Raw genomic sequence first — 45,141 nt, 5'->3', positions numbered from 1 at the left:
GTATAAAAAATATAACGGATTTAATTAATTTGTGCTCATGTTATTTGTGAGCTTCAAGGAATTATATAAGCTTTTGCCGGGCCTTGCTTGCTTTACGAGACAAGGTCTTTTTGCTGTATCTATATGCCATGCCTGAAATCGGACGGATACAAACTTAAAAAAATGACTGCTATATGCACATAAAAACAGGGGCGTCCCCCCCAGGGGGGACAAGGCCTAGAAATCAGCTTTCCAGAGGCCATGGAGATTGCAGTATTCATAAACTGTGCCTGAGCTTACGCCCTCAAATACCGCTTTTGGCTCCATTCCCGACTTTAAGTGAACAATTTCCGTTTTTTCATCTGTAACTAGAGCAATCCATTCAATATAATGCTCCGGAAGTGAGGGGTGCAGCGTTGAACCTACAACAGCATGTATTTTGCCATTCTCTTTTGTTATAAATGGTACATGCTTTTCTTTTGCCCCATCTGTGGTATTAGGCTTGAGCTCTGTCATTTCCCCTCCGCAGCATGATGGTGTTACACCCCCGTTTTTAAGCATGAGCATGGTGTTGGAACATTTTTCACAACGATAAAATAATGTGTTTGCCATTTTCATTAACTCCTTTAAGTTTTTATTTGCTTGAAAGCATCAATTTACTGTTTTCTAAAATCAGACTTTTTAACATAAGAAATCCTAAGCCTGAATAGAATATGCATTCAATAAGCAAAGCATTCTTGTCACAATTTATATACCCTTATTATGAATGATAAAACAGTATTTTTACAGTGTATTCTTGTAAGGAGTATTCCGGCTTTTATTTAAAGCTGACTGTCTTCAATATATTGTCTACTTCCGCCTTGCTGGTATCATCAAAATATGTGACAATAAAATTAAGGGCATAGTCCTTAATGATTGCCGAATAATACCTCTGAGTAACCTTGGTGCTGCCTGACTGTATATATGCCTCCATAACATCAAAATCCTTTTCTCCCAACTTTTCAGTGTAGATATCCTTTTCAAAGATATATGGAAGCTGGCTGTCAATAAGCAGGGTTTTTGCCGATTCGAGATAATCCTTGCCCGTTTTTACATTCTGTAAAAAGCTTAGATTTTCAGAATTACAGATAAAGCTGGGATTAACTGCCTCCTGCTGGTTTTGGGGATACTTTGAGGCCATTATGAAATTGAGGTTTTGCGCTTGCGACAGATCGGGCTTTTTTGCCTCTCCTTCAGCCGATCCGTTTTCGGACTCTGTAAGCTGGTTCATGGATTCTATATCCTGTATGGACCATTCTTTTGGAAGCTGTACGCTAAGCCCAAAGTAATTGTTTTTATAAACACCATTCTCCATTACTCCCAGAGTGATTTTGGGAGAGAACACGCAAGCTGTTAAAAGAAGTGAAAGGGCGGCTATTACGGAAAATATAAAACTTAATTTTTTCTTCATTGATAAATTACCTCACTTTTTATTTTAAAAATATCTGCAAATAAATCTTACTTTATCATAACATAAACATTATTTCTACTTTCAATTTGTTTACAAGCGGAAATAATGCTTTATTAAGATGCTATATATTGTGCATTTTCTTTATATTACATGGTTTTCCGTACGATATATTATGTTTTGGATTGTTTATTGTATACTAACGTCTGTTTTGGTATAATTATTCATAATAAGTGTTTTAGGAGACAGGCCTATTGATTAAAAAAGGTAAAAACGTTATAAAAATTATATTATTTATTTTAACAATTACAAGTATAGCTAACATATTTCTGTCATTTTGGCATGTAAAATCTGAGTTCCGAGGAAAGCCTGACAGATCAAAGTATTTTTTTAGTACCGTTTCGGGACAGGTCTGCATTCTGCAGGCACTCAAGGAGGGAAAGAGGGAATATTTTAAGCATTCTGCCGATAGGAATCCTCTTTATTCCTGTGATTTAAAATTCTATTTATTTATAGCTATACCGTGCATTCGTGGCTTTTCAAATCTTCGAAACCGCAGAGCAAAATTAAAGTCTATAATTACACAGCACTTTCATGGGAGCAAGTATAAATACATATAATAACTTTTAAATGAGCCAAAACTTAAAATATTGAGTTTTAGAGTGCTTTGGCTATATTTGCCCAATAATTATTTAACAGGGGGTGCTCGTTTGAATGTAAGAGAAACTTTGTTAGAAGTAGTATACTCTATATTACCTATAACCTTGATAGTTGCAGTTTTGGGTGTTACTATAGGAAGGCTGCCTGCCGAGGACTTTGTTTATTTTGCTGTCGGAACGGTTATGGTTATTTTAGGACTGACGCTTTTTTTCATGGGAGCCAAGCTGGGCTTTTTACCCATAGGAGAGGTTATGGGCTCGGCATTAGTTGAAAGAGGAAAGCTGTGGCTTATGGTTGCGGTAGGCTTTGTAATGGGCTTTGTGGTAACAGTTGCAGAGCCTGATGTGCAGGTGTTGGCTGGTCAGGTTGCTACGGTGTCGGAGGGAGCGGTAGGAAAGCTGCTGCTTGTATCATCAGTGGCTCTGGGCGTTGGAATTGCAGTGGCTCTGGCACTTCTCAGAATGTTTTTGAATGTTCCGTTGATATATTTGCTTGGAGCAAGCTATCTGCTTGTTTTTACACTGGGAATATTTACTTCGCCTAATTTTTTAGGTGTTGCCTTTGATTCGGGAGGGGTTACTACCGGGCCTATGACTGTTCCGTTTATTTTGGCTCTTGGAGTGGGTGTGGCATCGGTTTCATCCAAAAAGAAGTCTTCTACCGATAGCTTCGGGCTTGTTGCTCTTGCTTCGGTGGGGCCAATTCTGGCGGTTTTGATACTGGGGGTGTTTTACCGATGATAAAAATCATGTTTGATGGGTTTGGGGATATAATGATGGAGGTGCTTATCGCTCTTGCGCCCATAACGCTTTTGTTCTTTGTATTTCAGATATTTGTTTTAAAGCTTCCCAAAAACAGAGTTATTAAAATATTAAAAGGTATTTTAATGACGTTTCTTGGGATGTCTCTATTTCTTCAGGGGGTTCATGTATCATATCTTCCTCTTGGGGAAAAGCTGGGCATGGCCATGGGCTCCATGGCAAATAACTGGATAATGATACCCATAGGACTGCTTCTTGGATTTGCCGCTACATATGCGGAGCCTGCGGTAAGGGTAATGAATAATGAGGTTGAAAATGTTTCGGGAGGATATATCAATAAAAAGATTATGCTTTATACCACTTGCATAGGAGTTGCCATATCCGTTGCCCTTTCCATGATAAAGGTTATTATGGGCGTATCGCTGTGGTATTTTATTGTTCCGGGATATATTCTGGCTTTTGTATTGTCGCGCTATGTAAGCCCCACTTTTGTCGCCATAGCCTTTGATTCGGGAGGGGTTGCTACCGGACCTATGACGGTGACTCTGCTTTTATCAATGACTGTAGGCGTGGCAAAGGTGCTTGAAAACAGAGACCCTTTACTAGACGGATTTGGTATGGTATCATTAGTTGCATTGACCCCGATTTTATCTGTTTTGATTTTAGGATTCTTGTATGCGCGGAAGGAGAAAGTCAATGAATCTGAATGAGTTAACTGTTAATGACAGTTATAAACTTATCATAACCATTGTCAAAAAAGGTACGGCAAGCAAGGTTGTTGGTGCAACTAAAAAGGCAGGCGCTAAGGGCGGAACTATTCTTCTGGGAAGAGGCACGGCAGCTAAAAATGTATACCTTGAAATTCTGGGGATTAATTACGATGTTGAAAAAGAGGTTATTTTAACCTTTGTTAAGCATGAAATGGCGGAAGAAATTCTACAGGTTATAGTGGCAGAGGCTCAGCTTAATAAGCCTGGGAAGGGAATTAGCTTTATAGTTAATATATCTAAGCTTGCGGGCATATTTCATTTGTTGAAAACACATTAAGGTGTGATTATTTTAAGGAGGGAAATTATGAGCCCTAATAGTATAAAGTTTGAATTGATAGTTACCATTGTAAATAAGGGATACGCGGAGGATGTCGTATCTGTTGCCAAGCAGGCGGGAGCAGAGGGCGGCACCATAATTCATGGACGCGGTACGGGAATACATGAAAACGCCAAGCTGTTTGGCATTTCCATTGAACCTGAAAAGGAAATAGTTCTTATCCTTATTGACAAGACAAAGTGTGATTCCGTTTTGCTTGCGATATCCGAAGAGGTGGGCTTAAATAAGCCCAGCAGGGGAGTGGCTTTTGTTCTGGATGTGGAAAAGACCGTCGGCATATGCCATCTGGGGAACGGTTACTGCAGTGATAAAAAATAATAGCAGCCTTGCTTTAAGGAAATTTAAATATAATAAAGGCCTGAAAGTCATAAAACTATGATTTTCAGGCCTTTTTAACACATCCCAAGGCATATTATAGCTGCGGTGGGAATAACCTTTATTACCAGTAGGCTATTAGTCGGTGGTGCGGAAAGCTGATGCAACTAGATAAATTTTATAAAAACTCCTTTATTTTATCTGCGTCAAATATGATAACGGGAATAATAGGCTTTATTTTCTCGGTAATTCTTTCAAGGGAGCTTGGAGCGGAGGGGCTTGGCCTGTATGGTCTTGTCATGCCTTTATATATCCTTTTCCTGTGCCTTGCCAGTGATGGGCTTATTACCGCACTATCTAAAATATCTGCCATATATTACAATCAAAGAGATGTTAACAGCCTTAACAGGACTATGTCTGCAACATTTATGGTTATATTTGTGTGGAGCGTTTCAATAGCTGTTTTGGCATTTGTTTTTTCTCCTGCAATATCTTCAGTGCTGATAGGGGATATAAGGAGTGCCGGGGCTATCAGGGCAATTTGCCCCGCAATAGCTCTGGTTTCCATGTCCGCTGTCTTAAAGGGATACTATTACGGTCTGAATTGGTTTAAGCCGGCGGCATTTATAGACATGGGAGAAAAGCTTTTAAGAGTGGGGTTACTTCTGGGGATAATATCTGCTCTGCCGGTACGCAATGTAGGAAATACCGTAACGGCAGCGTATGCGTCCCTTGCTGTAGGGGAGCTTATAAGCTTCGGACTTTTATACACATATTATAAAAGAAACAGAAGCATGAGCATGCCATTTTCACCAAAACCAAAGCATAGGCGTTTGCAGCTTTTATTCAATGTTTTGGCTATTTCATTTCCTTTGTGCATTAACGGTTTTATATCCACGCTTTTATCAGCGGCGGAGTCTCTGGTTCTCCCAAGGAGACTGGTAGCGGCAGGCATTCCCTATGATGCCGCTCTTGAGCTTATGGGCAAGTTTATTGGAATGGCGTTTAATATAACCTGTCTTCCCATGATAATAGTAAATTCCATGTCCACCGTGCTGGTTCCCGACCTGTCACTCAGCATCAGCAGAAATAATTACTGGGCGGCAGAGGACAGAATGCTGCAGGTTTTCAGAGTATCCTGCATTGTTGGGACCTCAAGCCTGATAATAGGCATTTGTATACCGGATCTGCTGGGGAGCCTGCTTTATAACAGATCAGATCTGGGAGCAATGATAGTTTTTGCTTCAATTTCTTCATTTATAAGCTTTATTGCGCTGCCCACTTTTGGAATGCTGAATGGTCTGGGCAAGCAGAAGGTTTTACTAAAAAACTCATTGATTATATCCGTTCAGGGGCTGGTGCTTATATATATATTGGCGGGAATCCCTTTCATCAATGTATACGGTTACGGAATAACAAATATGATAGTTTCTGCTTCAGGCCTGATTATGAACTTCTGTGACATTAAAAAGGAATTGGATTTTAAATTCCCTTTTTCTGAAATAATCAAAATTCTGATAATAGGACTGTTCTCATTTTTAATAATAAAGCTTCTAAACCAGTTTATTCCCGACACATTGGCTGTAATAAAGGCAGTATTTACGGCATTATCAGCCTTTGGCCTTGTTTATGGACTCTATAAACTCATCGAGGATTAAAAAAGTGATGTTTCAATACTTTTTCCAAGTATATAACTTATTTAATAAGAGAAAAATACTTCTAAGTTATTTATATATAGCTAAAGTTCTATAATCGGCCTAAATGGAGGAGATGTTTTTATGGCAAACAAAGATAATAAAAACAATATAAAGGATGAAAGAGTTGAGGATACTACCCTATACGGAGAATTTGTACCCTCCTTCCACCAATGGATTACTTTGGACAAGCAAAGGCAGGTGGCAAGCCATATGGAAAAGGTGACTGAGACGGGGGAAGAGGCTGCGAAAGAAATATCCCCGGAGATAAAAAGTAATAATAAAAAAAGAAATACCAAGCAATGATTAGCAAAACATATTTAATATTGTATATTGCTCTTAAAAAAGTCATAATCCGCATTTATGCATAAAAATTGAGCTTGAATGTGAGTCAGGTGTTATTTATAATATAATTAAAGGTCAAAGAAAGTCAAAATCAATTACTGTTTGATGCTGAAGCATTTTTTAATGCCAGAGTTTTTTTAATACTAAAGCATTAAAAAGGCTAAGCGTGCTTTGGACATGGGAGGCTGATAATGTGGCTAGATTAAGTGATTTGATAGAAGCTTTTATAAAGCAGCTTATTAATGATACCGACGGTGCGATAGAGATACAGAGGAATGAGCTTGCAAACCAGTTTAAATGTGTTCCTTCCCAGATAAATTATGTGATAGATACCAGATTTACTACTGAAAAGGGCTATTACGTGGAAAGCAGGAGAGGAGGCGGCGGGCATATAAAAATAAAAAGGGTGAGCATAAGCCATGCCGGGGAATACCTTATGCATATTGTTATGGCTATGGGGAACAGCATATCACAGCAGTCTGCGGATATATTTATAAATAATTTTATGGACTACGAGGTGATATCACAAAGAGAGGGCGTAATGCTTAGGGCAGCCGTAAGCGATAAAGTGCTTGGAGAGGTGCCGCTGCCTCACCGGGACCTTTTAAGAGCTTCTATACTTAAAAATATTCTTATGAGCCTGCTGGTATAGATTTGTGCGGCAAAATAATTTTTTAGAATTCTGCATACTGAATGCATATTATATATGGAGCTTTAAATAAAGATAATGATTTAACAATAATAAATGGTGTGCATTATATTTTAATTCTTTTTGGAAGGTGGATACATATGCTGTGTCAGAGGTGTCAAAAAAGGAATGCCAGCGTGCATTTTACACAAATAATAAACAATAAAAAAACGGAGATGTACCTGTGTGAGCAGTGTGCCAGAGAGAACGAAAAGTCGGACATAAATATGGGGGCACCTCTGGGGCTTAATGATTTATTGACGGGTCTTTTAGGAATCAACCCAAATGTTCATATGGGCGAAGCTGCGCCGGAGCAAATTCATTGTGAAAAATGCGGTATGACATATGAGGAATTCCAAAGGACAGGTAAATTTGGGTGCAGTGATTGCTATGAGGTTTTTGAGCAAAAGCTGGGGCCTTTGTTTAAAAGGCTCCATGGCAGCACCGGGCATGTTGGGAAAATACCCGGCAATGCTTCTTCTGAGATAAAATCTACCAGAGAGATAGAAAAGCTAAAGGAGCTTTTGAATAAGTCAATACAAAATGAGGATTATGAAAAGGCGGCAGAGATAAGAGATAAAATAAAAAGGCTTTCGGAACAGAAGCTGAAGTAAGAACAATATGACAGGGATTTATCGGAGGTGAAGCATTGTGGGCAGATGGTATATAGACAAGGGGCCTGAATCCGATGTGGTAATAAGCAGCCGGGTGAGGCTTGCAAGAAATTTCAGGAAATATCCCTTTCCGTCCAAGCTGGATAAGGAGCAAGGCGGGAGGGTGCTGGAGGAAGTAAAGGATGCTGTTTTTAACAGCAACAGCACTCTGGCCGGGGATGTGACCTTTATTGATATAAAAGCTTTGAACCCCATAGAAAAACAGTCTCTTGTGGAGAAGCACCTTATCAGTCCCGAGCTGGCGGAGAACGGCAGAGAGAGCGGACTTCTCATAAGCAGGGATGAAAAAATAAGCATAATGATTAATGAGGAGGATCACTTAAGAATACAGTGCATGTTTTCGGGTATGCAAATCAGTGACGCATGGAAGCTTTGCAACAATATAGACCTGCTCTTGGAAAGCAAAATTGATTTTGCATTCAGCAGGCAATACGGATATCTCACATGCTGTCCTACAAATATAGGAACAGGCATAAGAGCATCTGTAATGCTTCATTTGCCCGGGCTGGTTATGACGGGCTATATAAAAGGCATACTTGAGGCCTGCGGTAAGCTTGGAGTGGCTGTAAGAGGAATTTACGGGGAAAACAGCTATGCCTCGGGAAATATGTTTCAAATCTCAAATCAGGTTACTCTGGGACAGAAGGAAGACGAGATTGTAACAGGAGTTACAAACATAGCCTCTCAGATTATAGAACAGGAAAGAATGCTGAGAGCCGAGCTGCACAGGCAAAACCCATACAGGTTTGAGGACAAGATTTACAGGTCCTTTGCGGTTTTCTCAAGCGCACGCATTATTTCTTATGAAGAGAGCCTGAAGCTGATTTCCGATGTTAGACTGGGGTTAGATATGGGAATAATAAAGGGTATAAGCATTGAAACCTTAAACGAGATAATGCTCCTTATACAGCCGGCCAGTCTTCAAAAAACAGCCGGATCGGTTTTGGGGCCCGATGAGAGGGACATTAAAAGAGCTGAGATAATAAGAAATAAGCTTAAGGTAAACTGACATTTTATTAATAAAAGGAGGTATTGGTATGTACGGACGTTTTACTGAGAAGGCTGAAAAAGCAATAACATTTTCACAGGAAAGCGCTATGGCGCTTGGACATAATTATGTAGGTACAGAACACCTTCTTCTCGGACTGGTGAAGGAAGGAAGCGGAATTGCCGCCCGAGTATTACAGAGCCAGGGTGTTACGGAAGAGAAGGTAATGAGGGAAATAGATGAGCTGATAGGGCGCGGAGAAAAGACGGAGGAGCAGCCTCTGGGCTTTACTCCAAGGACAAAAAGAGTGCTTGAGCTGTCCTTTAGAGAGGCAAGGAGGCTGGGACATAACTATATAGGAACAGAGCATTTGATTATAGGCATAATGAAAGAGGGAGAAAGCGTTGCGGTAAGAATACTCATCGATCTGGGAGTGGACCCGCAAAAGCTCATGGGAGAAATTTCTAAGCTTCTTGGCAGTGAATCTCCGGGAGCGACGGGGCAGCCCAAAAATCACGCGGGAAATTCCAACACACCCACCCTCAACCAGTTTGGCAGGGACTTGACCGACATGGCAAGGGAAGGCAAGTTTGATCCTGTAATAGGACGTGACAGGGAAATAGAAAGAGTTATACAAATACTCAGCAGGCGCACAAAGAATAATCCGTGTCTGATAGGAGAGCCGGGAGTAGGTAAGACCGCCATAGCGGAGGGGCTTGCACAAAAGATAATTGAGGGCAACATACCTGAAATGCTTAAAGACAAGCGAGTAGTTACTCTTGACTTATCCTCTATGGTTGCCGGTGCCAAATACAGGGGTGAGTTTGAGGAAAGACTGAAAAAGGCGATGGATGAAATAAGGAAGGCCGGAAATGTAATACTGTTCATTGATGAAATGCATACGATAATAGGCGCGGGAGCCGCAGAGGGGGCAATAGACGCTTCAAATATATTAAAGCCTTCCCTTGCGAGAGGTGAGCTTCAGGTTATAGGCGCAACGACACTGGATGAATACAGAAAGCATGTTGAAAAGGATGCCGCCTTGGAAAGAAGGTTTCAGCCCATTACGGTAGGAGAGCCGACAGTTGAGGAGGCCGTGGAAATATTAAAGGGAGTAAGGGACAAATATGAAGCGCATCACAGGGTTAAAATAACGGATACCGCGCTGGAAGCGGCCGTTAAAATGTCAGACAGGTATATAGGAGACAGGTTTTTGCCTGACAAGGCCATTGACTTAATTGACGAGGCGGCATCAAGAGTACGTCTTAAGGCCTTTACGGCACCTCCCGATTTGAAGAAGCTGGAGGAGCAGGTTGAAAACCTTGTAAAGGAGAAGGAAGAGGCTATAAGGTGTCAGGAATACGAAAAGGCCGCAAGGATAAGAGACGAGGAGCAAAGAATAAAGGGTGAGCTGGACAAGGTCAAGGGGAGCTGGCAGCAAAGGAACCAGACCAAAACAGACACCGTAACGGAGGATGAAATAGCCGAAATAGTTGCAAGCTGGACGGGTATTCCCGTGAAGCGTCTGGCTGAGGAGGAGTCCGAAAGGCTTATGAAGATGGAGGAGATTCTCCACCAGAGGGTAATAGGACAGGATGAGGCCGTCAAATCTGTTTCCCGGGCGATAAGAAGGGGAAGAGTGGGGCTTAAGGACCCAAAGCGCCCTGTAGGCTCATTTATCTTCCTGGGGCCCACGGGAGTTGGTAAGACGGAGCTCAGTAAAGCATTGGCGGAGGCTATATTTGGTGACGAAAATGCCATTATAAGGATTGACATGTCGGAATATATGGAAAAGCACAGCGTATCGCGCCTCGTGGGATCACCCCCCGGCTATGTGGGATACGAGGAGGGAGGCCAGCTTACTGAAAAGGTAAGGAGAAAGCCGTATTCGGTAATTTTATTTGATGAAATTGAAAAAGCGCATCCCGACGTATTTAATATTCTGCTTCAGATACTGGACGACGGAAGGCTGACCGACTCTCAGGGAAGGAAGGTGGATTTCAGGAACACCGTCATTATTATGACATCGAATGTTGGTGCAAGGATGATTACCGAGCCCAAAAGGATGGGATTTTCCTCGGCAGACGATGAAAAGGCAAGGAATTACGAGCATATGAAGGGCGATGTAATGGGAGAGCTGAAAAGAACCTTCAGGCCGGAGTTCTTAAACAGGATTGACGACACCATAGTATTCCATCCTCTTGATGAAGAGCATATAAAGAAGATAGTAGGTATTATGCTGGAGACTCTGGCGCAGAGGCTGAAGCAAAATGCCATCACGATAGAGGTTACCGACAGTGCAAAGACCTTCCTTGCAAAGAAGGGCTTCGACCCGGTATTCGGTGCAAGGCCGCTTAAGAGGTCTATCCAAAGCATGGTAGAGGATAGGCTGGCAGAAGAGATGCTAGAGGGCAAGGTGAAGACGGGAGACAAGGTATTTGTTGATTTAAAGGAGGATAACCTGATAGTGGAAAAGAAGCAGGAGAAGCTGCCGCTTGAAAAGAAGTGAGCAAAATGCAGTTGAATAGCATATATGTAATGAATTAGCTGTATAAATCATATAAAAGCTCGGATAATTTCAAAAAATATTTTACAATAAAGGATTTTTCTATATAATATTTATAGAAAAGTCTTTTATTGTAAAGGGGCAATATTTATGAAATTAAAGTATTTTAAGTTTCATGGCTTATATTTTGTGCTTCTTATTGTGCTTATGGGGATGGGCGGATATGCTTTGAATGTTTTAAAATCCCATGTCATGTATAGGGAAGGCATACTGGCATATCTTTATACTGAGCTGCTGTTTTGCTTTATATTTGGGTTGCTGCTGGCATTGCCTTACATCATCCAACAAAAAACAAAAAAAGGACCTTGGGGAATAAATACACCAAAGATACTTTTTTTAGCACTCCCATGCTTTATTTTTATATTGTGGCAGATTTTTTCCTACAGCGGGGATATGGGAGAGAATTTTTTAGTATTCAATTACAGCTCGGTATTTTATAATAAAGTCTCAAATTACCTCATAGCCGTGCTGCTTGGCTACTCGCTTCCGGTGAGCCTGTACAAAAAGGGGGAGGAATCCAATATCATTTAAGTCGCTTTTGGCATGAGAATATATCCTGATTTTATATGCGGCCATGTACGCTTTCCCTCAACAGCTTTGCTACCTCAAAAAAATCCTCACCATCTGCCCCATTTATGATTTCTTCCTCTGCTTCAGCAAGCTTTGCATACAGGTTGATAAGCCCTTGCTGCCTTTCGTAGACTTCAACGCTCATTATAACCATATCGCCGACGCCGTTTTTTGTAATAAAAACTGGCTCTCTTGATGTATGGCAAAAATCAGAAATGTCATTGGCGTTATTTCTCAAATCAGAAATAGGTCTGATATTCGGCATATTTAAATTCTCCTTATCTCAAATATTTATAAATATATAATATCAAATATTTGAGATATTGGTCAAATGGGCAAGGCATTAAAATTTATTTTAAGCAGTGTTTTATTTATTTTGCTCACCCCGCGGTGAAGTCCTTCAGCAGATTGTTTTCGATAATCTTGTCGGAAATCTCAAGCTGCTTGCCCGCCTCTTCGATATACTCCTTAAAGCCGTCTGTTCCGGCGGGCTCGCCTGAGGACAGGTCAAAGCATTGGCCTGTGCCTGAAAAATACACCGTGCTTCCGTCGGTTACGCTGCCGTCTCTGAAAATTGCAAGGCTCCTTTCGCTGTTCAGAAGATCCCTCCCGAGGTAATATTCTGGCTGAGCTCCCAGCAGATTTGCAAGTGTAGGGTACAGATCCACCTGCCCTCCCGTCTGGGGTTTTACGCCCTTTTGTTCTCCTCCGGGTATATGTATAATAAGAGGAACCTTCTTCATTTCCAGATACGCAAGCTCGTCATTGGGGCTTAATCCCAGCACTCCCTTAATGCCCTCCATGTCTCCCTTTTTTATTCCCTCGTGATCCCCGTATATCGCAATAACGCTTGAATCCATCAGCCCATTGTCCTTAAGGCCGTCTAAAAACTGTCCCAATGTCTGATCGGCGTAATGCATTGCCTTCAGATACCTCCCCAAAAATGTTCCGTTGTGGCTTCCGGCATTAAATTCATTGCCGTATTCATTTTTGCCGAAGGAGTCATAGGGATAGTGTGACGACAGCGTAACCAGAAATGAATAAAAGGGCTGTTGAAGATCTTTTATTTTATCCAGCGATTGCCTTAGAAAGGACTCGTCCGTCAAGCCCCACCCGCCTATGCATTCATCCAGTATATAATCCTTCTGACTCATAAAGGAGTCAAAGCCCATGAAGGGATAAACAGTAGCCCTGTTCCAGTAGCTGGCCTTGTACGCATGCATTGCCGTGGTGCTGTAGCCCTTTTCCTTGAGGAGCGCAGGCAGGGAAGTAAACTTGTTTCCGGGGTAACGGAAATATATCGCGCCCTGCTTTGCGGCATAAAAGGAGTTGTTTGTGACAAACTCCGCGTCTGCCGTATTGCCCTGGCCTGCCTGAGTGTAATAGTTCGGGAAGTAGAAGCTGTTCTTTATCAGCCTGTTTAAGTTGGGAGTCACCTCTCTGCCGTCTATTTTGAGGTTTATTACAATGCTCTGCATTGCCTCAACCTGAATTACTATCAGATTTTTTCCTTTTGCTATGCCATGAAGATTTCTGCCCTCGGCGGTGTTTTCATTCTCTATGAAAACAGCTTTTATGCTTTCGGCCTCATCGGGGGCGATATCCTCTCCATTGCCTGCAAGCCTGTTGGAAGCAAAATACCATATGTCAAAGCAGTGATAGTTCAACACACCTATGTTGTTTACAAAAAAGCTGTGGTCAAAAACCGTAGACAGGGACTTGAAGCCCATCAGCCTGTCAATGTTGTACATGCCGGAGAGGGTGAAGAAGCACCCTAACACAAGCACTGCCGCCGAGGTAAGCAGTCGGTGCCTTACCGAGTGCAGTCTTATCCTTTTAAGCTTTAAAAGCAGCAGCAAAACAGGAGCGGCTATTATAACATCTGCCGCAAGCAAAAGGTCTCTGGGGGTAAAAAGCTTGAGTATGCTGCTTTTTAAGGCGGGGTCTACCACTCCGAGCTGCATCAATACCGGCACTGAAAGTACACTGTTATAATAGCGGTAATATATCGCATCCGAAAGCATAATTATTGATATAAGCGCATTCACTGACAGAAGACAAATCAGACGCCATTTTCTTTTCATGGAAATAAAAAGCCCGAGCAGAAGCAGCGCAGGCCCCAGAGCAGCGGCTATAAGAATGTTTCCATAGTGTATGCCTATAATTTGGTTGAATAAAAAGCTCTTTATGTATATGGATAGGACAAATAAAAACACTTCCACATTTCCCGTAAAAAACCGAAATACAGGCTTTAACTTATTTCTGTTTATATTTATATTCATATGTAGTTTATAATTTAACGGATTTTTTGTATACCGTATATCCTTTCACTGGAGTTATATCAAAGCAGCACTGACAAATGGCTTTAACTGACTCTTTCAAGAGATTTCACATCAGTGATGTCAAGTGCTCTTGTGTGTACGGTATGCACCCACTCGTTTTTATTCCTGTCTATAAAGCCGTGTATAATAATGGGCACCCATGTAAGGCTGTATATGGGGAAGGTAATAAAATACCTTAAAATTCTTTTTGTAAGCTTTCCCTCGGCAAATACGAAAATTATGCTGTAGTATGTCAATATAAGCAAAAGAAGCGCAAGAAGAACCGTACGTGTATTGAGTACAATGCTTTTTTCCCCTGTCAGAAACGATACTCCTGTTATTATCATATTTACAGCGTTTGCAACTATGATAAAGGGCTGAAGCAAGTACATTCCTGCGTCAAAGGCAACCTTGTCCCTGTCCCGGAAGGCCTTTAATATTAGCTTTTTAAGGAATCTTTGCGCGCAATTGCAGTGTCCCTGCATCCAGCGCCTTCTCTGCCTCCACGACTGGGGGAGGTGCAGCGGCTTTTCGTCGTATACAACGGCCTCATGCGACCATGAAACTCTCATGTTTTTAAGCACCAGCTTCATTGAAAACTCAAGGTCTTCGGTAAGGCAGGTGGCTCCCCAGCCTATTTCCTTCAGCACATCCCAAGCCATTACAAAGCCTGTGCCGCCCAAGGCACAGCTTAAGCCCAGATAATGCCTGGGAAGCTGAAACAGTCTGTTGCTTGTCCAGTAGGATATTGAATAGTTTCCCGATATCCATGAATCGGAAGGGTTTTTGCTGTCCAAGTATCCCTGTATAACCTTATTTCCCATGCAAAGCTGCTTGTTCATCTCCAAAAGAAAGTTGGGCGAGGCAAGGTTATCGGCATCAAATATGCATATGGCGTCATAAATTTTATCTGCGGCAAAAAGCTTTTTAAACATCCATTCAAGAGAATAGCCCTTTCCCTTTTTTACAGAATCGAACCTCTCATATACCGATGCCCCGTTTTGGCGGGCCACCTTTGCGGTTTTGTCGCTGCAATTGTCCGCTATGACCAGTATGTCGTACATGTCCCGGGGATAATTTAATTGCTTTAAGTTTTTAACTATGCTTCCTATTACTATCTCCTCATTATGAGCGGCAACAATGACGGCAAATTTATTTTTGGGAGGAAACATGCTTGCACTTGCTTCCTTTCTTTTAAACCACCCGAAAACAGATATTATAAAATAATATAAAAAAACAGACAATAAAGCGTATTGAAATACCATACCAACTATGTTCAACATAATTCACAATTCCTCCACAAATCTTTTGTTTAAGCATCTTCTTTTTATCTTTTGATTTTTGTAAAAAATTTAACAATATCCAAAATACATCATTTCATAAATTTTAGCAAGCGCAGTTTAGCCTTAAATAAATCCGTATTACGCTTAATAAATCACACTAAAGGATGTTTTGCACACAATATTGCAGGTTTTAAGAAACATACGTTCAATATCGCGGTATTTCTTAAAAAAGCTATTATTATTTTGCACTTTATATATGAAAAATATTATAATATAAAATTTGGGTGAATGTGTTATAATTATATGGAATAAAATGCTTATTTGGGTATGGGGGAGAGGTTAATTAATGACAAAACCGTATATCAACAACGCCGTTATAGGAAATTCAAGAATGCTGGGATGCATAACAGACAGGGGGGAGCTGATAAGGCTGTTCTGGCCCAATATAGACTACTCCCAGCATATAGACAGGATGGAAGCGGGGGTTTTTTGCAGCAGTCATAACAACAATACCTTGTGGTTTGGACGGGATAATTTTCATCACAGCCAGTATTATATTAAGGACACCAATATATTAAAGACAGTATGTGTTGACAATCAGGCGGGCATAAGAGTAAGTCATACCGATTTTATGCTTCCTCATGCCGATGTTGCAGTGAGGGAATATGAAATTGAAAACCTCAGCAGGGAGGAGAACGAGATAGGCTTTGTTTTATACTCATCGTTTATTTCCTGCGATTCGGAATTAAGAAGCAGCCTGTTTGACTTTGAAAATGACGCCGTCATTCATTACAAGCCGGGAAGCTATGCCGGCATATGCTCCGACAGGGAGGTGTGGCAGTTTCAGCTCGGAAACAACGCATATCAAGGTGCGGGGAGTGCGGGAGGGCTGGGAGGCTATGACAGCATAGCAATGACGGGAGAGGGAGCAATGTCATGGAGACTTGGAGTGTTTCGGGAGGGAGAAAGGAAAAGCATCAGGATATTTATATGTGCCTCGGAGACAATAAAAGGAGTAAAAAAGCTTATACGGCATGTGAGGCGAATGGACATTGCCTGTGAGCGTGAAAATACTGAAAGGTACTGGCTGAATTTAGTGGAGAGCTCAAGGCAGATAAAAACCGGAGTACCTGAAATAGATGCGTTATACAGGCGTTCGATTTTGGTTTTTAAGCTGATGGCCGATGAAAAAAGCGGGGGGCTTCTGGCAGCGCCTGAAATTGACGAGCAGTTTACAAGATGCGGAAGGTACGCGTATTGCTGGGGAAGGGATGCGGCATTCATAACGGGTGCGCTTGACAAATGCGGGCTGACAGCCGACGTGGACAGATTTTACAAATGGGCTGTAGAGGTTCAGGATGAGAATGGAGCATGGCAGCAAAGGCATCATATGGATGGGAATCTTGCCCCTTCCTGGGGTCTTCAGATAGATGAAACGGGCACTCTGGTATGGGGTATGCTAAAGCACTATGAAGCTACTGGAAATAAGCAGTTTCTTAAAGAGATGTGGGAAAGCGTTGAAAAAGCCGCGGATTTTTTGCTGGAGTTTACTGACAAGGAATCGGGCTTGCCGCGGCCAAGCTATGATTTATGGGAGGAAAGGTTCGGAGAACACACCTATTCCTCTGCGGCGGTATGCGCGGGCATAAAGGCGGCCGCGGAAATAGCCCGTATATTAGGGCTTGACGATAAAAAGGCCGAGCTGTGGGAAACGGCATACAGCAGCATGAAGGAAGCGATGGAAACAGCCTTATGGAAAGAGGATATGGGCAGGTTTTTAAGAAGCATAAGGACCAAGCTCAATCCTTGGGGCTGGGAGCATTCGCCCAATACCGTGTCTATGAGGGTTAATCCCAAGGAATATTACAGGGACTTAACGCTTGAGGATCCTGCTATAGATGTAAGCCTGCTTGGAGTGGCTGTTCCGTTTGAGGTTTTTGATGCACTGGACCCTAAGGTGGCGAGCACCGTAAAAGCCATAGAGGAGGCGCTTACCTCACCGGGAGTTGGAGGAATAAGGAGATACGAGGGTGATAATTATATCGGAGGAAATCCATGGATACTCACAACGCTGTGGGTTGCCCTGTACTATTGCCGAATAAAGGACTTTAGCAAGGCGGCAAGCTATTTGAAATGGGCTGTCGGAGGACGCACGGAGCTAGATATGCTGCCTGAGCAGGTGAATAAAGACAGCGGAAAGCCTGAATGGGTAATTCCACTTACATGGTCCCATGCCATGTTCGTGCTTGTGTTAATTGAGCTTGCTGACGAGGGAGCTCTGCACACCTTAAGGCTGTGAACCGAGAAAGCAGGGTGTTACTGCTGCCGCCTGTCTTTAGGGGAGCTGTAATTCTCAAAGGGCTTTCTGTTATTTAGCACTGTAAAAGGGTTAATGCCGTAGTTTATTACAAGGTTTAAAAACAACATCAATTTTTTTATATAGCCCAATGTATCACACACCTTATCAAGGGTTCAGACATATTACAGATTATGCCGTATTTATGTAATGTGTGAATGAGAGGCAAAATACAGTCAGGAGAGAATTAATGGCAAAGAATAAAAGCGTATTCATATGTCAGGAATGCGGCTATGAAAGCACGGGATGGCTTGGGAAATGTCCTGCCTGCAGTCAGTGGAGCACCTTTGTGGAGCAGGTGCAGCAGGGCAGGCATTCACCCTCGCCCACTCCTTCGGCAACTGCCAAGCCGGTAAGCATAAATGACATTAAGCTGGATAATGAGGAGAGATATTCAACAGGAATAAATGAAATGGACAGGGTGCTTGGGGGAGGCATAATAAAGGGATCTCTTATACTGGTGGGAGGAGATCCCGGAATAGGCAAGTCAACTCTTATACTGCAGATCTGCAACAGCATAAGGATGAGCTTTAAGATACTTTATGTTTCGGGAGAAGAATCTATAAAGCAAATAAAGCTTAGAGCCGATAGACTAGGTGTAAGAAATTCCAATCTTTTAATGGTTTCGGAAACCAATTTTAAAGCAATAGAAAGAATAATAGATGAGGAAAAGCCCGGGGTTGTAATTATTGACTCCATACAGACGGTTTTTAATGACGAGCTTACCTCGGCGCCGGGAAGCGTAAGCCAGGTGAGGGAGGTGACGGGAGCGCTTGTCAGGATAGGAAAAAGCTGCGGCATATCCATAATAATTGTGGGGCATGTAACTAAGGAGGGTGCCATAGCCGGCCCCAGGGTGCTTGAGCATATGGTGGATACGGTGTTGTATTTTGAGGGAGAAAGGCACTTGAGCTATAGGGTTTTAAGGGCGGTAAAGAACAGGTTCGGTTCTACGAATGAAATTGGAATATTTGAAATGCATGATACGGGGCTTGTGGAGGTGGAAAATCCATCCAGAGTAATGCTTACGGGCAGAACTGAAAATGTACCCGGCTCGGTAGTGGTTTCCAGCGTTGAAGGTACAAGACCGATGCTTATAGAGATACAGGCCCTTGTTTGCGCCACAGGCTTTGGAATGCCAAGGAGAATGGCTACGGGAGTTGATTACAACAGAATTACTCTTCTTATGGCAGTGCTTGAAAAAAGGGTTGGAATGCAGCTTAGCAATTGCGATGCATATGTTAATGTAGTCGGAGGTCTTAAGCTGGATGAGCCTGCCTGTGATCTGGGTATAATAACAGCGATTGCTTCAAGCTTTAAAAACCTTCCCGTCACTGAGGGGACAGTGCTTATAGGAGAGGTTGGGCTGACGGGAGAGGTAAGGCCGGTGGGACAGATAGACAAGCGCATAATGGAGGCGGCACGCATCGGGTTTCAAAATTGCATAATACCTGAGGGCAATTTAAAGATGGTCAAGCAAATGAAGGGACTCGACAGCATAAATATAAAAACAGTGGAAAATGTACAGCAGGCACTTGACGTTTTACTTTAGGCACTAACTTAAGTCACTCGGAGGTCGGAAAATGAGGGAAGAAAGATTTAAAGACAGCGATATTATAGATGTTCTTAAAATGATGGCTCCAGGCACACCTTTGAGAGAGGGTTTGGAAAATATTTTGAGAGCCAGGACAGGTGCTCTTGTAGTTATAGGTGATTCAAAGGAAGTAATGGAGGTAGTAGACGGAGGCTTCTTCATAAACAAGGAGTATACCCCTGCGCACCTGTATGAATTGGCTAAAATGGACGGTGCCATAATACTTAGCAAGGATGTTAAAAAAATATTGTATGCCAATGCCCTTTTAATACCCGATCCGTCAATACCCACTGAAGAAACCGGCACAAGGCATAAGAGTGCCGAAAGAGTATCTAAGCAGACGGGAGAGATTGTCATTTCGATTTCTCAGAGGAGAAATATCATAACGCTGTATATGGATTCCAGCAAGTATATATTAAAGGATACCGCAAGTATACTGGCAAAAGCCAATCAGGCCATTCAGACGCTGGAAAAATATAAGTCTGTGCTGAATGATGCAATGACTAATCTAAGCGTTTTGGAATTTGAAGACATAGTGACGTTGGATGACGTGTCTTTAGTTATTCAAAGGACAGAGATGGTAATGAGGATAGGCGCCGAGATTGACCGGTATATATGTGAGCTGGGAAATGAGGGCAGGCTTGTGAGTATGCAGCTTGAGGAACTGCTTTTAAATATTGAAAAGTATGGACTTCTGGTTATAGAGGACTACATGATTCCCGTTGATAACAAAACACGGGAGGATGTAATGAAGCAAATCCAGTCGTTAAAATATGACGACCTCATGGACTTGAGCTTTATATGCCGCGCAATGGGATATTACGGAGGGAATAACTCCTTTGACATAAATGTGTCTCCCAGAGGCTACAGAATTATGAACAACATTCCCAGAGTTCCCTCAGGAGTCGTAAAAAAGCTGGTGGATGCCTTTTTAAACCTGCAGGGCATACTTAAGGCTACAATAGAGCAGCTCGATGAAGTAGAGGGCATAGGAGAGGTAAGGGCAAGGATGATTAAGGAGGGCTTAAGGCGAGTACAGGATCAACTTCTTATTGACAGGAGACATTTTTAGCTGCCTACGACTTTAAAGCCGGCTCCAGACGGATTAAAAACTCCGGAGACGGCTTATATAAAAGCTGCTGTGTTTAAAAATCGTGGGTATTGGCATGGACATGCTTGCGCGTAGACATCAGAAGCGTCTTGTCAAGATGCTTCTTTACACTTCCGTACATGCGGCTCACAACTGCCGTATATAAAATATCAATTACCGTAAGCTGGCCGATCCGCTGCCCCATAACACCACTGCGTATCAGTGACTCGGTGGAAGATGAATACAAGCAGATGTCGGCCTTTTGGCTGAGAGGATTTCTGCTGTAGCAGGTGATGCTGATTATGGAAGCATCAGTCTGCTTGACAATCTCTGCTGTTTCCAGAATATCCTTTGTATCTCCGCTATACGAAATTAAAACCGCCACGTCGCCTTTTTTTAAACTGGTGGCGTATAGAATCTGGTCGTGAGGATCGGAGCTGGACATAGACAGCTTATTAATGCGTACAAATTTGTTATGTGCGTCCAGTGCGATTATTCCTGACGTGCCTACCCCGTAGAAATCTATCCTATCTGCCTTGCAAAGTATGTCAATTGCACGGTCAAGCTCATCAGCAGACAAAAAAGCCTTTGTATTTTCTATGGATTTAATATTGTTGCTGCATACGCTTTGTACTATAGAATCTGTAGAATCTCCGGGCCTTATGTCACTATAGGGAGTGACCTCCTGCTGGTCTAGTGCCAGATCGGTAAAAAGCATGCGGCACAGCTCCTTATAGCCGGAGTAATTTGCCGATTTACACAGGCGCACTACTGATGACATACTGGTCCCGCATGCATTTGCCAGCTCATCTATTGACATATTCACAACCTCGCCGGGAAAGTCAAGGATAAACCTGGCAATTTTCTGCTCCTTTGGAGCAAAAGAATTCATTAATTCCTTAAGACGTAAGCAACAGCTTGACATAACCTTCCTCCTTGCAAAAACAAATACTTTACAGCAATACGGTATCGACTTCCGGAAAGAGCGCTGCTCTGGCCGTCCCAAGCACCGGGGCTAAGTCTATATTCTCTGCCGCTGCGATATGGCGCAGCGCAGGCAAATCCGAAAGACCTTTTCTAAGCTCAGGCAGGAACAGTGAGGAGGATTTTGAAATTGCTCCTCCTAACAACAGGCACTCAAAACAATTTTCAAGTAAAATGTCGTGTACTATTTCAGCCAGATAGCGCCCCGTTTCACTGAACACCGCGGCAGCCTCAGGCTGTCCCTCATGTGCCAGCTTGGCAATATCCACAGCATCCGTTTCCTCTGGGGTATTGCCGCACAGGGCGCGGTAGCGGGAGATTATGGCACGACGGGATACATACTCCTCACTTGTACCGTTACGGTATGGTCTGGAAAATATGCTGATGCCGGGACCGCCATGTTCATTTGCATAAATTTTACCGTCGATGAAGGAGGCAAATCCCAGCCCTGTTCCTATGATAACACCTGCAACCCGCTCGAAGCCGCATAGACTGTTATTCCACAATGCACCGAGCAAAAACGCGTGGGAGTCATGCAGAAAATGTATGGGAATATTGCCTGCCCCCTCCCATAACCATAAACGCATTGGGATGCCCTTAATAGAAACATATTTATGTGTCATAAGGCTTACCCCATTGGCATAGTCAAAGGGGCCGGGAATGCACACTCCCACAGCCGACAGCTCCAACCCGCACTCTTGTGCTTTGGAAAGGCCCAGTGCCGCAAGCTGTGTATAGGCGGTCTGAATATGGCCAATACTGCCGTTTGAATCCAATGAAATCCGAATGAAGCTGTCTTCCACAATCGTCCCGTCACTTTTTACAAGTGCCGCTTTCAGGAACGTTCCTCCGGCGTCTATGGAAAGAACACATACATTGGACTTATTCATTTTCAAAGCCTTCCTTTAACAGCGTTTTGTGAATGGTAACCTTTCCGACACCCTTGTTAATAACCTCATAAGGGCCGAAGCCGGCCGGCACTATGACCATATCCAGATAATTCTGCTCAAAACAGCGATCGGGATTGGTTAGGGAACGGATCAGGCATTTTTCACCCTCAACAAGCACTAATACATGGAACCGATCGGTGGTTTCATCCTCATATTTTTCAAAAAAGCGCACATTTCTGAGACTGAAGTATATCAAGTCATGCTGCCCTACAATAGTCTCTTCAAAGCCTGTGCCCTCGCGAATAACACGAGGTTTTTGGATTAGATTCGCCTTAACCCAGCTCTCCTTAAAGTCCCTGCGCAATACCTTATCTCCGTGGAAGGTATGAATAGGGCGAAGGTTGCCATCCAAATCCTTCCTCATATAATCATACATTTTATAAGTATAGGAGCCGATTGTCAAGCTTCCTATTTCAAGAATGACTTGATTGCGCCCTGAGGCATGAATGGTTCCTGCCGGAATCAGGAACTGCTGTCCGGCAACTGAAGGCTCGGAGTATACATACTTGTCATGGTCAAAGCCTTCTCCATAAATTTCAGCCCGTCTGGCCTTTTCTATAAATTCCTCTACATCCGCGTCCTCATGGAATCCGCAATAGGTTTTTGCCTCCTGACCTGTAACAACCATATAGTAGCTTTCATCCTGACGTCCTAATTCGTTGTTGCCTTTTATGTAATCTCCGTTAGGGTGTACCTGAATGGACATGTTTCCGCTTGAATGAAAGGTATCGTCATAATTAAAGCGAATGGGGAAATACCCGTTAAATTTTTCGGCAGGCTTTTTGCCCATCAGTTTTGGGCCAATAACCTGTACAAAGCAGTAGAAGGGGAATTCCAGCTCCATTGTTTCAATATCGGCCGCAATGGACACCTCCATAGGAATCAAGTCAAATACCCATGCACAGTTTTTCATTTCTTCCGGCAAATTGCGCAGACGCTTGACATAAAAGCCTCCCCACACTCCTTCAAGATAGACGGGACGACAGCGAAGAGGGTAGCCGATCATTGTTTCAAACAGTGCTTTCATGGTTGTCAGAGGCAGCATCTTCATTTTATCGGGATTATCACCGGCTATATAATAGTCTATTTGCCCGTTGCAAATCAATTTACCGCGAAATTCGGCAACTACTTCAAAATCAATATAGTAACTGCGTCGCAGTATCTGGTTTACAGGCATGGGCTTTGTCGATCCCAGATTAGTGAACATTCCCTGACGTATATTAAGAATAGTTCGTTTTTGTGTCATATCAATGAAAAGCTTGAGGGTGCAGTAGCGGCGAAGAGTGTCAATAAGTGAGCCGTAGCCGTACAAAATCAGTACACCCTTTCCGCTTTCCGAAAAGCTTTTCAGTTCGGAGGAGAGCTTTTCAATTTCATCTGCTTTCATGAGGCTTTCATAGCCGCCCTCATAGCGTGAGCCATACAGCAGTACAGGGTCTGTAGACTTATCCTCCGGCAGGTAGGGCAGAAAATTTTCATATAGCGTGTCGCTGTCCAGAAAAAGCTGCTGGGTGGAAATTTCCTCAAAGCTAATGCCGTTTTGAGCCAGTTGTAATGAAAGAAGGCCTTTGAACTGTAGAATGGGAGCGGTGATATAGCCGTCTAAGGCGACAATACAGCGCGGTGAGCGGGAAAGCTGTTCCAAAATTCTGGCGGTCAGCCTTTTTGCCGAGGCGAGAGAATCTGCGGAAACAGTCTTTTTTAATTCAGGATCAAAGCATATGTGGTTGACGGCATTGGGGTCGTCATACGGGTATGGATTAAACATAAAGCTCATTATAATACACCTCACTAAAAATTTTTGTAATTATTTCAAGATATTAAGTTTTTGATATTGCTGTGTTTTACTGCTGCTTTATAAAATTTTAAAATCAAAATCCAGCAATTGCGCCAAATAGCGCAGTCTATCGCATAAATCCCCTTCTGCCAGAGCATAGTGCTGGGTAACACCAATCTCAAGAAGACTTTGAAACAGCTGCTCGGAATTGCCGGAGACAGGACGGAACATACCGTGAGAATATGATACAAGGAAATGCTTGCACGGCAGGGCTTCTACTAACGTGCATACCATTTTAAAGCGGCCGTTGCATTCCGAAACGTGGAGCATGGTCTTAAGTCCGGGAGGAATTACATACCATGCAAAGGGAGCCCCCGCATGCTTATAGCTTGTTTTGGCAAAACGCACATCGCAGGCAATTTTAACCCTGCCGGACGGATCTGTGTAATCATTAGGGCCGGCATGCCCTGCAGCGAAGCAGTCCTGCTTTATATCTATATGGAAAGGCTCAATGAAATTAACGGGCTTGCCTGTGAGCTGCATTAAAATATAAACAGCCAGCCCGCCGCCTATATCGCCCTCCGGCACAACGGAGATATCATTGGTGCCGGGGCACGGCAGGAATCCGGGACGCAGTCCCACCTCTTCCAGAAGAACCGGGTCGACGTCATTTAGCACAACCATGCTGACGCCTGCCTTACGGGCTATGCTTTCTAAAGCGAGAGATGCCCTTACCGAGGCATCAAGCTTCCCTTCGTCTACTCCCGGAACAACCTCATACTTCTCCTCTAAAATGCCTCTCGTTTTCTTTAAAAGCGTGGTGTCAAGCGAATTAATTTCTTTAACCAGCGTAGTGACGGACATAAAACGAAGCTCGGGTCCAGCCTTCATGAAAAGGTTATAAGGATCGACATAGGTTGACCACATAACCTCATTGTAAGAGGCAAGCAAGCCGAAAACGGCGCCGCGAAGAGACGAACGCACGGCGGCGGCGTGGGCGAAATGCATGGCTTTAAGCATAAGCTCATCAAATCTCCCGATTGAGGTAACAAGCATGGGCCTCGAGAAGCGCCTTACGGAGCCTGAGGCTTCTAAAGAGCCCACAAGGCCTCCGGCAGAAAGAAATTCAACAAAATCACTTTCTTCAAAGGTGTCTTTAAACGAAATTTCATCCCTCACTTTACAGCCCAAGAAAATAGGTACCAAAGGCATATCACGCAAGAAACGCACCCACGCAAAATCCTCAGTCCAGGAAAGAAACAGCGCAAAAACCCAATCTACATTCTCACATTTAAAAAGTTTGATGGCATTGTCCATGTCGTCACGTGTATAAACAATACCTGGATATACCACTTCGCTGAATTTTTCAAGTTCCTCAGAGTAACGAGCTGCCTCAGAAATTTTTCGTAACTCATAGCCTCCCTGCGGAAGCTCGCTTCCAAGCTCACGGAAACGGGATGTGGCAATCAGCAATAGTCCTGCCTTTGTTTTTGGAATTGGTCGCATTTTAATGCCTCCATGCAGCTTAAGCTGCGAAAAATTCAAACTTGAAAGGGATTTTCTTTTTTCGACAAGATTGCAATTCTTATCACCTCAATTATATATTTAACACAAAAAAACGTCAATAGTATTTTCGAAAAAAAGTAATATATATGAAAATAATTTCGATGAGATTCCAAGAACAAACGAGCTAAAATCAGCAAATGTAGCGAATTATATAGGGTTATAAGGAATTGTGTAAATACTAAAAGTTGAATTTTAAAAAATATAATTAAAATAAAATTTCAGAAATTATTATTAAATATGAAATAATTAACTTGAATTTTTATGAAAAATGAGATATAGTGCATATACAGAATATCTGAAAATTATATATAGTATTTAGAATTTGAATTATCAAACATCTGTTTACTGTTTAAGGAGGCTGCCAAATGGAAAAGGATAGCATTGAGCTTAGTAGTTTTTATGTACTTCAGGGTACTAAAGCTGATGGAGAAGAGGGGCTTGTCATTAAACCGGGGGAGGATGGCTGCATCCGTCTGCGGCTTGAGGGAAAAACTGCCGAGATGGGAGAAACCTCCCGGATGGGAGAAACCTCCCGGATGGGAGGAGTTAACTGGAAGGGGCACAGGTACTTTATCGTAGACATGCTGGCGGACATGGATTCCCAAATGCTTGTGGATTTTTGCTTTGAAAAGGCCAATCCGGCAGAGGGAGAGGAACGGGGCTGCATTAATTATGAGATGCTTCCGACGAGGCGTGTGAAGCTGGCTGTTGATCTGGAAGAGCTGCAATCAAAGCACTTTTTTCTTCTTACACTGCCGGGGATGCTCAAAGGTCGTGTCAACTGTAATCCGTGCGACATTGAGGAAATGAATGCGGTGGAGCTTTATTTTCATCCGGGTTACAGCCATTTATTCAGAAGCGTTACAATTTTTGAGGCTTACCTGTGCAATATCCTGCCCGATATGAAGGTCATCGGGGGTCCGATGGTGGATGAGCTGGGACAGTGGATACAGAAGGATTGGAATACAAAGTCCCGAAGCATTAAGGATATGACGGATTACCTTCATGGAGAATACTTGAGGGCTGAGACGGAAAACAGTTACCCGGAGGGCTGGAGCAAATACGGAGGCTGGACAAAATTGAAGTTTGACGCCACGGGCTTTTTCCATACGCATCATGACGGAAAGCGATGGTGGCTGGTTGACCCTGAGGGCTATGCGTTTTTCAGCAACGGAATATGCTACGGGAATCGAATGGGTGTACACGGTTTTGTTGACAAGATGGAGAACCTGTTTTCATGGCTTCCCGGGCAGGAGGACGAAACTTACCGGGATGCGTGGACGACGGCGGATAAGATACCTGAATTTGCAAAGAGGAATGGTGTTGATGCCGGTAAAAACAGAAGGATGTTTAATTTTGCCCGTTCCAATATGATAAGAGCCTTCGGCCCTGAAAAATGGTGGGATGCCTGGGTAAAAATAAACGGTGCGCGCTTAAAGCGATGGGGCTTCAATACTATTGGCGTGGGAGTAAACAACTATGAGGACGAGAGGGTTATGGACTATCTGGCGGAGGTTAAAATCCCCTTCGTATGGACGCTTAAGAATTTTCCTCTTACAGACGAGCTTGTGTTCAGGGATTTCCCCGATGTATATTCAAAGCAGTATGAGGAGCGCTCAAAGGAATTTGCGCAAAAGCAGCTTGCGCCATTTGCGGGCAATCCTTATATGATAGGATACTTTATCACAAATGAGCCCGAGTGGAAGTTTCAGACGTCGGTAAACCTCGCAGAAAGGGTTTTTGCGCATCCCAAAAGGCTTGCATCAAAGGAGGCTTTGGTAGAGCTTCTGCGGATGAAATATAGGACTATTGATGCTTTGAACACGGCATGGAAGCAAAATTTCAGCAGCTTTCAGGATCTGTATATACCCTTTTCCAATGCTGATTGCTTCAGCAGGGAGGCATTGGAGGATATGGGCTTTTTGCGCTCCAAGCTGCTTGAAAAGTATGCGCAGGTTCCCGGAGATGCGCTGTATGAGGTTGATTCGCAGCATATGAATCTCGGGATGAGATACAGCGAAATCAGCAAAAATGAAATTGCCGGAAGTGAATGTTTCCATATTGTTTCCTTCAACTGCTATTATGAATCGGCAGAGCCAAGCTTAAATATTGCTTCCGATTCTATCGAAATGCCATGTATAATAGGTGAGTGGCATATTGGAGGCGCGGACAAGGGCTTGCTGTCTTGCGGCCTGCTGGCTGCCGAAACGCAGGAGCAGAGAGGACAGGCTTGTGAATACTATATGCAGACGGCTATGCGTCATAAATACTGTGTGGGAATACATTATTTCGAGATGAATGACCAGCCGCTTTTGGGGCGGTTTGACGGGGAATGTATGCAGCATGGCCTCATAGACATATGCAACAGATCGTATGATGAGATGATTGACCACCTTGTAGAGACTAACCACAATTTGTATGGCTATGTAACCGGCAGCATAGAACCTGTCGCTAAGCCTGCCAAAGTTTTCAGGGCAAAATAGAATATAAAGCAGGCTGCTCTCTGCGGGCAGTCTGTTCATTTGCTGGAACGCATCCGGCCCGCGGCAAAGAGAGATTTGTCGAGATGAGGCTTCACACTGCCGTAATTATTGCTTGCAACGGCAGTATATAAAATATCAATAATTGTAAGCTGGCTGATTCGCGAACTCATAGCTCCGCTGCGGATGAGATTTTCCGTGCTGTAGGTATACAGGTTGATATCGGCCTGCGTGTTAAGGGGATTTTTTCCGTACTTTGTAATTGCTATAATCGTAGCCGAGGTCTTTTTAATAATATCGGCAATAATAAGGACATCCCGGGTTTCTCCGCTATATGAGATTATCACCGCCACGTCCCCTTTTTTTAACGTAGCCGCACTTAGCACCTGAACATGGGGATCCTCGCTTACGTTGCTGTGCTTATTTATACGCAGGAACTTGCTGTGAGCATCCAATGCCACCAGACAGGAGGTGCCTACTCCGTAAAAGTCTACACGGTCTGCCTGACAGATAGCTGTTACCGCCTGCTCCAGTTGATCAACATTTAAAATCTGAAGGGAGCTTTCTATGGCCCTGATATTACTCATAACTACACTTTTGGCAATGGAAGGCAGACTGTCGCCCGGACGCACATCCTCATAAACGATGTCATCCTGACGATTAGCACTTATGTCTGCCGTCAGCAGACGGCAAAATTCCTTATAGCCGCTGTAGCCTAAGCTTTTGCATAGCCTTACAACTGAGGACGGGCTGGTTCCGCTGGCCGCTGCAAGCTCCTGTATAGACATTTTAGGAACATCATGGGGAAACTGAAGCACGTATTTAGCCACCAGCTTTTCTTTTTTTGTGAGTCCGCTTAATGACTCCTTTATCTTCAAACAACATCCGACCAAATTCTCCGATTCCTTTCAATAAAAGAGTTTATTTTAAATAATATTATTTGTATTATCAATTATTTATATTATCAACAAATTGAAAAAAGAACAAGTGATAAAAATATATTTAAAAATTTATTTTAAAATAAAATAAAAATATTGACATAATCATTTCAAATGAGTATACTTTAAATATCGACAAAATACATCTCAAATTTCACACATTATTTATGCAATATTTATAGTTTCAGAGAGGAGAACCTAACATGTCAATGCAGGTCAAGAAGGTTAAGCCACTCGATATTCCTAAAAAAGGAGGATTCCTTTCCTATGTGAAAAGTGAATATATGTTATACCTCCTTATGGTTCCGGGGCTTCTTTACTTTATCATTTTCAAGTACATTCCCATGTATGGGGTGTCAATAGCTTTTCAGAATTATAATATATTTAATCCTGAAAACTCAACCTGGATAGGCTTTGACAATTTTAGCAAGCTTATTTCACAGGTCGGATTTCAAAGAGCATTGTATAATAACATTATAATTAGTATACAGAAGCTGATTATAGGGTTCCCTATTCCAATTATTCTATCCTTAATGATTAATGAAATTAACAGCCGATATTATAAAAAATTTGTTCAAACCTCAGTAATACTGCCCAATTTTGTTTCATGGGTAGTCATCAACGGTCTTATGTTCGCACTGTTTTCTCCCAGTATGGGAGGCATACGTGAAATAGCCAATATTATAGGATATGCGGGAGATCTTCCTAATTTACTGACTGATAAGGACAGCTTTCAAGCGGTTATAGTGTGGTCCCATGTATGGAAGAATGCCGGTATGGGCACCATTGTGTACCTGGCGGCCTTAATGGGAATCGACGGCCAGCTTTACGAGGCTGCCGTCATGGACGGTGCGGGCCGGTGGAGACAATTGATACATATCACTTTGCCTTGTCTTAAGTCTACAATTATTGTCCTTTTGATGTTCCGTGTGGGAGAAGTAATGTATGCAGGCTTTGACCAGATTTTTGCCATTACCAACCCAATGGTGAATTCGGTAGCCGATATCATTGACACATTTGTATACCGTGTGGGTCTGGAAAACAAACAGTTTGCACTTGCGACAGCGGCAGGACTTTTCCAGTCGGTTATAGGCCTCATGCTGGTGCTTATCACAAACGCCATTGCAAAGAAAACAGACCCTGAAAGCAGCATGATTTAAGGAGGAGGACACTATGAAAAAGACAAGGGCAGAAAAAGCCGGCATGATTATAAATGGGTTGCTGCTGCTTCTCATTACGTTTATTACAATTTATCCATTCTGGCATGTTTTAATGTATTCCATAAGCAATTCACAAGCGGCATCATCAGGAGGGCTGTTTTTCATACCAAGAGAGCTTGACCTTCTGGGATACCGAATGGTGCTGAAGCAGCCCCAGCTTTATATTGCTTACTGGAACACAATAGCCAGAACGGGTGTGGGAACGCTGATAAGTGTCATCCTTACGGCTATGCTTGCATACCCGCTCTCGTTGCCGCGGCTCAGGGGCAGAAGATTTCTTTGCATTGCCATATTTTTTACAATGCTTTTTAACGGAGGAATGATTCCTACATATATTCTCATAAACGACCTCCACATGATAGATACCTTTTGGGCGTTGGTACTGCCAAATGCCATGACTGCGTACAACCTGTTTATCATGAGAAATTATTTTCAGTCCATTCCTGCGAGCCTTGAGGAATCGGCGAGAATTGACGGAGCGAACCCTATTACCATTCTCTTCCGCATTGTTATCCCCATATCTACCCCGACATTAGCCGCGGTGGGGATGTTTTACGGAGTAACCAACTGGAATGCGTACTTAGACGGAGTTCTATACATTAACAGCAACAGCCTGCAAATTCTTCAGGTCTATTTGAGAAATCTGTTTTCCTCAGCGGGCTCGGGAGCTGTTCTTTCAGGGGTGCAGGGCATTAGTGAAACTTCCAAGGTGACTGAGGAGACGTTAAAGATGGTTACCATTTCAATTTCGGTAATACCCATACTCGTTATATATCCTTATATACAAAAATACTACACGACGGGTATTACAACGGGAGCGGTAAAGGGTTAAAAGGCAGCAGCCGGAAAGCATCGGGATATAACTATAGTGCTTTACAAAAAATAAAAATAAATATATTAGATGTTAAGGAGGAGAATATGAAAAAGATTCAAAGAATTGCAAGTGCATTACTTATAGCTGCAATGGTGTTGGCGGTAAGTGCCTGCGGAAATTCCCCCTCGAATGGCAATGAAGGCAGCGGAGCTTCCGGCACCATAGGAACAAATTCCCAAGACCCCGCTGAATTGAGCATATTGGTAGTGGGTGATAACACACCTCCCGATACAAACTCAGTGCTGAAGGAGGTTGAAGCCAAAACAAATACTAAAATGAAGGTAACCTATGTCTCATTGGCTGATAACGCATCCAAGCTTAACACTTTAATTGCCGCTCGAACCCTTCCGGACATATTTTCAGTAATGACGATATCCGATGCCGAGCAGATGAAGCAGAACGGAATGCTGGCGGAGCTTACTGAATATGTCGGCACTTCAAGCTCAATTAAGGAAAATCTGGGAGACGTAATCACAAGCCATCCTCTGAACAAAGACGGAAAAATATATGCATTGTTCAATGCGGATCACGAATATGCACAGAATATGAATATAAGAACTGACTGGCTTAAAAAGGTAGGAAAGGAAATGCCTACTGATCTGGACAGCCTTTACGATGTGCTTTATGCCTTTACATATAATGACCCCGACGGGAACGGAAAGGATGACACCATTGGACTTGGTGCTTCGATTGTAGGTAACTGGAACAACTTTACAAGTATTCTGGGTGCTTATGGCATCGCGGCTAATAATGTTGGTTTGCGTCCCACTCAATTGGATGACGGCACGGTAACCACAGGAATGAAAAACAAGAATTTTCTGGAGGCTATAAAATACTTCCGGAAGCTATATAAGGCCGGGGTTATGGACCCCGATTTCGCGGCCATACCCACTATGGATTCCTTTGGAAAGCTATGGAACGGGAAGGTGGGGGCGTTTGACTTCCAGTGTCCCGGTCCCACAAACAATTGGATGCCCTCACGCTATACTGAAAACCCTGTACCAACGTTTGATTTTGCGGAGATTAAGGGCCCTTCTGGAGTCGCGGCTCAAGGAAAGCTTTATCCAAGCTATACGCCTACTGTCGTAGTCAGCTCCCAGTGCAAGGATTCCGCTGCCGCTGTCAGGCTATTGGACTTCTTTGTATCGGAGGACGGAAACGCACTGCTGAGGCTTGGGGTTGAAGGCACACATTTCAACTGGCTGGATAAACAGGCAGGCACCTATGAAATAATCAAGCCATATGATGACAGCACCACAAGCAGAAATGACGGTGTATATGTCTATTCCGAGTTCTTGAAGCCTAAGATAACTACTGAGCGCCGCACGTTAAATGAACTGACAAAGCGCGGTGTTGCAATGGCGGATGACATGTGTACAATTGAATGGCCCTTTATTTACACATCCTTTGATGCTGATATAAACTACGGAGCAAACCTGAAAAATATAGAAAAGGAAGTTTTCTGCCAGCTGGTTTCCAGCAAGGGAGATTTGGAGAAGGAATATAAGGAAGCAATTGCACGATGGGAAAGTGAAGGCGGCAAGGAGTGGGAAAAGGGCGCCACGGAGGCTTATAACTCACAGAAATAGAGCCTTTCAATAAAAGCGAAAAACCAGACTGCGCGGAGGCCGTCTGGTTTTTCAAGTAAAAGGGGAGCATTAACGCAATAAATTTATAGGGGATGATTTAAATTATGAAAAAAATACTGATGATTACAGCGGACGGATACGATGATTCGGAGGTGCTTTATCCGTATTTCCGTTTGATAGAGCAAGGCTTTTCAGTGGATGTTGCATCGTTCGCAAAGGGGCCTGTAAACGGAAAATATCATTTTGTTATTCAGGCCGGAATGAGCTTTGAGGAGGTTTGCCCGGATAAATATGACGGGCTTATGATACCGGGAGGAAAAGCACCTGAGAAAATCAGACAGAACGCGGCGGTATTGGATGCGGTCAGACGCTTTATGGAGAGGGGACTGCCTGTTGCTGCGATATGCCATGGACAGCAGATATTAATCTCCGCAAAGGTTCTGTGCGGCAGAAAATGCACGTGCTATCCCGGAATAAGGGATGACTTAATAAATGCCGGAGGCGTATATCTGGACAGTGAGGCTGTGGCGGACGGGAACCTGGTCACTTCAAGGCGTCCTGAAGACTTGCCGTATTTCATGAGGGAATTTGTCAGGATGTTTTAAATTTTACTTTAACCATGCGGAAATTTTACATAGGCTTTACAGAGTATAGGCAGAAAATATGTTAACATAAAATATAATTTTAAGAGGGGGTAATTATGAACACTGTTTTAAAAAGATCTGTCACAATCATATCTGCCTTTGCAATTGCTATATCTGCTTTTTTTCAGCCTGTTGTTGTAAACGCACAGGAGGATACTTCCGGGGGATACATATTTCAATCCGATACTGAGGCACTGACAGCAACAGAATCTTATATAGACGATACCGTGGAGGATGAAACACCTGAAGAGTCTGAAATAATTGAAGAGCCTGAAGGGACGGAGACGCCTGAAGGGACGGAGACGCCTGAAGGGACGGAGACGCCTGAAGATACGGAGACGCCTGAAGATACGGAAGCACCTGCAATACTTGAGACACTTGGGGAGCCCGCCACTGCGTCACTGATAATAACGGAAGCCTACATAGACGATATAAACCGTCCGGAATGGGTTCCTTCAGGCGCTCTCTTTGACACCATGGAGTATGTTGAGGTTTACAATCCTACAGATATCCCCGCCAACTTTACGCAGGATTTCAGCCTTCACCATTATAGGAAATCTGCAAATAAGGAATATGCCCTTTCGCTGTACGGGCAGACTGAGGATGTCATAGTACCTGCCCATGGCAGCATAGTCCTGTGGGGGTATCAGGTGAACAAGTATTCAGGCGCAACGGAAAAAATCCCTTCCGTTGATGATTTCCGCAATGCATTTCCTTATTTAAGCGACAACCCCGGCATAGGTGTTTATCAGGTAAATACATCCCCATGTCTGGGCTTTTATAACACCTATAACGGGAGCTTTCGTATAAAGGACGGGAGCGGAAATGTGATATGTGAGGCGGCCTATACTCCCGCTACAGATTCCGCAGATGGCAAAAGCATTGAGTTCCGTATGCCTGCGGAGGGCGTTGAGATGACTGTCTACACGCAGCAGGCATCACCTACGCCGGGTATTGTAGCAGAAGAACAATATACTCCTCCACCAATTCCAAATGAACCGGTAATTGTGAGTATTGACGCCGAGGATACATGTTCCGTCGGAGAGCCGTTTAAGGTGTCGGCAAATATTACAGACGCCCAGAGGGCAAGCATATATATAAAGCAAAGCGATTATACGCCTTATCAGAAAATATCCATGGCAAACGAGGGGAATGGAATTTTCAGCGTCAGTGTCCCCCGTGCTAAATTGTGGGGAGAGAGCTTAAAGTGGTATATTGAGGCCCATAACGATATCAAGACTGCGATATCAGAGGAGGCCGAAGTTGGTATGCTCTATTCCTACGATCCCGCCGAGCAGCCTCAGGTGCTTATGACAGAGCTTAAGACAGAGGAGACGGGATATAACTATCTGGAGTTTTACAATAATTCGGATCATACCGTTAACTTTACCTATTACAGTATATTTTACGAATATCCCTCCGGTCTGTCGTATAAGCATTGGACATTGGACAACAATGCCCTTTATATAGAGCCGGGCAAAACGCTGGTGGCGTGGATCAGCAATGACAGCGGCAAAACCGTTGCCGACTTTAACAATCTTTACGGTGTCGAGCTTGAAGAAAATAAGTCCATCGTAAAAATTAATTATTCAGGAATGAGCCCTAATGAAGAGAGGACTATAAAATTAGGGAATACCTATAGCAATCCGGTGCTTTTGGCAACCTATCATGAGGACGAGTTTGACGATACCGCAAAAATTTCTTCCATTCATTATACATACAGCAGAGATAATGAAATGCGGATGATTAAGGGGGACATTGAAAGCGCGCCTACACCGGGCACTGTCGAAGATTGGCAGGTTCCGTCGGAGAGAGTTCCGTTTGATAATTACGGGGGATATATTGACGACGAAAGCACTATGGTATTAAGGCCCAGAGATGAAATTCCCGAGGGAATTGAGGACGGGGAAGCACTGAATATAGCTTTTGACTGCTATGACACGGCGACGGGCGTAAACACCATAGAAACCTATTATAAATTTGACGATGAGCAAGAATACAGAGTAAAGCTGGAAAAGAGGCAGCGCATAGCCGGACAGTTGATAACATCTATTCCTGCAAGCGAGTTTCTGGGACATAAAAAGGTAACCTTTTATATACGTGCATATAACGCATTTCGATATTATGACACCCAGACTTATGAGGTTGTCATCAAGCCCGCTATAGATACAGAGGGAATAACTCTTAACATAGAAAACGGGGCAATTGTAAGCGGCATTGTCGGTATAGCGGCGGCAACACCAAGCGGGGACGGGGATATAAGCATACAGCTTGACGGAGAAGAGCAGCCTGTTATTCCGACAATGGAAACCGGGGCATATTTCTCATATAAGTCAGACAGCCTTACCTCTTACTTTAAAAACGCAATAACTGTAGGAAAGGATGTTATAAAGCTGCTGTCAAGCTGGGCAAATGTAAACCACAAAGCGGCATATATCGACGGAAGCTATTTTGAAAAGAAGGCTGACGGGGACTATGAGGTTACGGTAACCTTACGCGCCGGCTCACAGGGCAGCCCTTTTGAGGAAACCGGGGAGCATGCTGAGTTTATAATGAGCAATATGGCTTTATATCTTCCTGACGGCACATTTATTTATCCCGATAATGGGATTGAATACAATGAGAAGTACACGATAGGCAAGACAGGTATGTCTCTGGATATACACTTTACCATAGCCGGCGATGACATAAAGGCAAGAGGGATAATTCTTGATACTTCAAACCTGTCTGAAGGAGAGCATGTGGTGAAGGCATCTTCGGCTGCCGCTTCAAAAAATGTTGTAATCATGGTGGACAATACAGGGCCTCAGATAAATATGGGTATTGATCAGGGGCAGGCTTTAAAGAGCGGAGATGTCATTTCTCCTCAGGCCGTTGATCATGCCAGCGGTATTGATGACACAAAAACTCAGGTTACTCTGGATGGAGTAGAAATTCAGCTTCCCTATACAGTGTCCCACCTTAAGCAAAAAAGCGGTACACATACCTTGAGTGCTTCATACACGGACTATGCGGGACATACCACGCAAAAATCAGTTGACTTTACGGTGAATATCCCGGAGACAGGCGGACAGCCTGTGGAAGTCGTGCAGGATGAAAGCGATTCTGCTGTCTTGAAGGTAGACATTGATGACGGATATAGTGAGAATGTTACGGTGGAGTTTATGGAGGGGAAGAAATTTTCAATCCTGCAAAACAATATCGGGATCAGTTCGGGGGCGGGAGATTACCCTCTGATGGGAGGAACAGACAGCTTGAGCTCAAGCGGCCGTGCAGAGCTTCCTTATCAGGTATTCAGCATAAACACCGGAAGCCTGGATGAGGATTCCCTGATTGAGGTGGATTGGAAGGGAAGTAGCGAAGCGCCGGGGGTACTTCGGATGTTTGTACTCAATGCGGCAGACAATAAATGGGAGCAGGTGGCGGTCGGGGACGGGAAGCAGCTTAAAGCGTCGTTTAATGCCAAAAACCATATTAAGGGCGGAAAGGTGCTGCTGCTGGTGCAAAGCCGAAGTGAGGGAATCTATCCCTATACCGCAGCCGATGGCGTCCTTAAAGATACGATGGGGGAAAGCGGAAGAGCAGGCTATACATGGGACGGTACAGGAGTGCCGGAAAGCTATGATTTTAGCTTTGCATGGGTTACAGATCCTCAATATTATGTTGAAAGCTGGCCTTACCATTATACAGAAATGAATCAGTGGGTAGTTGACAACCGCAATAAATACAACATTAAGTATACAATCAATACAGGCGACCTTATTGATGAGTGGGACAGGGATGAGCAGTGGAGGATAGCTGACGCGGCGCAAAGCATTTTCGATGACGCGGGCATGCCCAACGGTGTTCTGGCAGGAAACCATGATGCTGCCTCGGGAAATGAGGAATACGATAATTACTGGAAATACTTCGGCGAGCAGCGTTACAAGGATAACAGCTATTACGGAGGCTCCTACCGCAACAATCTGGGTCATTACGATTTGATTTCCGCCGGAGGGCAGGACTTTATCATACTGTATATGAGCTGGGATGTACATTACCCCGAGGTACAATGGATGAACGAGGTGCTGGCGCAGTATCCCGACCGCAAGGCCATAATTGCCATACACCGCTATTTGAAGCAGGGAGGGACTCTTGACTATACGGGAGAGCTTGTTCAAAAAAAGGTGGTCGAAAAAAATCCGAATGTCTTTGCGGTGCTGAACGGGCATTACTTTGGGGCCGCGATTAAGATTGACGGATTTGACGACGACGGAGACGGTGTGAAGGAGAGAAGGGTATATCAGATATGCACCGACTACCAGGGTGCGGAGGAGGGCGGACTCCAGTATCTGAAAATGCTTTACTTTGATTTGGAAAATAACAGGATATATATGAATGCATACTCACCGCACAAGGATGACTTCAATTATTTTGACGCACCTAAGCTGGAGTCTTACGATATAGGTGTGGCAGCAAGCTCGCAGGATATTTATGAGCTGGATGTACAGTTTGATACAGCGATAAAGACTCTTGAAACTACCTCCTTGAATATAGATGTATATACAAACAGCAGCATAGGCAAGAGGGAAAATATTTCGGGAGGGGCGGACTATATATGGGAGGGCCTTACGCAGGACACACAATACTGGTGGTATGCCGATATAACAAATAATGAAGGCGCTGTATACCGTACTGCCATAGCGGGAGCCAGAACGGCGGAAGACGGAGGCATTGTTGTAACTGTTCCCGGAGCGCCGGAAAATGTTTCGGCTTCTGCCGGAAACGCCAGTGCAACTGTAAGCTTCAGAGCGCCGCTGGATGATGGGGGAAGTCCCGTCACAGGATACATTGTGACCTCAAGCCCGGGAGGTATAACGGCTATGGGTACAGGTACGGTAATTACGGTTACCGGTTTAAGCAACGGCACAGCCTACACCTTTACTGTGCGAGCTGTCAACAGTGCGGGGACCGGCGTGGAATCCGAGGCATCCAACACCGTAACTCCGTACAAATCTTCAGGCAGCGACAGGCCCCCGAAAAGCAATACTGACTCACAACCAACAAAGCCGGCTAAACCCGGAGGAGTTGAGGTGCTTATAAACGGCAAAGCTCAGACACTGGCTACAGCAGCTACGGCAAAAGAGGGAGATAAAACGGTGACAAGCATTGAGCTGGACGGCAGGGGAGTAGAGAAAATGCTTGAAAAGGAAGGTAATAATGCCGTGGTGACAATACCGTTTAGCACCGGCACCGATATTGCGGTGGGGCAGCTGGACGCACAGGCAGTCAGGAGTATGGAAGCAAGAGGAGCCGTACTTGAGATTAAAATGGATAACATAATATATACACTTCCCGCGTCCCAAATCGGTATTGACGGTATTGCAGCTCAAATGGGTGCGCATGTGGATTTAAGGGATATAAAAATGAACATAACAATATCAGAATCGTCGCAGGAAACTGCAAGAATAGTGGAAGATGCAGCGGACAGGGGCAATTACAGGCTGGTAGTGAGTCCGGTCGATTTTGAAATTACCTGCACAAGCGGAGACAAGGAGATAGAAATCTCAAGGTTTAAAGGGTATGTTGAGAGAATGGTTGCAATACCTGAGGGTGTTGATCCCAAAAACATAACTACGGGTGTAATACTGAATGCTGACGGCACTTTATCCCATGTGCCCACAGTGCTTACCGCAATTGACGGAAGGTATTACGCAAAAATCAGCAGCCTGACTAACAGTACCTACACCGTTATATGGAGCCCGAGAGAATTTGACGACACCAAAATCCATTGGGCCAGAGAAGCTGTGGAGGACATGGCCTCAAGGCTTATCCTTAAAGAAGCGGGTGAAAACGAGTTTAAGCCCGACAGCAATATAACGAGGTCGGAGTTCGCTGCGGCGGTAGTGAGAGCTCTGGGCTTGATGCGGCCGGGGACAGGCAAGGACGTTTTCATTGATGTTTCAAAGGACATGTGGTATTATGATGAAATATCTATTGCAAGTGAGTACGGAGTGGTAACAGGTTATGGAAACCATAAATTTGGACCTGATGATCAAATTACACGTGAGCAGGCGATGATGATTGTTGCAAGAGCCATGAAAATTACGGGGCTGAAGACAGAATTCAAAGCCGGTGAAGCGGGGAATATCATTTCAGAGTTCAAAGATTCCTCAAAAGCTGCCGAATGGGCAAGGGAAAGCATAGAGGCTTGTGTGGGATCAGGGATAATCTTGGGTAAGAGAGGTAAGGCGCTTGCGCCAAAGGATAAAATGACAAGGGCGGAGGCGGCTATAATTGTAAGAAGGCTGCTGCAGAAATCGGGATTAATATAGTACGGGCTGAAGAAATCTTTTCTTAGCAAATATAAAAACAGCCTTAGAAATATACTTCTGAGGCTGTTTTTATATAGTTTAGGCTTTTGCATATCGGAGGATGTAAAATAATATCCTCCATAATAATTTCTACTCTAACTATAAAAGCATGTATACCTGTAGAAGGCGCTTGTGATTTTAGTTAGCTGAAATTATATCTCGGTCACGCATTCCGGGGAAATTATTATTCCGGATATTATTTTACATCCTTTATTAGATAGTTTATATCATAATTTATATAGTTTTGGCTTATTTTTTGATTGGCATAAAGGAGGCAGAATATGCAGGAAGCATTATTGGTTGGGAGACAGGTTCTATTAATTTTTATATTTATTTTTATAGGAATAGCCTGTATTAAAAAGAAGATTGTTTCGGAGGAAGCGGGAAAAAGCTTCTCGAATTTCGTGCTGGCTGTGGTAATGCCGTGTTTGATGGTGAACTCCTATTTGCGACCGGTAGAAAAGGAGCATTTAAAGGGACTTGCACTGGCATTTCTGCTTGCGGTTGTATTTCATATAATGGCTATAGTTCTTTCCTCAATCCTCATAAAAAGGCGCGAGGACGCAAGGTATAGAATTGAAAGGCTTGCCGCAATATACTCAAACTGCGGGTTTATGGCTTTTCCGTTAATATCCGTTGCGGTAGGTGATATAGGGCTGTTTTACGCTGTTGCCTTTATAAGTGTGTTTAATGTTTTGATATGGTCAAATGGAATTATTACGCTTACCGGCCGGAAAAGCTTCAGCTTAAAGGCATGTCTGCTAAACCCCGGATTTATAGGCTTTATAACGGGCATAGTGCTTTATTTGACATCATTCCCCGTACCGGGTGTGATAAGAGATGCAGTTTCGGCCATATCGTTGGCCAACACGCCTCTTGCCATGATTACGACAGGAATGTACCTTGCAGGAATTAATTTTAAAACTGCCTTTCGGAACGTTAATATCTATTTTACCACTGCAATAAGGCTGATTGTCCTGCCTCTTATAATGCTTCTGATCATCAAGCTGTGCGGTGTGGCGGGATGGATGCAGGGAGCGGATGATGTTATTATGTCAAGTATTCTGGCATGCGCATGCCCAGTGGCGGCGTCGGTAACACTGATGCCTGCGAGATTCGGGCTGGACGGTGAATATGGAGCAATGATTATTGCTGTTTCTACGCTTTTTTCAATTATAACGCTTCCGCTCTTTAATCTGCTTACTCGGATACTTATATAACTGCTGAAATTTTATTTACAATATGTTCACATAAAATCAAAAGTATATTAATAATTATGCTGTACACTAATAATTGTACAAAAGCTTTTCAGTAGTGTTCCTCTTTTTAACATATTTCCTTTTTCCAGCCCCGGTTCATAAAGCCGGGGCTTTAATAGTAAGCAAACAAAGCTAAAATACATGTTAAAAGCGTTTTCAACTTTTAAAAAATTTTGATAAAAGGTATTGACACACGCAATGATTATAACTATAATAAATTTGTAATCATTACAATTTTGTTATTATAACATGAAATGTTTTTCAAAGGAAGGAGGGTTGCCATAATGGAAGTGCCTATTGATAATTTAGCGGGGTATTTAATGGAGCACAAGGTAAAGCCTTCTTATGCCAGAATCAGGGTTATGGAATATCTTAAAGAGAAAAGGAGTCATCCTACTGTTGATGAGATATACCATGAGCTTGTAAAGGAAATTCCCACTCTTTCAAAGACAACAGTATACAACACTCTGAATACCTTTATAGAAGCAGGGCTGGTAAGGCTTGTAACTATTGAGGACAATGAGGCAAGGTACGATATGGACGTATCGGATCACGGACACTTTAAATGTGAGTGCTGCGGAAGGATATTTGACTTCGAGATTAACTTAGACAGCCTTGACGCAAAGGGACTGGAGCTTTTTAGTGTAGATGAAAAAAATGTTTATTACAAGGGCACATGTTCAAAATGCCTTGATAATAATAAAAAAATTAAAAAACAGGAGGTTATTTATGAATAGCTTAAAAGGAACCAAAACCGCTGAAAATCTTTTAAAGGCATTTGCCGGAGAATCTCAGGCGCGCAACCGTTACACCTACTATGCTTCGGTAGCTGATAAGGAGGGCTACAAGCAGATAAAGAACATCTTTATTGAAACTGCCGACAATGAAAAAGAGCACGCAAAAAGGTTTTACAAGTTTTTGCTTGAGGGCTTGGCAGGTGAACTGCCTGCTGTTATTGAGATCAATGCGGGATACCCTGTTGCCCAGGGAACTACTCTGGATAACCTGAAGGCGGCTGCCGACGGTGAGAATGAAGAGTGGACGGATCTTTACCCTGCCTTTGCAGAGGTGGCTTCACAGGAGGGATTTCCTGAGATTTCGGCTGCGTTTAAAATGATAGCATCTGCTGAAAAGAGGCATGAGACCAGATATAAAAAGCTTGCTCAAAACATAGAGAATAATACTGTTTTCACAAAGAATGAAAAGATTTTATGGAAGTGCGGAAACTGCGGCTATATTCACGAGGGCAGCAGTGCTCCCGATAAATGTCCCGCCTGCGTGCATCCCCAATCCTACTTTGAGGTATTTGCTGAGACTTACTAATTTCTCAGAATATTAGAGCTAAAAGTGCGAATGTAAAGCATATGTTCTCTTTGCAGCAGAAGGCGTAAAAACAACAAGGCCGCTGCTGTGAAGGGGGCATGTTTTTTTATGCAGGGTGTGCCGCACGGCTCACAGGGCTTACGGTGGAAGAGGTTGAAAGTATAAAATAAAGGGAAGAGGCCGATCTGCGTGTCTGCCTTGAATTACCCACAAACGCGGAACATGCAGAAATTTGAGATTAGACATCAGAGCAGACACATAGGTCTGCCTCTACCACCGCAAAAAGGAATGCCTGCGGCATCCCTTTTTACGCTCATCTTTTGTGTATTATGTTTTTATCTTAGGCTTTTTGGGATTTTTGGCTGATAAAAAAATATTGGGCAAGCACATGAAACAAATAGCATTGCCGTTGCCGTTATCAATCCCCCAATTACAAAATAAAGCCTATTCATTTGATCTTTCTCCCTTCTTATTGTTTGTGGATAGGTAATCTGCTATTTCTAAAAGGTCATAATTAAATGACAGCATATTTAGCTTTATCTGTCCTGCATTATTATTGTCCTCATCCATGCTTGACTGTATTTTTTCTATCAAACATCTTATTGAGTCGGAGGCTTTTTCTTGTCGTGATTTTTCTTTATTAGATATATAATACACACTCCATATAAGTACAGATATATTTAAGATTGGAAATAAAAAAGTTGATATAATTACTAATAGTTGAACAAATAAACTATAATTAATCAAAATCTTATCAAAAACAACCAATTTACCTATTGCGAGCATAAGGCCAATATCAAAAATTAATAAAAATATGGTAATTGTAGATAGAAGCTTGCTTTCAAATATTGTTTTAAAAATAATTGTTTTAGAAAGAGTACGTTTTTTGGCGATTAAGATTGCTAACGCCAAATATTGCATAATAATAGCAGGTAATGAAAGTGCAAAATTTAAAAAAGGATTGTTGTTTATTTCATACATTGAATTTCCAGTTCCGTAGATAACAATAGGAATATATAAATATTCTGAAGAGAACATCGCGACTATGCCTAAAAGACAAAATGCAGAAGCTCTGAGTATCCATTTAGCCGCAGTGCTGTTGTTGAATATATCCCCAAACAAAATAATAGTAATAAGAATGGATAAAATAAATAAGGGAAGGCTTACCTGCAAGGCTGCCCCTGTGTATCTTAAGATACTTGATGTTGTCCCTCCCACAAGTGCTGGTATAAATACCCTTCCATAATCGGATTTTTGAATCAGTCTCTCAAATTCATCTTCTTCCGGCTGTTCCAGATATGCAAACTCTCCCATCAAAATATAAGTAAATATGACTAAAAACAATGCCTCCCAAAACGAAACCGTCACTATATTTAAAATAATTTTTTGAAGAACATCTACTTGAAGCAAATTGCTAAACATTTTATTTATTACCCCCTTAATATGCTAAATCAATAATAATATGTAAATATTTTATACTTTGATTTTCCAAAAGTAAATATATTTTTCATATTTTATAATACGAACTACTAAGGGCAAATATAATTTATTCATTGCTAACAAGCTTTTCCGAATTAAAAGCCTCTTTTTGAGAAGCAGTGCTTATTATTATACCCTTCATATCCATTGCGAGCTTTAAATACATCTGGTTCTGAGGATCCTTTATAAAAGCTATGGCTTCATCGGATAGGTGCGGAGGGTATGGGCTTCGGCTTTGGGTATAACCTGTCAGGTAGTCAATTGAAACGTCGAAATATTCAGCCATCTTTTTAAGCTTCTCTATCGGTGGCTCACGGTAATCTATTACATAGCTGCTGAGGGTGGAAGCATTGATTCCCAGCTCGGCGGCTATTTGCTGCTGACGCACTTTCTTTTCTCCTACCAATTGTTTTATACGCTTGCCAAGAGTTATCTCCATCGCATTAAATCCTCCGTCGATTATTTATACTTTTACCCATTATAATTACAAAAAGCATAATATGTCAATATTTATATGATAATAAAAAAAATATGAATACGCAAATAGTAAAATATTTTAATAAAAAACAATTGACAAATTGCAGTAAGTAATTTATAATTCGTTTATAGAAATTAATGGATAATAAATAATAATAGTGGCAAAATATGCGACACTTGTCGAGGTATTCTTAAAAGGTTGAATATGAAAGTAACACGTATAGGAGTTATTGCTAAATTTTGCATGAAAACGGCTTGGGTTTTAAGAAATATGATTAAAATATAAATTACAAAAAGCAAGACAGGCTTATAAACTGAATAAATTTAAAATTTGCCGTCCGTTGTAAAGAAAGGCAATGTTTGTGCTTAATTAGTGGTAATCTGCAAATTCCAGCAATCAGACAAACCATACCTTCTTATTGCTTTTATTCTTTAATAACGGGCGGCATTTATATATAAAATCCATGACTTTCCCCATAACTGTTTTATTTTCACATTAAAACTGTATCCTCTTTTGTCTGTTAATTCATTAAGATTTTTGGTAAAATAATAATATATTTACAATAACGATAAACATACTGGATTTCAGCTATATAGATGTGGACAGCTACAGCACAGTGTTTCACCTGTGGGAAGACAGGCACAAGGACTGCAAGCTGACAGACATAATGGAGGTAAGGTTTATAGAGCTGCCCAAGTTCAGGAGGGCAAAGCCGGATTTAGGAAAGCCGCTGGACAGGTGGCGGAAGAGGTGCTTCAATATCTTGGAAGCTTCAATGAGATTAAGAAG

36 protein-coding genes and 1 pseudogene are annotated in these 45,141 nt (G+C 42.8%); 24 read left to right on the top strand and 13 right to left on the bottom strand.

Going from position 1 to position 45,141, the window contains the following annotated elements; all coding sequences use genetic code 11:
* Positions 1-216: 216 nt before the first annotated feature.
* Positions 217-591, bottom strand: coding sequence for a desulfoferrodoxin family protein (locus DFR58_RS18915; RefSeq protein ID WP_114299655.1), 375 nt, complete (start codon positions 589-591; stop codon positions 217-219).
* 205 nt (positions 592-796) lie between these two features.
* On the bottom strand, positions 797-1,429 hold the full coding sequence (locus tag DFR58_RS18910) for a hypothetical protein (RefSeq protein ID WP_114299654.1): 633 nt from the start codon (positions 1,427-1,429) through the stop codon (positions 797-799).
* A gap of 707 nt (positions 1,430-2,136) precedes the next feature.
* Here DFR58_RS18910 and DFR58_RS18900 point away from each other — a divergent pair.
* The 11 genes from DFR58_RS18900 (at position 2,137) to DFR58_RS18855 (ending at position 11,755) form a co-directional block, all read left to right on the top strand.
* Positions 2,137-2,826 (top strand): DUF1538 domain-containing protein, encoded by a 690-nt coding sequence (locus DFR58_RS18900; RefSeq protein WP_114299652.1) that lies wholly within the window; start codon positions 2,137-2,139, stop codon positions 2,824-2,826.
* Positions 2,823-3,557: a DUF1538 domain-containing protein gene (locus DFR58_RS18895; protein WP_114299651.1), complete on the top strand. Its 735-nt coding sequence runs from the start codon at positions 2,823-2,825 to the stop codon at positions 3,555-3,557. The genes DFR58_RS18900 and DFR58_RS18895 overlap by 4 nt, the downstream gene beginning before the upstream one ends.
* Positions 3,544-3,894 (top strand): P-II family nitrogen regulator, encoded by a 351-nt coding sequence (locus DFR58_RS22250; RefSeq protein WP_207659281.1) that lies wholly within the window; start codon positions 3,544-3,546, stop codon positions 3,892-3,894. The genes DFR58_RS18895 and DFR58_RS22250 overlap by 14 nt, the downstream gene beginning before the upstream one ends.
* 27 nt (positions 3,895-3,921) lie before the next feature.
* Positions 3,922-4,272, top strand: a complete 351-nt coding sequence (locus DFR58_RS22245) for a P-II family nitrogen regulator (RefSeq protein WP_207659280.1) — start codon at positions 3,922-3,924, stop codon at positions 4,270-4,272.
* 158 nt (positions 4,273-4,430) lie between these two features.
* Positions 4,431-5,927 (top strand): stage V sporulation protein B, encoded by a 1,497-nt coding sequence (gene spoVB, locus DFR58_RS18885; protein ID WP_114299650.1) that lies wholly within the window; start codon positions 4,431-4,433, stop codon positions 5,925-5,927.
* A 120-nt stretch (positions 5,928-6,047) separates the two neighbouring features.
* Complete coding sequence (locus tag DFR58_RS18880; protein WP_114299649.1) at positions 6,048-6,269, top strand: hypothetical protein; 222 nt, start codon at positions 6,048-6,050, stop codon at positions 6,267-6,269.
* A gap of 232 nt (positions 6,270-6,501) precedes the next feature.
* Positions 6,502-6,960 (top strand): CtsR family transcriptional regulator, encoded by a 459-nt coding sequence (locus tag DFR58_RS18875; protein ID WP_114299648.1) that lies wholly within the window; start codon positions 6,502-6,504, stop codon positions 6,958-6,960.
* Positions 6,961-7,097: 137 nt separating this feature from the next.
* Positions 7,098-7,610: a UvrB/UvrC motif-containing protein gene (locus DFR58_RS18870; protein ID WP_114299656.1), complete on the top strand. Its 513-nt coding sequence runs from the start codon at positions 7,098-7,100 to the stop codon at positions 7,608-7,610.
* 37 nt (positions 7,611-7,647) lie between these two features.
* On the top strand, positions 7,648-8,679 hold the full coding sequence (locus DFR58_RS18865) for a protein arginine kinase (RefSeq protein WP_114299647.1): 1,032 nt from the start codon (positions 7,648-7,650) through the stop codon (positions 8,677-8,679).
* Between the two features lie 28 nt (positions 8,680-8,707).
* Positions 8,708-11,167 carry an ATP-dependent Clp protease ATP-binding subunit gene (locus tag DFR58_RS18860; protein WP_114299646.1) on the top strand — a complete coding sequence of 820 codons (2,460 nt, stop codon included), beginning with the start codon at positions 8,708-8,710 and terminating at the stop codon, positions 11,165-11,167.
* A gap of 147 nt (positions 11,168-11,314) precedes the next feature.
* Complete coding sequence (locus DFR58_RS18855) at positions 11,315-11,755, top strand: hypothetical protein (RefSeq protein WP_114299644.1); 441 nt, start codon at positions 11,315-11,317, stop codon at positions 11,753-11,755.
* Between the two features lie 31 nt (positions 11,756-11,786).
* Here the strand turns inward: DFR58_RS18855 and DFR58_RS18850 are convergent, their stop codons facing one another.
* The 3 genes from DFR58_RS18850 to DFR58_RS18840 form a co-directional block, all read right to left on the bottom strand.
* A complete protein-coding gene (locus DFR58_RS18850) occupies positions 11,787-12,059 on the bottom strand; it encodes a type II toxin-antitoxin system Phd/YefM family antitoxin (protein ID WP_114299642.1) in 273 nt (90 codons plus the stop codon).
* Positions 12,060-12,174: 115 nt separating this feature from the next.
* Positions 12,175-14,076: an LTA synthase family protein gene (locus tag DFR58_RS18845; protein WP_114299640.1), complete on the bottom strand. Its 1,902-nt coding sequence runs from the start codon at positions 14,074-14,076 to the stop codon at positions 12,175-12,177.
* Positions 14,077-14,159: 83 nt separating this feature from the next.
* Positions 14,160-15,395 (bottom strand): glycosyltransferase family 2 protein, encoded by a 1,236-nt coding sequence (locus DFR58_RS18840; protein WP_479722753.1) that lies wholly within the window; start codon positions 15,393-15,395, stop codon positions 14,160-14,162.
* Positions 15,396-15,744: 349 nt separating this feature from the next.
* Here DFR58_RS18840 and DFR58_RS18835 point away from each other — a divergent pair, with 349 nt between their 5' ends.
* The 3 genes from DFR58_RS18835 (at position 15,745) to disA (ending at position 20,420) form a co-directional block, all read left to right on the top strand.
* Positions 15,745-17,697 carry a glycoside hydrolase family 15 protein gene (locus DFR58_RS18835; protein ID WP_114299636.1) on the top strand — a complete coding sequence of 651 codons (1,953 nt, stop codon included), beginning with the start codon at positions 15,745-15,747 and terminating at the stop codon, positions 17,695-17,697.
* A gap of 247 nt (positions 17,698-17,944) precedes the next feature.
* On the top strand, positions 17,945-19,306 hold the full coding sequence (gene radA, locus DFR58_RS18830) for a DNA repair protein RadA (RefSeq protein WP_114299634.1): 1,362 nt from the start codon (positions 17,945-17,947) through the stop codon (positions 19,304-19,306).
* A 31-nt stretch (positions 19,307-19,337) separates the two neighbouring features.
* On the top strand, positions 19,338-20,420 hold the full coding sequence (gene disA / locus DFR58_RS18825) for a DNA integrity scanning diadenylate cyclase DisA (RefSeq protein ID WP_114299632.1): 1,083 nt from the start codon (positions 19,338-19,340) through the stop codon (positions 20,418-20,420).
* A 73-nt stretch (positions 20,421-20,493) separates the two neighbouring features.
* Here disA and DFR58_RS18820 read toward each other — a convergent pair whose 3' ends face one another.
* From DFR58_RS18820 to DFR58_RS18805, 4 genes are all read right to left on the bottom strand, one after another.
* Positions 20,494-21,363, bottom strand: a complete 870-nt coding sequence (locus tag DFR58_RS18820) for a MurR/RpiR family transcriptional regulator (protein WP_114299630.1) — start codon at positions 21,361-21,363, stop codon at positions 20,494-20,496.
* 28 nt (positions 21,364-21,391) lie between these two features.
* Positions 21,392-22,312: an ROK family protein gene (locus tag DFR58_RS18815; protein WP_114299628.1), complete on the bottom strand. Its 921-nt coding sequence runs from the start codon at positions 22,310-22,312 to the stop codon at positions 21,392-21,394.
* Positions 22,305-24,149 carry a class I mannose-6-phosphate isomerase gene (locus DFR58_RS18810; RefSeq protein WP_114299626.1) on the bottom strand — a complete coding sequence of 615 codons (1,845 nt, stop codon included), beginning with the start codon at positions 24,147-24,149 and terminating at the stop codon, positions 22,305-22,307. Before DFR58_RS18810 ends, DFR58_RS18815 begins: the two co-directional genes overlap by 8 nt.
* A 78-nt stretch (positions 24,150-24,227) precedes the next feature.
* Complete coding sequence (locus DFR58_RS18805) at positions 24,228-25,655, bottom strand: hypothetical protein (RefSeq protein WP_114299624.1); 1,428 nt, start codon at positions 25,653-25,655, stop codon at positions 24,228-24,230.
* A gap of 425 nt (positions 25,656-26,080) precedes the next feature.
* Between DFR58_RS18805 and DFR58_RS18800 the strand changes: the two genes are divergently transcribed.
* Positions 26,081-28,198: a beta-galactosidase gene (locus DFR58_RS18800; RefSeq protein ID WP_114299622.1), complete on the top strand. Its 2,118-nt coding sequence runs from the start codon at positions 26,081-26,083 to the stop codon at positions 28,196-28,198.
* Positions 28,199-28,233: 35 nt separating this feature from the next.
* Here the strand turns inward: DFR58_RS18800 and DFR58_RS18795 are convergent, their stop codons facing one another.
* Entirely contained in the window at positions 28,234-29,073 is an 840-nt protein-coding gene (locus DFR58_RS18795; protein ID WP_242987727.1) for a MurR/RpiR family transcriptional regulator, read from the bottom strand.
* 263 nt (positions 29,074-29,336) lie between these two features.
* Between DFR58_RS18795 and DFR58_RS18790 the strand changes: the two genes are divergently transcribed.
* From DFR58_RS18790 to rbr, 8 genes are all read left to right on the top strand, one after another.
* Positions 29,337-30,293: an ABC transporter permease gene (locus DFR58_RS18790; RefSeq protein WP_114299618.1), complete on the top strand. Its 957-nt coding sequence runs from the start codon at positions 29,337-29,339 to the stop codon at positions 30,291-30,293.
* A gap of 13 nt (positions 30,294-30,306) precedes the next feature.
* Complete coding sequence (locus DFR58_RS18785; protein ID WP_114299616.1) at positions 30,307-31,185, top strand: carbohydrate ABC transporter permease; 879 nt, start codon at positions 30,307-30,309, stop codon at positions 31,183-31,185.
* An 86-nt stretch (positions 31,186-31,271) separates the two neighbouring features.
* Positions 31,272-32,816 (top strand): extracellular solute-binding protein, encoded by a 1,545-nt coding sequence (locus tag DFR58_RS18780; protein ID WP_114299614.1) that lies wholly within the window; start codon positions 31,272-31,274, stop codon positions 32,814-32,816.
* Positions 32,817-32,920: 104 nt separating this feature from the next.
* Complete coding sequence (locus DFR58_RS18775; protein WP_114299612.1) at positions 32,921-33,421, top strand: type 1 glutamine amidotransferase domain-containing protein; 501 nt, start codon at positions 32,921-32,923, stop codon at positions 33,419-33,421.
* Positions 33,422-33,516: 95 nt separating this feature from the next.
* Positions 33,517-39,774 carry an S-layer homology domain-containing protein gene (locus tag DFR58_RS18770; protein WP_114299610.1) on the top strand — a complete coding sequence of 2,086 codons (6,258 nt, stop codon included), beginning with the start codon at positions 33,517-33,519 and terminating at the stop codon, positions 39,772-39,774.
* Positions 39,775-40,094: 320 nt separating this feature from the next.
* Entirely contained in the window at positions 40,095-41,033 is a 939-nt protein-coding gene (locus DFR58_RS18765) for an AEC family transporter (RefSeq protein ID WP_114299608.1), read from the top strand.
* Between the two features lie 323 nt (positions 41,034-41,356).
* Positions 41,357-41,809 carry a Fur family transcriptional regulator gene (locus tag DFR58_RS18760; RefSeq protein WP_114299606.1) on the top strand — a complete coding sequence of 151 codons (453 nt, stop codon included), beginning with the start codon at positions 41,357-41,359 and terminating at the stop codon, positions 41,807-41,809.
* A complete protein-coding gene (rbr, locus tag DFR58_RS18755; RefSeq protein WP_114299604.1) occupies positions 41,802-42,395 on the top strand; it encodes a rubrerythrin in 594 nt (197 codons plus the stop codon). Before DFR58_RS18760 ends, rbr begins: the two co-directional genes overlap by 8 nt.
* A gap of 335 nt (positions 42,396-42,730) precedes the next feature.
* Here rbr and DFR58_RS22645 read toward each other — a convergent pair whose 3' ends face one another.
* The 3 genes from DFR58_RS22645 to DFR58_RS18740 form a co-directional block, all read right to left on the bottom strand.
* Positions 42,731-42,847, bottom strand: coding sequence for a cyclic lactone autoinducer peptide (locus tag DFR58_RS22645; RefSeq protein ID WP_114299602.1), 117 nt, complete (start codon positions 42,845-42,847; stop codon positions 42,731-42,733).
* On the bottom strand, positions 42,840-43,712 hold the full coding sequence (locus DFR58_RS18745) for a hypothetical protein (protein ID WP_207659279.1): 873 nt from the start codon (positions 43,710-43,712) through the stop codon (positions 42,840-42,842). Before DFR58_RS18745 ends, DFR58_RS22645 begins: the two co-directional genes overlap by 8 nt.
* Before the next feature lie 229 nt (positions 43,713-43,941).
* Positions 43,942-44,313 (bottom strand): helix-turn-helix domain-containing protein, encoded by a 372-nt coding sequence (locus DFR58_RS18740; RefSeq protein WP_114299598.1) that lies wholly within the window; start codon positions 44,311-44,313, stop codon positions 43,942-43,944.
* A gap of 637 nt (positions 44,314-44,950) precedes the next feature.
* Between DFR58_RS18740 and DFR58_RS18735 the strand changes: the two are divergent.
* Positions 44,951-45,141 (top strand): annotated as a pseudogene (locus DFR58_RS18735) (hypothetical protein); the annotation flags it as partial.

The organism is Anaerobacterium chartisolvens (assembly GCF_003337415.1).
GTDB lineage: Bacteria > Bacillota > Clostridia > Acetivibrionales > DSM-27016 > Anaerobacterium > Anaerobacterium chartisolvens.
The sequence above is the reverse complement of the archived record's forward strand: the minus strand, read 5'-3'. Positions and strand labels throughout refer to the sequence as shown.

Coding starts and splice junctions, on each gene's coding strand:
- DFR58_RS18845 (WP_114299640.1), bottom strand. CDS start 14,076: ATGAATATAAATATAAACAGAAATAAGTTAAAGCCTGTATTTCGGTTT.
- DFR58_RS18860 (WP_114299646.1), top strand. CDS start 8,708: ATGTACGGACGTTTTACTGAGAAGGCTGAAAAAGCAATAACATTTTCA.
- DFR58_RS18805 (WP_114299624.1), bottom strand. CDS start 25,655: ATGCGACCAATTCCAAAAACAAAGGCAGGACTATTGCTGATTGCCACA.
- spoVB (WP_114299650.1), top strand. CDS start 4,431: ATGCAACTAGATAAATTTTATAAAAACTCCTTTATTTTATCTGCGTCA.
- DFR58_RS18790 (WP_114299618.1), top strand. CDS start 29,337: ATGTCAATGCAGGTCAAGAAGGTTAAGCCACTCGATATTCCTAAAAAA.
- disA (WP_114299632.1), top strand. CDS start 19,338: ATGAGGGAAGAAAGATTTAAAGACAGCGATATTATAGATGTTCTTAAA.
- DFR58_RS22250 (WP_207659281.1), top strand. CDS start 3,544: ATGAATCTGAATGAGTTAACTGTTAATGACAGTTATAAACTTATCATA.
- radA (WP_114299634.1), top strand. CDS start 17,945: ATGGCAAAGAATAAAAGCGTATTCATATGTCAGGAATGCGGCTATGAA.
- DFR58_RS18870 (WP_114299656.1), top strand. CDS start 7,098: ATGCTGTGTCAGAGGTGTCAAAAAAGGAATGCCAGCGTGCATTTTACA.
- DFR58_RS18770 (WP_114299610.1), top strand. CDS start 33,517: ATGAACACTGTTTTAAAAAGATCTGTCACAATCATATCTGCCTTTGCA.
- DFR58_RS18760 (WP_114299606.1), top strand. CDS start 41,357: ATGGAAGTGCCTATTGATAATTTAGCGGGGTATTTAATGGAGCACAAG.
- DFR58_RS18895 (WP_114299651.1), top strand. CDS start 2,823: ATGATAAAAATCATGTTTGATGGGTTTGGGGATATAATGATGGAGGTG.
- DFR58_RS18910 (WP_114299654.1), bottom strand. CDS start 1,429: ATGAAGAAAAAATTAAGTTTTATATTTTCCGTAATAGCCGCCCTTTCA.
- DFR58_RS22245 (WP_207659280.1), top strand. CDS start 3,922: ATGAGCCCTAATAGTATAAAGTTTGAATTGATAGTTACCATTGTAAAT.
- DFR58_RS18915 (WP_114299655.1), bottom strand. CDS start 591: ATGGCAAACACATTATTTTATCGTTGTGAAAAATGTTCCAACACCATG.
- DFR58_RS18780 (WP_114299614.1), top strand. CDS start 31,272: ATGAAAAAGATTCAAAGAATTGCAAGTGCATTACTTATAGCTGCAATG.
- DFR58_RS18855 (WP_114299644.1), top strand. CDS start 11,315: ATGAAATTAAAGTATTTTAAGTTTCATGGCTTATATTTTGTGCTTCTT.
- DFR58_RS18850 (WP_114299642.1), bottom strand. CDS start 12,059: ATGCCGAATATCAGACCTATTTCTGATTTGAGAAATAACGCCAATGAC.
- DFR58_RS18880 (WP_114299649.1), top strand. CDS start 6,048: ATGGCAAACAAAGATAATAAAAACAATATAAAGGATGAAAGAGTTGAG.
- DFR58_RS18785 (WP_114299616.1), top strand. CDS start 30,307: ATGAAAAAGACAAGGGCAGAAAAAGCCGGCATGATTATAAATGGGTTG.
- DFR58_RS18820 (WP_114299630.1), bottom strand. CDS start 21,363: ATGTCAAGCTGTTGCTTACGTCTTAAGGAATTAATGAATTCTTTTGCT.
- rbr (WP_114299604.1), top strand. CDS start 41,802: ATGAATAGCTTAAAAGGAACCAAAACCGCTGAAAATCTTTTAAAGGCA.
- DFR58_RS18765 (WP_114299608.1), top strand. CDS start 40,095: ATGCAGGAAGCATTATTGGTTGGGAGACAGGTTCTATTAATTTTTATA.
- DFR58_RS18740 (WP_114299598.1), bottom strand. CDS start 44,313: ATGGAGATAACTCTTGGCAAGCGTATAAAACAATTGGTAGGAGAAAAG.
- DFR58_RS22645 (WP_114299602.1), bottom strand. CDS start 42,847: ATGAATAGGCTTTATTTTGTAATTGGGGGATTGATAACGGCAACGGCA.
- DFR58_RS18800 (WP_114299622.1), top strand. CDS start 26,081: ATGGAAAAGGATAGCATTGAGCTTAGTAGTTTTTATGTACTTCAGGGT.
- DFR58_RS18835 (WP_114299636.1), top strand. CDS start 15,745: ATGACAAAACCGTATATCAACAACGCCGTTATAGGAAATTCAAGAATG.
- DFR58_RS18775 (WP_114299612.1), top strand. CDS start 32,921: ATGAAAAAAATACTGATGATTACAGCGGACGGATACGATGATTCGGAG.
- DFR58_RS18815 (WP_114299628.1), bottom strand. CDS start 22,312: ATGAATAAGTCCAATGTATGTGTTCTTTCCATAGACGCCGGAGGAACG.
- DFR58_RS18810 (WP_114299626.1), bottom strand. CDS start 24,149: ATGAGCTTTATGTTTAATCCATACCCGTATGACGACCCCAATGCCGTC.